Genomic DNA, 57,671 nt, shown 5'->3' with positions numbered 1-57,671 from the left:
CCAAGCTTTCCTGTCAGGATCAGCTTGCCTTTACCTGGTGATAAGGAAACCTCGATTTGCAGTGTATCGCCACCTACCGACGTGTATGCTAAACCATTAGCTACACCGACTTGGTTCTCGACTTCCGCTTGTCCATAATGGAACATGGTTTTCCCTAAAAACTCCTCGACATTCTTTTCAGAAATGACGACCCGCTTTTTATCTCCGGACACGATGATTTTTGCAGTCTTCCGACAGATGCCTGCAAGCTGTCGATCCAGACTCCGAACACCCGCTTCCCGAGTATAGTAACGGATGATTTTTGTAAGAGCTTCCTCACGGATTTGCAGTTGTGTCTTCAATAAGCCATGGTTTTCAAGCTGTCTAGGCAGCAAGTGATCCTTGGCTATATGAAGTTTCTCTATCTCAGTATAACCTGCAATCGAAATGATTTCCATACGATCTCGAAGCGGGCCGGGAATCGACCCCAAATTATTCGCCGTTGCGACGAACATGACTTTAGAAAGATTGTAGGTTTCTTCAATATAATGATCACTGAAATTATGATTTTGCTCTGGATCGAGCACCTCCAGCATCGCTGCAGATGGATCTCCCCTAAAGTCATTGGACATTTTATCCACTTCGTCCAGTAAAAAGACCGGATTGATCGTTCCAGCTTTTTTCATGCCTTGAATGATCCGTCCCGGCATCGCCCCTACATATGTGCGGCGATGTCCGCGGATTTCTGATTCATCGCGCACCCCACCTAAAGAAATACGGACGAAATTCCTATTCAGGGATGAAGCGATCGATTTAGCCAAGCTGGTTTTCCCGACCCCTGGCGGTCCCACCAAGCAAAGGATCGGTCCCTTCAATGATTTGGTCAATTGCTGTACGGCCAAATACTCAAGCACCCGCTCCTTCACCTTTTCCAAACCATGGTGATCTCGGTTCAGGATTTTTTCGGCTTTATGAATATTCAAGTCATCTTTGGTCGCTTTGGTCCAAGGAAGAGAGATCAACCATTCGATATAATTGCGGATGACAGAACTCTCGGCTGAGCTCGAAGGAACTTTTTCATAACGGTCCAGTTCCTTTAATGCCGTTTCTTTGATATGCTCAGGCATATCCGCTTCTTCTATCTTTTCGTTTAGGACCTCAATTTCCCCTGTTTTTCCTTCTTTATCGCCCAATTCCTTTTGGATCGCTTTCATTTGTTCTCGTAAATAATATTCCTTTTGAGTCCGTTCCATCGATCGCTTAACACGCTGGCCGATCTTTTTCTCGAGAAAAAGAACTTCTTTCTCGTTATTGATGATCTCGATTACACGGCTTAGACGCTCTTTCATATCAATGGTCTCAAGCACTTCTTGCTTCTCCTTCAATTTCAAAGGCAAATGAGAAGCGATTATATCCGCTAATCGCCCAGGCTCTTCAATATCCGAAGTGGACGAAAACGTTTCACCGGTTATTTTCTTGGACATTTTTATGTATTGTTCAAAATAATCCAGTAGAGTGCGCATTAATGCTTGATGTTCAGCATCCTTTTCATCACTGTCTTCATATATTTTAATCTTGGCACCATAATGTGTCTCATAATCGTAAAATTCAATGACTTCTGCGCGGTTCAACCCTTCCACCAACACCCGGATTGTACCATTCGGAAGCTTCAACATCTGTTTTACCTTTGTTAAAGTTCCCATTGTAAATAAATCTTCTTCACCTGGTTCGTCCAACGAAACATCTTGTTGTGTCGTCAAAAATATAAGATGGTCTTCCACCATTGCTTTCTCAAGGGCTTGTACCGATTTATCTCGGCCTACATCTAAATGAAGTACCATCGTTGGATATACAAGCAGTCCTCTAAGCGGCAGGAGGGGGACGATGATTTCTTTATCAGTCATTTCCTGACACCTCCATCTAATTAGTATCGTCGTTGTAAACTATTTACCCATGTTCTCAACCTTTTAACAATTCTATCCTATTTATATAGAAGTGTCTATTCGTTTACCTTAACACGTTTCGACTGCTATTATTATCTCCAATATTAGATAAAAAAGCACGTTGAATGCGTGTTTATTTTTACGTCAGGATTGTCGGGAACGCCAATATGGTCCTTAAAATGCCCCGGTTCAGTTTTTAGCCGGGGCATTTCCTTTATACACTTTCTTTTTTTGATAGGTCCAAGGTTGTGAGGATTTGTTCCGACATCAATTCTTTCTTCAGTGCCTGATCCAGCACTTCTTTCACATTCGAAACAGGAATGATTTCTATATCCTTGATTTCAGATAGAAGCGGCTGCATGTTTTCGGCTGGGATGATTACTTTCTTAGCCCCGGCAAGTTTTGCCGCTTTGATTTTCGGAATGACACCGCCGATCGGTTTAACGCCGCCATGAATGCTTATTTCCCCAGTCATCGCCACGGTATGGTCAACAGGGATTTTATATATGGCCGAGTATATGCCTGTAGCCATTGCAATTCCTGCAGAAGGGCCATCCACTGGACTTCCGCCCGGAAAGTTCACATGGATATCGAATTGATCGGCAGGCACTCCCATCGATCGTAAAACCGTAATGACATTTTCAATCGAGCCTTTCGCCATGCTCTTACGGCGAATCGATTTGCCACTCCCGCCGCCAATACTTTCCTCCTCAACGATACCGGTAATGTTTATCGAACCTTTTTCATCAGAGGCGGCCATGACCGTAACCTCGATTTCCAGCAATGCCCCGCTGTTTGGTCCATAGACTGCAAGGCCGTTAACAAGGCCTATTTTTGAATTCGATTCTATTTTCCTGTCCATTCTTTGGGTCAGCTGGCTGCTATGGGCCATCCAATCTATATCTTCTTCCCTGATAAAAGTCCTGTTTTCATTAATTGATATTCCTGCAAGGGTCTGAATCATGTTGACCGCTTCCCTGCCATTTCGGGCATAATCCGAGATCGATTGCAAGCCTTTTTCACTGATGGTGATCCCCACTTTATCTGAGGCATTCTTAGCCACGGTGATTATTTCTTCCCGGTCAAGTTCACGGAAAAACACTTCTATGCATCTTGAACGTATCGCAGGCGCGATTTCATTTGGCGTTCTTGTAGTGGCTCCAATCAACCTAAAGTCTGCCGGCAGTCCATTTTTAAAAATATCATGGATGTGAGTGGGAATATTTTGATTTTCCTCTTGATAATAAGCACTTTCCAGAAAGACCTTACGATCCTCCAATACCTTTAACAGTTTATTCATCTGTATGGGATGAAGCTCCCCTATTTCATCTATGAACAGCACGCCTCCATGAGCATTGCTGACTGCACCCTGCTTTGGCTGCGGAATGCCGGCCTGTCCCATTGCCCCGGCACCTTGGTAAATTGGATCGTGCACAGAACCAATGAGCGGATCGGCAATCCCTCGTTCATCGAACCTGGCTGTGGTGGCGTCCAATTCGACGAAAACGGCTGAATTCTTAAAAGGGGACTTGCCATTTTTCTTCGCCTCTTCCAAAACAAGTCTGGCAGCCGCGGTTTTCCCTACCCCAGGAGGACCGTAAATTATCACATGCTGGGGATTCGGCCCACATAAAGCAGCTTTTAAAGATTTAATCCCATCTTCTTGACCGATGATTTCATTAAATGTGCTTGGTCTAACTTTTTCTGCCAATGGCTCTGTTAACGAAATCGATCTCATCTTCCGTAACTGGTCCATCTCCTTACGTGAATCACGGTCAATGGAAACTTTTTGTGTCCGCTGGCCTTTCAATAAGTTCAAAAAATACAATCCAATAATAATCCCAAAAAACAGCTGGATAAACAACGCCAATCCTGTCCAATTCATCGTATTCCCTCCTGCACTCTCCTAGTTTGTCATTTCTGTTAGTATCTCCTTTGGAAGGGCGAAATTATCCAAGAAATTCGTGTTGAAAAATTGGCGTTTTTATCCTGAGTAACAACAATTTGAGAAAAAAGACAAAGAAAAAGACTGCCAGATGAACTGGCAGTCTTTCTTTTCCTTATAAATCAAGCAGATGTTTTCTTTTCCTGTCCTTTGACGGTTGTACCGTCTTTAAGGACGAGCTTTGGAGATTCATTTTTCGAAATCGTGCTGCCTGTGATTACACATTTTGCAACATCATCACGTGAAGGCAGATCGAACATCACTTCAAGAATGATGCCTTCGATGATGGATCGCAGACCACGTGCACCAGTTTTGCGTTCAATTGCCTTTTTAGCAATTTCACTTAGCGCTTCCTGTTCGAATTCCAATTCAACATCGTCAAGCTCAAGTAGTTTTTGATATTGTTTAACAAGGGCATTTTTCGGTTGTGTAAGAATTTCAATCAAAGCAGCTTCATCCAATTGCTCAAGAGTCGCAATTACCGGAAGACGTCCGATGAATTCCGGAATTAATCCGAAACGAAGCAAGTCTTCAGGAAGGACTTTGGAAAGCAATTCTTTTTCTGCAACATCATCCTTTTTCACGTCAGAGCCAAAGCCAATGACTTTTTGACCAAGACGGCGTTTGATAATCGGTTCGATGCCATCAAAGGCACCGCCGCAGATGAACAAAATATTGGTCGTATCGATTTGGATGAATTCCTGATGTGGATGTTTACGTCCACCTTGAGGCGGAACGCTCGCAACCGTTCCTTCAAGAATTTTCAATAAAGCTTGTTGCACACCTTCACCAGACACGTCACGTGTAATAGAAGGATTTTCCGATTTACGGGCAACTTTATCGATTTCATCAATGTAAATGATGCCTTTTTCCGCTTTTTCCACATCGTAATCAGCTGCTTGGATTAATTTTAGAAGGATGTTTTCAACATCTTCCCCAACATATCCAGCTTCCGTCAATGAAGTGGCATCAGCAATGGCAAAAGGAACATTCAGTAATCGTGCCAATGTTTGCGCAAGAAGGGTTTTCCCGCTTCCCGTCGGTCCGATTAGGGCGATGTTACTTTTAGAAAGTTCAACATCGTCGACTTTGCTATTGGAATTGATACGTTTATAATGGTTATAAACAGCGACAGCCAAAGATTTCTTCGCCTGTTCTTGTCCAATCACATATTCGTCAAGAATTTCACGGATTTCCATAGGTTTAGGAACATCTCTGAATTCTACTTCTTCATCAGTTCCAAGCTCTTCTTCGACGATCTCCGTACAAAGTTCTATACACTCGTCACAAATATAGACACCTGGACCAGCAACCAGTTTACGGACTTGTTCTTGTGTTTTACCGCAAAAAGAACATTTTAACTGTCCTTTTTCATCATTAAATTTAAACATGTACGTTCACCCCTTTAAATACTCTTCCAACTCTATTACATAGCGGTACCTAATCGTAAAGAAAAAACTAGGCACACATCTGCTTAAACATTCCAAAATCCCTAGTATGTTTTGCATTTTATCATGTTCTTGGAAGTTTAGTAACAAAAATGCTCACGGTCCGAGTTGTTAAATAAGTACAATAATCAATCAATATGTATTTGCCCTTTACCAGCATGCCCAAAACTTTGGATTTTTAAAAGCAGGATTTGCTGTATAAATATGTATATGCGGTATTAGAACTAATCTACACCGAAATCCCAAAAAAATCAATCAGGAAATAACCGATATTTAAAAATTACACGAATTCTCAATATGTATAAAACAAGGCACGATTACTCGCGCCTTGTTTTTTTAAAGGAAATATTTTAATCTACTTATTTATAAAAATTATTTTGCGTCAACTGTTTTGCTGTTTTCTACCAAGAAGTCAATCGCTTTCTTAATTTTAAGATCGCCTTTGATTCCTTCTAAGTTTCCAAGAGCTTGTTTGATCGCGTCAACTTCCATATTGTACATAGTAGCCATTTGTGCAAGTTCAGATTCTACATCTTCGTCAGTCGCTTCAAGTTTTTCAACTTCTGCGATTGCTTCAAGAGTTAGGCTCGTACGAACTTGTCCTTCAGCTTCTTCTTTCATTTGCGCTTTTAAAGCTTCTTCGTCTTGACCTGAGAATTGGTAGTAAAGTTCCAAATTAAGGCCTTGAGATTGAATGCGTTGAGAGAACTCATTCATCATGCGGTCAACTTCGTTTGAAATCATTGCTTCAGGAACGTCTATTTCTGCACCTTCAACAGCTTTACCAATTACAGTGTTTTGAATGAAGTTTTCTTCTTCATGTTTTTTGTCATGCTCTAATTTATGTTTTGTTTTTTCTTTAAGTTCAGCCAAAGTTTCCACTTCGTCGTCGACATCTTTCGCGAACTCATCATCCAACTCAGGAAGTTGTTTTGTTTTGATTTCGTGAATTTTCACTTTGAATACTGCTGGTTTACCTGCAAGTTCAGCAGCGTGGTATTCTTCAGGGAATGTAACTTCGATATCTTTTTCAGCGCCAGTTTCAAGACCGACAAGTTGCTCTTCGAATCCTGGAATGAAAGAGTTTGAACCGATTTCCAATGAATGGTTTTCTGAAGCTCCGCCTTCGAATGCTTCACCATCAACGAATCCTTCAAAGTCAAGAACGACCGTATCGCCTTCAGCAACTTGTCCTTCTTCTTTAACGACAAGCTCAGCTTGACGCTCCTGCAAAGTTTTCAATTCGTTTTCAACATCTTCGTCAGTTACTTCAGTATTGAATTTTTCAACTTCAACACCTTTGTAATCTCCCAATTTAACTTCAGGCTTAACTGTTACAGTTGCAGTGAAGATCAGGTTTTCGCCTTTTTCCATTTTCTCGATGTCGATTTCTGGACGATCTACAGGCTGAATTCCAGCTTCTTCGACAGCATTTGCGTAAGCATCTGGAAGAATGATATCAAGCGCATCTTGGTAAAGTGATTCTACGCCGAATTTCTTTTCGAACATTTGACGTGGCATTTTACCTTTACGGAAGCCAGGTACATTTACTTGTTTCACTACTTTTTTGAAAGCTGCGTCTAAACCTTCGTTTACTTTTGCAGCGTCAACTTCAATTGTTAGTACGCCTTGATTACCTTCTTGTTTTTCCCATTTTACAGACATGTGTTTCCCTCCAAAAATCTATATACTTCAATAATAAGCATTGGATGATTATGCTTTGCAAGTGTTAACAAGTCATCCTTCAAATATACCCCCAAAATATTGGGGAAATCGTCAAAATTAGACGATTATACATTACAACCACTACATTATACCACAGGATTAATCTGTTACAACAGCAATAGCTTAAATAATAGGATAAGAAATTTCTTCAATTTCTTTTATATAGGTAAGAATATCCGCAACGCTTTCCTCATCAGCACGGTAAAGGCCCGCTAAGTCCCTCACGAAAACTTCCCCGGTCATGTATTCTTCCGCCAAGGCATGGTAGGCAGCTGCCCATGCAGGCAAGCTTTCAGATCCTGGTTCAAAAGGAAACAATAAAAAAGAATGACGTTCAATCAAACTATGGACCATTTCAAATAAGCTCGGATTATCCTGACTGATTTCCTCTTCGGTCAGTCCGGTTACCTTCTTATAGAAGTCCGTCTCCTTCAAACTTTTCAATTCCTTTGGGGTGACCGACTTCGATTGATTGAATTTCCTCACCGTCAATTCCTGGTTATACTCCTGGTCGATAAGGATGTTAAGGAGCATCGTTTTAAAGAAAGGATGTCCCTCATCTTTTTGTAGAAATTCTTCGATTTGAGGGATAAATGGTCGAATATTGATATTCGTGAGTTTTGAAATGACCATGAGCATCTCACTATCCGTTTTCCCTTCAAAAAGTTCATCCTCCTGCATTTCCTCTGAAAGCTGTTGATTTCGCCTTTCCTTCTCCTCTTTTTTATCCTCAAGGGCCCTTTTGCTGAACTGAAGCATCTTTTCGAAATGTTCCTCTTTATCAAAGGGAATTTGGCTTTCTTCAAATAGCAGTTCGATCGTCGTGACCATTTCCTGATGCTCGCCTAATTGCAGCAGTACCATCAAATAAATATTGATCAGTTGAAAATAGTCGCCGATGCCTTTATTCAGCATCTCTATACACAACTCTTTTGACTCCTGGTAATACTCAAGTTCAACTAGTGAGACCACTAGCCCCATGCAAACTTCATCATTTTCGGGCTCATACTCCCTGGCTTGGCTGAAGAGCTGTGCAGCCGCTTTAAAGTTCCTGTTACCAAGCTCATCCAGTCCTTTTACAATCAGCCTTTCACCGAGATTTGGAAAGGCGATAATCTTTGTTTCTCCGGCCTTCTTTTGGTTGTTTTCATCATCCATCCTATTTTCCGCCTCACCGTTCGCTTTTTGAGAAACAGTTTAGCATGTAATAGCTGGAAACACAAAAATTTATATGGCGGATGCACGCCTTTCCTTCTTTTTCCGTTAAAAAAATCCCGCTTCCTTTCAAATAAGAAAGGAGAACGGGAAATGACTTTTTTCTATTAAATACTCGATACAGGTTTTTTTTGAGATTCATAGGCTGAAATCTCTTTATCATATTGAAGCGTTATCGAAATTTCATCCCAGCCTTTGATGAGCATTTCCTTCCAATATGGATGAATTTCAAAGCTCGTTTCAAACCCTTGACCATCTTTCAATGTCTGATTGGGAAGGTCGATCGTCAACTCATAATCAGGTGCCGACACTCTCTCCATTAAATAGTTTACTTCAGTCTGGGTCAAAGCGATGGGGACCATGCCATTTTTCATGCAATTACTTTTAAAGATATCAGCATAAGACGGAGCGATGATGATATCGAATCCGTAGTCTTTCAATGACCAAGGGGCATGCTCACGGGATGAACCGCAGCCAAAATTTTCACCTGCTATTAATATGGACGTGTTTTGATTATGGGGCTGATTCAATTCAAAATCAGGACGTTCCTTTCCATTTTCATCAAAACGCCAGTTATAGAATAAAAATTCGCCAAATCCGCTTCGCTCAATCCTTTTTAAAAATTGCTTTGGAATGATTTGGTCCGTATCCACGTTTTTACGGTCAAGTGCCGCCGCTCTTCCTTTATATATAGTAATGGGTTCCATACTCTGCACCTCCGGTTAATTCGTATTCTTATTGGACTTGTTCAGTTCTTTTCAAATTCCTGATATCGACAAATTTCCCATGAATGGCGGCCGCGGCAGCCATAGCTGGACTAACCAGGTGTGTTCTTGCTCCAGCTCCTTGCCTGCCTTCAAAGTTCCGATTGCTTGTGGAGGCACAATGCTCGCCGGCCGGAACCACGTCAGGGTTCATGCTCAGGCACATGCTGCAGCCCGATTCGCGCCATTCAAAGCCCGCAGATTTGAAAATCTCATCCAACCCTTCATCTTCCGCTTGCCTTTTGACGCTTTGTGAACCGGGTACGACCATCGCCCGAACCCCTTTTTGAACAGTCTGGCCTTCGATCATTTCTGCGGCTTGCCGTAAGTCCTCAATGCGTGAATTGGTACACGATCCTATGAATACATGTTGTACGGGAATTTCCGTGATCGGCATGCCTTCCTCAAGACCCATATACTCAATGGCTCGATTCAGTTCCTTAGGATCCATGATTTCCTCTGCGAAGGTAGGTACTTTTCCGTCCACGCCACTAGCCATTCCAGGATTCGTCCCCCAGCTGACCATTGGTGAAATCAGGCTGCCATCGAGAATGATTTCTTGGTCATATACAGCATCCTCATCGCTGGAAAGTGACTTCCAGTCCTGAACACATCGCTCGAACTCTTCTCCTTTCGGCAAATATTTACGACCTTTCAAGTAAGAGAACGTTGTTTCATCAGGAGCTACCAGACCGGCTCTTGCCCCGCCTTCGATCGACATATTGCAAACCGTCATTCTTTCTTCCATTGACATATCCCGGAAAACTTCCCCGCAATACTCAATGATATGTCCAGTTCCGAAATCGACGCCGAATTTAGAAATCACATATAATATGACATCTTTCGCCATCACGCCATGACCAAGCTTGCCATTAACCTCAAGCTTTAATGTTTTGGGTTTTGTTTGCCATAGGGTTTGTGTGGCCAAAACATGCTCGACCTCACTCGTACCGATTCCAAATGCTATCGAGCCAAACGCACCATGTGTAGATGTATGACTGTCTCCGCAGACAATCGTCATCCCTGGCTGTGTAAGCCCTAATTCCGGCCCGATAACGTGAACGATACCTTGATCCGGGCTGTCTAAATCAGCAAGGCGGATACCGAACTCCTTACAGTTTTGCTCAAGCGCTTCTAGTTGTTTCCTTGCAATATCATCCTCGATGAAATAGCGATTAACCGTTGGCACATTATGATCCATTGTCGCGAAAGTACGATCGGGTCTCCTGACTTTGCGTCCTTTTAATCTCAATCCTTCAAATGCTTGCGGAGAGGTCACTTCATGAATATATTGAAGGTCTATATAAATTAAATCCGGTTTATTCTCTTCTTCATTTACAATATGGCGATCCCATATTTTCTCTATTATCGACTTTCCCATCACTATCCCACCTCGATCAATCTTGTATTTTTTTAAAAAACACGGCCTAATGTTAGGCCGTGAAAGAAGTTTATGCGTAAGCTCCCATGATGTTGGAAATGGCTTCCTGGTCTAAAAGATTTGCTTTTATTTCTGCAATCATCTCTGAGGTAGACGTAATGGTTGGTTGGCCATTTGCGATATCGCCTGTTCTCAAGCCATATTCAAGGACCGTTTCCACCGCCTGTTCAACTGCTTTCGCCTCATCTTCCAAACCAAAGGATAGACGCAGCATGGAAGCCGCTGATAAAATCGTCCCAATCGGATTTGCCAGGTTTTTGCCCGCAATATCCGGGGCAGAGCCATGAATCGGTTCATATAGATTAGGCCCATTTGTTGATATGGAGGCGGAAGGAAGCATTCCAAGCGAGCCAGTCAATACCGAAGCTTCATCGCTTAAAATATCACCGAACATATTCTCCGTCACGATAATATCAAATTGTTTCGGGTTTTTGATCAATTGCATGGCTGCATTATCAACAAGCATATGTTCAAGGATTACATCCGGATAGTCCTTGGCAATTTCTTCAGCCGTCTCACGCCACATCCTGCTGGATTCAAGAACATTCGCTTTATCCACGGATGTTACTTTTTTCTTGCGATCCGATGCTAATGAAAAAGCAAGTTCGATGATGCGCTTCATTTCGCTTTTCTGATAGAAAAGTGTATCGACGACCGCCTCTTTCCCTTCTTTTTCAACGCGCTCACTTGGCTTTCCGAAATAAAGGCCGCCAGTTAGTTCCCTGACAATCACGAAATCCACATCTTCAATGAATTCCTTTTTAAGAGGAGAAGATTCCGACAAGCTGGAATAATAGCTGATTGGACGGATGTTAGCATAAAGATTCAAATCTTTTCGGATTTTCAACAAACCTCGTTCCGGTCTTAGGTGCGCAGGCTGGTCATCCCACTTAGGTCCTCCAACGGCCCCTAATAATACCGCATCGCTGTTTTTACAAATCTCCACTGTTTCACCCGGCAGGGGTGAACCTGTGCTGTCGATGGCACCTCCGCCAATCTCACCATATTGAAATTCAAAATCGTGTCCATATCTTTGGGCAACGGCTTCGAGGATTTCTACAGCGCCTCTTGTTACTTCTTTCCCGATGCCATCTCCTTGAAGCACCGCAATATTCCTTTTCATCGAAATCTCCCCTTCCTATTGTAATACTGCTTTTTCTTCCAGTTCCTTCATGATGATCACACGGTTCACAGCGTTCAAATACGCTTTGGCGGATGCTTCCAAGACGTCCTGATCAAGACCCCTGCCGCTTGTTTCCACACCGTTATAATCAATTTTCACAAAAACCTGAGCGAGGGCATCCATTCCGCCACCCACCGATTGGATACGATAGTCCAGCAAGTTGATCTCGCTGCCCAAACATCTTTCAAGCGTGTTATATAGGGCTTCTACACTTCCTGCACCAGTAGCCGCTTCCTGGATCTCTTCATTATCGCCTTTTTTCAGTGTGACCGTCGCAGTCGCCGTCTGATGGGTACCATGGGAAATCTGTAAGGAAATCATGTCATAGAAACTGATATCCGTCGCTTTCTCTTCAAGCACCAGCGCAACGATATCTTCATCCGTCATGGTCTTTTTATTATCGGCCAATTCCTTGAATTGGACGAATAATGAGTTCATTTCCTCATCCGTTACCGTAAAATTCAACTCTTGTAATCTTTCTTTGAAAGCATGGCGTCCTGAATGCTTTCCTAAAACGAGTGAATTGGACGAAACCCCGACGAGTTCAGGTGATATGATTTCATATGTCGTTTTTTCTTTTAACACGCCATCCTGGTGAATGCCGGATTCATGTGCGTATGCATTGGCACCAATAATGGCTTTATTAGCAGGAACTTGCATTCCCGTAAGGCGGCTGACCAAATCACTGGTCCTTTTAATTTCATTCAATACGAGACCCGTTTCCGCTTGATAGAAATCTTTGCGGATGTAGAGTGCCATGGCCACTTCTTCAAGTGCCACGTTTCCGGCACGTTCACCAATTCCGTTGATTGTGCCTTCGACTTGCGTAGCCCCGCCTTCGATGGCAGCCAATGAATTGGCCGTCGCCATTCCAAGATCGTCATGGCAGTGTGCGGATAAACTAACTTTATCAATAGAAGGAACATGCTCACGAAGGTATCTGAAAATGTTTCCGTACTCGATTGGAGCTGCATACCCTACAGTATCCGGGATGTTAATGACCTTGGCACCAGCTTGAATGACCGCTTCAACGATTTCAGCCAAATAGTCAAGTTCTGTACGGCTTGCATCTTCTGCAGACCATTGTACGATCGGAAAACGCGTTGCTCCGTACTTAACCATTTCAACCGACCTTTCAATCACTTGCTGCTTCGACATTTTCAACTTATATTCACGATGAATGGGCGAAGTGGCAATGAACGTATGCAATCTTGGTTCTGCACCGCCCCTTAATGAATCCCAAGCTGCATCGATATCCCCTTTTACAGCACGCGCCAGCCCTGTGACAGAGCTGTTTTTGATTTTGCGCGCGATTTCCTGTACGGAGTTGAAATCCCCTTTGGATGCTGCCGGAAAACCGGCTTCGATTATATCAACACCCAATCTTTCAAGCTGATAAGCAATTTCAAGTTTTTCGGTAAAATTCAAATTTACACCGGCGGATTGCTCCCCATCTCGAAGTGTAGTTTCGAATATATTAATTTTTCGCAACGGCTACCACTTCTTTCTCTTTTTGTTGAGGTTTTACGAATGGCATCATTTTTCTTAATTCACGGCCAACCACTTCGATTTGATGTTGGTTTTCACGATTATTGATAGCATTGAAGACCGGACGATTCGCTTGATTTTCCAAGATCCATCCTTTAGCGAACTCACCGTTTTGGATGTCTTTCAAGATCGCTTTCATTGCCTCTTTCGTAGTTTCCGTCACGACGCGTGGTCCAGAAACGAAATCTCCCCATTGAGCTGTGTCAGAAATGGAATAGCGCATGTTTTCCATACCGCCTTCATACATAAGGTCGATGATTAATTTAAGTTCATGCAAACACTCGAAATATGCTACTTCCGGTTGATATCCAGCTTCTGTCAAGGTTTCGAATCCAGCTTTCACAAGGGCAGTCAATCCGCCGCAAAGTACAGCTTGCTCTCCAAATAGATCCGTTTCCGTTTCTTCCTGGAAAGTAGTTTCCAAACCGCCAGCTCTTAAAGAACCGATTCCCCGAGCGTACGCAAGTGCCAATTCTCTTGCTTCACCCGTAACATTTTGGTAGATGGCGAACAATGCCGGCACCCCTGCACCTTGTTCATATGTACGGCGTACAAGATGTCCCGGACCTTTTGGAGCGACTAATAATACATCCACGTCTGCCGGCGGAACGATTTGATTGAAATGGACGTTGAATCCGTGTGCGAACATTAACGCTTGACCTGCACGCAATACCGGTTTGATTTCTTCTTGGTATACTTTCGGCTGAGTTTCATCCGGTAATAGGTTCATGATCACGTCTGCCTGTTCAGCTGCTTCTTTCACTGTGTAAACATTAAAGCCGTCTTCCACCGCTTTATCGAAGGATTTACCTTTCCTGATTCCGATGATTACATCTACACCGCTGTCACGTAGGTTTTGTGCGTGTGCGTGTCCTTGTGAACCATATCCGATTACCGCTACCTTTTTATTGTTGAAGAAATTCTCGTTTGCTTCTGCGTTATAATATACTTTTGCCATAATAATTACATCTCCCTTTTCATCATTGTTTTTTGTTTTGGTTTTTGTTTTGGTTTTTTTATACGATTGTCGCACTCTTAGCGTGTGCAATTTGCATTCCACGCGGGATGGCGGCAGTCCCTGTCCTTGCCAATTCCTTGATGCCATATGGCTTGATCAGTTCAATGAAGGCTTCGATTTTATCCGATTCCCCCGTGATTTGAACTGTCAGGCTATCTTTGCTGACATCAATAACTGAAGCTCGGAAGGGTTCGATGACTGAATAAATCTCGGCTCGGGTTTGTGTAGTCACCATTATTTTAATGAGTGCAAGTTCCCTTGCCACAATCGATTGATTCGTAATATCATATACTTTCAAAACATCGATCTGCTTATTCAATTGCTTGGTGATCTGTTCAATGACAGCTTCGTCATCAACATCGACCACGAAGGTCATCCTTGAAATGCCATCCTGTTCGGAAGGTCCGACAGTCATGCCTTCAATGTTATAATTTCTTTTCGTGAACAGGTTCGTAATCCGATTCAGGACGCCTGGCCGGTTGTTCACGGTGAGGCTAAGAATTCCCTTCATTGATTAAACTCCTTCCATTTCATCTAGCCCTTTTCCTTGTGCTACCATCGGAAAGACATTTTCATTTTGTTTTACGCGGAAATCAATCAGCACTGGACCATCGGTCTTTAACGCTACATCCAGGCAGTTGCTTGCTTCTTCCTCCGTCGTCACCTTGTATCCCGGAATTCCATAAGCATCGGCCAATTTCACGAAATCCGGATGCGATTGAAAAATACTGTGTGAGAAACGGTTTTCATGAAAGAGTTCCTGCCACTGCCTTACCATCCCTAGCGCACCGTTGTTGACGATGATGATTTTGATCGGCAGATTCATTTCGGCAATGACTGAAAGTTCTTGCAGGCACATCTGGAATCCACCATCCCCTGATATGGAAAGCACCGTCGCTTTCGGATTCGCCAGTTGCGCTCCGAGAGCCGATGGTAAGCCAAAGCCCATCGTCCCCAATCCGCCGGAAGTGACCCATGAATCCGGTTTGTTAAATGGATAGTATTGAGCTGCCCACATTTGATGCTGTCCAACATCCGTCGTAACAATGGCCTCCCCATTCGTTTTTTCATGAAGCATCTGGATGACCCGCTGAGGTTTCAGAACGCCTTCTTCATGGGTATAACGCAATGGGAACTTTTCATTCCATGCAGTCAGCTGTGTTGTCCATTCATCAATTTCCGGTTTCTTGCCATTTTGCGCAATCAACTCCGAGAGTGCTTCCTTGGCACTTCCGACGACTGGAATTTTTGTCGGCACATTTTTACCGATTTCCGCTGGATCAATATCGATATGGGCAACCGTTGCGTGCTGTGCGAATTTCGCTAGATTCCCAGTCAAACGATCATCGAACCTTGCACCGATATTGATTAATAGATCACATTTCGCTAACGCCATGTTTGCTGCATAGCAGCCATGCATACCACCCATTCCGATAAAGAGAGGATGTTCCGCCGGAAAGCCCCCAAGACCCAATAAAGTGTGGACGACGGGAATGCCTTGCTGCTCGACATATTCCTTTAATAGATGGGAGGCCTTTGCATGCAGGACACCTGCCCCTGCAAGAATGACCGGTCTTTTCGCACCGCTTACGGCCTCAACTAGCTTTCTGATCTGTAAGTAATTCGGCTTGGTCGTCGGCTGATAGCCCGGGAGATTCATTTCTGGCTCATCATCAGTCGCTACACCTTTTATAATGGCCATATCCTTAGGTATATCGATTAATACTGGACCGGGCCGGCCGCTGGAAGCGATATAAAAAGCTTCTTTTATAATGCGCGGAAGGTCTTCCGGCTTCCTTACCTGATAGTTATGTTTTGTGATCGGTGTAGTAATCCCCAGTACATCAGCTTCCTGGAAAGCATCCGAGCCAATTACACTGGTAGCTACCTGACCCGAAATTACCACTAGCGGTAAAGAGTCGATCATCGCATCGGCCAAACCGGTGACGATGTTCGTTGCCCCTGGACCGGATGTGACTATGACCACCCCCGGCTTGCCGGTAATCCTGGCGTATCCTTCCGCTGCATGAATGGCACCCTGTTCGTGCCTTGTCAAAATATGAAAAAGTTCTGAACTGTAAAGCTTGTCATAAATCGGCAATACAGAACCTCCCGGATAACCAAAGATGACTTCAACATTTTCCTTTTTCAATGCATCCAGCAGAAATTCGGCACCACTATAATGTGTCTTTCCACTTTTCCGATCAGCAACAACTGACTTTTGTGTCATTTCGTAAAAAACCTCCTTCGCTTTTCCACTGAATGTTTTCTTAACATTCAGAATTTTCAGCTTTTTATGCATACAAAAAAGCCTTTTCACCCCAAATGTACTTGCACTCGGCAAGTTAAAGGGGTGAAAAGGCTTGATGAGCCACTCCACGGTACCACCCTTTTTCGCATGAAACTCCATGCGCACTTTGAATAGACTACACTATTCTCTGTTTTGGTAACGGGTACTGGTACGCACCCGTTCAGCTCTACTAGTCTGACGTTCAAGCTGAAACTCCAAGGTGAGTTCATCTTTCGGGACAATACCGGCTCTCAGCTACCCGGCTCTCTGTGACTGCCTGTTTAAAAGACTACTTATCCTCTTCAATGCTTTTCGCATTATTCATATTTTTCGAAACGCTTATGTTTGATGTCTTGTATTTGTGATTATCTTACGTGTATTTCAGGTAGTAGTCAACAGGTTTTTTTAAATTTTTTGATAATTCTAAATTGAAAGATTTGTTGTATCCGCTTACATACCTATCATGGCCACATTCTGCAAAAAAAGTTTTTTCAATTTTTAATTTTAAAAAACATCAGATATCCCATTAAAATCATTCATGTGATAACAAACTTCTCCACTGAAATATTCGCAAACTATCCACATGATGCCAGTCACCAGTATCGGATTTCTCAAATAGCGGATCATCCATTTTCCCTTTCAGCTTCATTTTCACTGTTCGCTGACGCCACTCTTGATACAAGATTCGGCCTCCATCCCTTTTGAAGGTCTCTCGTGGATATACCGCCTGACATTCCAAGATGCGCAAAATCACGGAACAATTCAAAATCCCCTCCCCAAACAAATCCCAGGGATTTTGCTATGGCTGCCACACTTGTCCACTTTTCGCCCTCTGTCCACAATGCCCGCTTGCCGTCATCACTAACAATGACAATGACAAAATCTACAGCAAGGCCATAGTTATGCAAGGATTGGCCTCCTCTGGCATAAGTCACGATTGCTTTGATTTATTCGTTCTGCCTCGTTCATACAATTCATTTTGTTCTCGGAAACTTCGATAACCAGCCGTTATTTGAACAAATATCCCCACTTCATAAGCTAATCTCAACACTTCGTGTATCGTCTCGTTCACGACTGGATTCATACCGCTTCCCATATTTCCCTTTGCACGATTCAATAGGGTTTGTAATTTGATGCCATCCTGGCACCTCCCCTATATTAATGCGCGAGCATACGTAGGCGGAAAGGCTTTACTATTATTTTATTGGAGGTATGAAGATTATCTAAAAAAATGGCAAAGGGCTGAACATAGGCGATATTAATCATCCCCTAAGTCAGCCCTCTGGTTCACTTTGCCAATACATCCTCGTATTCTGCATTTTTTTCAAATTGTTTTTGAACGAACGAACATACCGGAACAATTTTCAGGTTTTCCTCCCTTGCGAATCCTATTACCTTTTCAACAAGGGAATTCCCTACCTTTTGCCCGCGAAGCTTGTCAGAAACGACGGTATGATCGACCGTGATCTCATCATCACCTGATTTAAAGAATGTAATTTCCGCTAGTTTCTCACCAGATTCTTCGACAAAAAAAGAACTTTCGCCTTTTTTGATATCCACCATCTCGATGACCTCCTTTTAGTTCCTCTTTATCATATCTCACAAAATGGAAAAATAAACAAATATTTAAAACGTGATTGAAATTGAATAAAGTAAAGTACTCCAAGGGTTATAAAGTTAGCATTACCCATGTGAAGTTTATTCACAATCTCATGATGGTTTATGAATATTTTTTCAAGGAAGTCAAAAGACAAAACTTGATCGATTTTTCCCTTGCCGCTTATATACCCTTTCACCATGGCTATCGTGCTCAACACTGTATTTAATATAATAAAAAGGTTTTAATTATTCATTTAGTCGACAAAAGGGGTTCGGAAAACGTATCTTTCATTAAATGATGCTCCCGAACCAATGGACCCAATGCAGCAATACCTTCAACTCCTTAAGTAACGAAGTTGGTTGTAGAGGAAGGCGCGAGACTCCTGCGGGAAGCGAGTGCCTGGACCGGAAATCAACGTCCAAATTGTAAACGCTATAAAATTAATGCGGGCAAACTCGTTTTCTTCGAATTTGCCTACAGTCTGAATTATTCTTTCATAACCAGAAATACAGTGTTTTTCAATCTTTCGTTTTTTGTTGGCATTAAGTTAACGGAAGAAATCTTTCCGTAATGATGTAAGAATAAGTATATAATAGCAGAAACTAAAAAAACTGCCCTATTTAGGTTAGGACAGTTTTAAATGAAAACAAAATATAAAATGATCATCGATAACAATATGACCATAAAAACAGCGATTAGAATTACGTGCGCACTTGAAGGCTCAAACGTCCCTTCATTGATTTGCCGTTTCTTCTGAAGATAACCGATTGTCGCCAGAACGGTAATCACAAGTCCCAATGCACACGCAAACATACCCAGCACGATGCTGATCAAGTCAATCCGGGCATCCCGATGCACACCAATCGTAAAGTGGAGGCTTGTCGCAAGAAAACCAACTCCAACTATTGCAATCACCGTCCTTATCCACGCCAAGAAGGTGCGTTCATTAGCCAGATGCTGCTGGGCATATTTCAATTGGTTTTTCTCCATGTCATCACCTTAATCGAGCGTTTTTATCAAACGTAAAATCAGTCATCTTTTCAGGAGCGAAAAGGCCCTGAACATTGACCCGACAAACATTAGCCCTGCACCGCCGAGCAATAAATATATACATAGAGTTTTATCAATAACATTCAAAGGATAAAGCAAGGCCCCCAGCGCCATGATTGCCCCTATTCCCGTTATGGTCCATCCTATTTTTTTCATTCGCAACTCCTAAGATTAATTATTATTTAGTGAAGGTCCTCCACGGGTTTCCCCCTTTTTCATAGATAGGTCCCCCATTACTAGCTTAAACCATTTAAAAACTTACAACAAGTGAGATCCACCGATTATTTTTCCACAAAAAAAGAGCCACAAATGACTCCCTGTTTTGAACACGCCAAAATTCAGCCGTTCTTTTTATCCTTTTCCATATATTCTTTTATTTTTCTTTCTTCCCACTCAGACCCGAAGTTTCCTTGCGCAAGAATGGTAATTCCATGTATCAGAACACCAATCCCCCACCCTCCAAGGGGATAAAGGAACCACCAATAACCAGGATCCGTTAATAGGTTAATCGCAATCAACATGACATTCACCAATACATACACCATTAGATGAATGTAGAATGCCTTAAGGTTTTCAACCCTTTTTTTCGCCCGTAGATATCCATCTCCATTTTCTATCCCAGCACCTCCTAATCATTAACACTAAAATATATTACCATCCGCTTCCATAATACCTTATTTATCATAAAGAAATAAGAAAGAAATACATCAAAGGTATATCGGCAGCTGGGAATCAAGGAGAATCTCTGAAGACCACTTACAAGTCAGCGGGTTTCATTCTATTGTATCCCCGTTCTTCGTATGGCTGTATTTTTTCCAGCCACACTTCTTCAAGTTTTTTCAATTCCCGTTTAGCATCAAAAAATCCTGTTTCTTTCGGCTTCAATACCTCCAGTACCTCAAAAGAAAAAGCATCTTTCCCATATTGGTTCCACTCACCTTGCAGCACTTTATTGGTGTTTGTTCCATTTTCCAATTCAAATTGTTTCCCCTTCAACGTCTTTAAATTCCTGGTGCTTCCGATAAAGACTTTATCATTTACCGTATTTCTGATTTGGTATACACCTGCTTCAACTTTCGTTTCTTTATATAATTGCTTCAGTTCTTTTTTACGATCCATCTTTCTTGCCTCCAGTCATCATTTCTTCAGCCAATATTGGCTCCCATCAGGCTTTCTATCCAAGAATCCATATTCTATTAAATACCTTCTCAATAGGACATGATCATGATAAACAGCACCCAATATTTGATTGATTTCTTTTTCTTCGTATCTCCGCTCATTTTCAAAACGGTTCATAATTTCTTGGAGAATGATCAGCCTTTGTTTTTCCTTTGGCGGGAAAGACTTTAATTCATCCTGACTGCCTTTAGGGAAGTATTTTTTCAGCACATTCACCTTTTCATCCTCGGTAACGTTATAACGATCATCGACCATCCTTGCTTTTTGATGAAGCGGGATAAATGCCGGAGCATGTTCATCTTTACCTTTCAGAAGTTCCATCAGAGCTAAAAACAACTTAGCTTGACGCTCTTTCTCTTTCAAAACAAAACGATGGTTCCGAATGGTGGACGGACTGCCAATCCCCATTTCCTCCTGAACCTCAGCATCATTCTTCCCTTGGTAAAAAAGGCGAAGAAGGCGATTTTGATGGTCCGTGAGACCTGTAAGTTTTTTATCGAGATCAATCAAGTATTCAAAAACGGAGCTGTGCGCATGTTCAATATGAATTCGCATATACCTCTTTGCTTCATAAAGAACCCCATCTTTCGGGTATACGATCCCCTTTTCAATTGCATTACCACACAACAAACAAACATATTGATTCTCACCTTCGATGTACCCTTGTTTAAGCTCATCCTGAGATGCGCCCCAAAACATTTCAGCGTCCTTCATAAAACAAACACTTCCCTATAAAGTTTACGATATAATAAACATAATATTAATTTGTTTGTATTATGTCAATATTTTTCTGATTTATTTATAATTCCGGCAAAGCATTTGATCTTGATAGTCAGAAGGGGCTTCCTATCATACAGCTGTCAGGCGAATTCGACATCCATTAATTGATTCCCAAGGGACTATGGCGATATAGTATAATGAATAATAAGCGTAATTCCCCCAATAATATGCTATATAAGCGTGAAGAAGCCATAGAGGAGGATATATTATTGAAAGATGAAAACGATGCGATTGTTCCACCAATCCATAACACCGATTTACACCAGGCATTACAACATTTATCTGAACAATTCAAGGTATCACTGCCAGAATTACGCGATACGATTGAATTACTTATACAAAATACGATGCAGCTTAGTGAAGAAGATGATAAAAGTTCACCCGTCGAAGAATTAAAGACGGCTATAATCAAAAACCGTGAAACCATTAAAAAAAATCTCCAAACATTAAGTAGAATTTGATATAAAAAAAGGCATCCGATTATGGATGCCTTTTTTCTGCGGAGCAAATGAGATTCCTAATATAAATCCTTCGTTAGAGCTCATTAAGTATTAGCTAGGCACAAACTTAAGTATTCCTTCCAGATAAACAATTTGTTCTTTTCGTTTGCATTCCCTCAACTTGATTCTTCCTTCTTTTTCTAATTCCTTGGCCAATCGGACCACTTCAGTTCCATCTTCGGATATTTCGACTGAGAAGAAATTGCCCCGAGTGGAAGTTTGAATGAACTTGAATAGTCTATCTTTATTCATTTAAACATCTCCTTATTTATAACAAGTTCGACATAAAAGATCATCCACCTGCGACAAATATGAAATAAACTTCTTATCGTTATACGAATATTAACGTTTAAACGATGCAAATCAAAAGGCACCTTTCTTCATTCCATTCCAAATTACTTTCGTTAACTTAAACAGTTCAAAAAGAAAAAAAGCCAAAACCTTAGAAGGTTTTGGCTTTTTTAAGTTAGTGTCCCAGGAGAGATTCGAACTCCCGACCGACGCCTTAGAAGGGCGTTGCTCTATCCAGCTGAGCTACTGAGACGTATCGCTGTTTTTCTTCAGTTCAGTATAACGGTCACTTTTCGAACTTAGACCGTAATCGTGATTTTTATTATAACTTAGTATAATCCTCATTGCAATACTAGTAATATTATATTTTGAGGTGGGTTAGAATTACGACTAACAAATACTCAAACCTTTTGGCAAGCATTCCTATGAAACACCTATATAGTCTCAATGACATCATTGTTAGCCTGGCTAGTATATTACATCATTCAAGTATTAATCCAATACAATGACACTCGCACTCCTACTTTAGAAACAACTTTCTCTATTGATACAATAAAAAAACATCCACTATTTAAATGGATGCCTTCTTACAATTATTTAACTTGTTCTTGTAGCAATTCTTTTAAAATTTCAATTGCACTTTCTTCACTCGGGTCATTTGTTCCAAGTTTTCCTTGGAAAGCTTTAGACAATATAGATTGTTCAAGAAGTTCTAACTTCGATGTTATCTTAACAAATCCACTGCTCGGGACAAAAAAGGTGGAAAACGTGTCTCTCGTGATGACTTAACATTTGAGCCATCAAATAAACAGTTAAATTTCACCAACTACCATTTATTTCAAGAATGACGAACTTTGGCTTTTAAGAACTGTTGATACTTCACAAAAGTGTTTGTATACTGACTGACACATTCATCAAAGGACTGATGCTCAGAGAAGTTTAACTTAGCAACTAATTTATAAAGATCTGTGTTTCTTGAGCCTCTAATTAATTCCACTTCGCATCCTAATAACACTCTTAATTCTTCAAGGTGATTAGAAGCAATGGATCGAATTAAGTCTCTGGAGGAGTTAGGAGTCGCTTACGGAGATCGTGTTGAAGTTGACTATACCAAAGAGTTAAAGACACTCACTATAAGAAGCAAAGAAACGACACAAGATGGCGACTACCTTGAGCAAGTAGTTAGACGTATCGTTTCAGAATGCTTAAAGGAAAAGGGTTTGTAAAAGAGATGTTGACGCATCTCTTTTTCCTTTTATACCAACCCTTAATTAATAACAAGCGTAAACCATTGTTATAACATTGACAACATTTATCTCATAATATTACAAAAAACAGAGCCAAGGAATTAACCTCGACTCTTCTCATCTTAAGCCTTTTCTGTCTCTCCAGTGATTCAAAATCCCAACTCCAAAAGAGTTAAAAGTAATATTTGCCCCCTCTTTTTCAAAATGTGACAAAAAGTAATGTCTTTCCATGCTATGCTTTAACAAACAAATAAGGGGCTGTATACATGATTAGAATATATGCTGTCATTTTACTTGCTGGCTTAATGTTAATTGGTTGTTCTTCTCAATCGAATGTAAAGACATCTAAAGAAAAGACACCTAAAGAAGAGTCTGGACATAACGATATCGCAGAAGATATTTATCAAACAAACAAAAACGACAATAAGCAAAAAGTGATACTTGAAATCGAGTCGAAATAATATTCAAATAAAAGAGCGACTGCATTTAATTAGCAATCGCTCTTTTATTTATTTTACCTAGTGGTATAGTAGTTTTCAGCTGTGTAAATGGGCCAGTTCCAAAACGACACACCTTGCGAAATAATGTAGCGACCTAAGAAGATTTCAAAGTTAAGGTTTAAATTTTTTATATCTGTAAATTCTAAAATGTTAAGGTAATTCGAATCCCCACTCTTTAGTTTTTCAATATCAAATATTAGATAACAATCTTCCAATAGGTGTGCGATAGGAATCCCATGTTCACTTATATATTCAACTTCTTGAGTTTCTTTTATGTCATCTAAGCTAAATAAATGAAGCCCGCCCCCTATATTAACACCATCGTCATTGACTGATTCATATATTCTTGCCCCATTATGAAGTTTTAAGAACGCCTTGTAGTCTTCAGGAAGCTTGATATCGTTTTCACTTTCAAACGTTTCAATTTCAGTTGTCTTTATTGGAGCGTTAAAAGAACACGATACGTTATAGACTTCCCCTTCCACTGATACTGACTTCATTTGGTCATTGTTATTCAACAATTGCTTTAGTCCTGACAATGTATTTTGTACAAAATGACTCAATTCATTAATCCCTCCATTTTTAATTAATATGAAGCCCACCAAGGAGTTACTGTTTTTTGATGGAGATCTCTTGGTAATGGAAATAAATTAGACATCGCGTTTGTTCCGCCATATTTTAATGGCAATTCATGATGTATATCAGCTCCCGGCCATTTTGGTCCCCATTTTGGATCTCCATATGTTTTAATATACCATGTCATAAATTTATCCTTAAGTTTATAATCTCTCTCAGTTCGATCTTCTACTGGTACTACCTTTATATTAGCTTTTGTCGGAGTCCACATAGTCGTTCTATTGTGTGAATTGTATATTTCAGGGTAAGTAACTGTCTTTTTATTTACTAATACCTCTTCTGTTGCCCCCTCACTGGTTCGTGTCCCAACACCATTCCATCCCGCCGTAGTTCTTGAATAGGTTTGGTAAAAATGCGTAGTTTTATTATTGTACGTCTTAGATGTTTTTTTACCAATTTTTATATCAGCGCCTTGCCATTTCGTATTAAATTTAGTTACTTCCGTGTATTTACCATACTGATTAGTACCTTTATAAAGTTGTGCACCCGTCCATATGGTATGTGGTTTTTGTCCGGTCATCTCTACAATTTTACTCGACATGGTAATAGTTCCTTTATCTTTTCTACCATCAAATACTGTTAAGTGTTCTACTCTCAAGAAATTAACTGGTTTTTTAGCTTGAGCTGTCATTCCTTTACTGTTTAAATTAGACTGCCCCTTTTTTGTATATATGGTAGTTTTCTTCTGATTTTTAAAATACTCTTTCTCTACTAATTTTTGAAATTCACGAGATTCTTTAGCGCTTAAGCTTCTCGTTGTACCATTCTTATTTACTGCAAGGTCTTCATATACCGTCTCCTTAACTACTTCTGGGCTAGATACTTTAAACCCCTGACTAGTGGCAGCACTAGCACTATCTCCACCTGCAAGTGGAAAGAGCATGCTTACAAGCAAAATAAATGTTAATAAAACTCCGGTGATTTTCTTCAACTTAATCCTCCTCCCTTATGTAAATATTTTCTAACAATGTATATATTACGGCAAAATATTCCAAATACCTTTTTATTTTTCCAAATAAATACTTTTATTGTAGACTCTTGGACTACTTAGTAGAACTAAGTTGGATATAGAGAAAGGGAAGGCTCTTATATTTCAGTGATTTATCAACTTGCAAAAAGATTGATGAAAAGGTAAAAAAGAAGCCGAGGGAATCAGTCCTCGGCTTTCTTCAATTTTTCTATAAAGTTTTCTCTCATCGAATTGAGAACAATGCCCATCTCAAACCAGTTGGTCAACAATGGGAATACATTTCTGTTACTTGCCTTCGCCCAGAACCAGTCATCTCGAAATCCTTCTAGATTCCTAGCCAAGAATGGAGGCATCTCATGGACGACATCAGATACATCAAGTAGTACATCCTTTTCAATCTTCCCTACCTTCACCATAATCAGCAGTTCATGCTTTTTTCAATAGTGAATAAAATCGATATTTTATTAGGTGATTTAACTAAAAAACCCCTCTTCCTAGCATAAGATGTAGCTGAGTGGATTGATTACTCTAAAGACAAAGTTGGACAAATGCTGAAAACAGTTGATGAAGATGAGAAAGTAACCTCACCGATACACTATAGCGGTCAGGTTCGCAATATGTATTTCTTAACAGAAGACGGTCTATATGAAAGATTGATGCAATCACGGAAGCCAATTGCAAGAGTGTTCAAGAAGGAAGTTAAAGTGATCCTTAAGGCGATTCGAAGAGATGGTGGATATATCGCAAAAAACGAAGATGACGATGATGCTACAATCATGGCGAAAGCACTAGTGGTTGCCCAGAAAACAATTGAGCGAAAAGGTAAACAACTTGAATCTGCTAATAAAGTGATCGAAGAACAAAAGCCAATGGTCACATTTTGCAGAGAAGATCATACAAATCAGCCTTCCTTGATAATTAAGGAAGACTGATTTTAAGGGAACTTTATTAACTGTTTAGGTTGATTATACTGTAATTTTCCTGGTCACGCAGTGGTCACAAAAATGGTCACATGTGGTCAAAAAAAAGCTTTTTTTCTAGCCGTTATCCATTTTTATCCTTTTATTAAAAAACCCAAAACCCTTATATATCAACGTTTCCAGCCAACATCGACGGCATCAAACAGGATGGCACTTCAGAACCTCTCTTCCGTAATGGGGATTGGGCGGCAAAATAGAAAACGAGCGAATCATAGCACATTAACTTCTGCAACCTTGAGTTAAATTGCAAGCTAAGGATGCTAAAAATCAGGGAGTATATGCTTCTTGTTACCTCATAAGTAGGATCGTAGGTTATTTACGACTTCATCAATATCTAAATGTAGATATTTGGTCGTAACTGATATATCACTATGACCCAACGCCTTAGAGATTACAGCAACATTTGCTCCTTTATTTAACAAGGTCTTAGCAAACCCCCTTCTTAACGCATGAGGATTAATATTCTTCAAACCGTACATTCGCGAATACTTATTTAACCGCTTCTGAATGTTATTATGCGTTGGTGAGGTTGATATGACATCTCCGTACTTAGTAATAAAAATCAAACTATTTCTCTTGCCATATTCTGTTCTAATTATTGCATTTTGTTTTATCAGTACCTCTAACAGCTTTTTTAGGAAGTCATCAAAAGGCAATTTAATCTGTTGATGATTTTTCATAATGCTGCCTTCTAAATTTAGCACATTGTTATTAAGGTCTATATGCCGTTCCTCAAGTTGAACCAATGTATTTATCCGGATACCTGTTTTAAACATGACTAGGACGGCTACAGCGTCCCTTAAGTGGATGAAATTCCCCAAGTCTAGTAAAGAGAGCAGAACATTAACATCATGCTCCGTAGCACCTTCCTTCACCTTTTGGTCCACCTTAATGTTAATGGTTTTCCAAAACTTCATTTCAATCCAACGATTATCAAAGCATCTAGACAAAAAAGCCTTTAGACATTTTAAACGTGTTAATTTGGTTTGATTGCTTACATTCATGCTATCTAACCATTTATAAATGGTATTGGCTGTAATATCGGCAACATATTGAACATTTGTTACGCTTTGAAAATGCTCTACATGAAGTACATAATCACTTATAGTACGGCTTCTATTACCACTCACCTTCATTTGCCTTGTAATTATGTCAAGTGCATTTGAAATTAAGATAGAGTCATTTGTAGTAGGATGTTCAGTCATAGCTTTTGAAACGGTAGAACTGGAAACTGGTATTCCCTCTAATAGGCCTCTTACGTCTACTTCAACATCTAATAATCCTTTTCTTTTGGTCATATGAAAAAACCTCCCATATCGTTAGTAATGTAAGTCGATATACGGTGTAATTTCTTACATGACCGTTATACTGACCGTTTCACTAAACGATATAAAAGGTTTTCGTAGCAGGCTTTATAGCCGCTTTATTAGTGTCCCAGGAGAGATTCGAACTCCCGACCGACGCCTTAGAAGGGCGTTGCTCTATCCAGCTGAGCTACTGAGACGTTTATGATATAAGTTGCGGTAAAACTTATGTATTACCTTAACTGTTCCCTTAGGACACTTCTTATTATAGTAGGATATCAAAAGAAAGTCAACGGTTTTTCATAAAAAGTTTTTTTCTTTTTTTTATGACCCAGGAAGCGGGGAAAAACGCTTCCTGTTCATTATACATGAAGTCATTCCATTTGATAAGCATTTCTTAGCTCCTCAACGATTTTTCCTTCAAGGTCATAATAGATGATTTCAAGTTCGTCCTTTCCGATATCCAAAATGGCATAGGTTTTCTCATTTCGTCCACGCGGCTGACGTATGCTTCCCGGGTTGATGAAGAGCTTGCCGTCAATCAATTCGGAGCCTGCAGCGTGAGAGTGACCAAAGCAAATAATATCCGTCCCTGTCTCTTCACTTTTATAAGCCAGGTTCATCAAGGTCATATTTATGTTATAGAGGTGTCCATGTGTAAGGAAGAAACGCTTGCCTGCGATGTTCTCCACAATGTCATTCGGATATGCCGAATCATAGTCACAATTCCCGCGAACGGCTAAGAACTCCGACATGTAAGGGTCATTCCTTTCCAACTCTGAATCACCGCAATGGATCATGGCTGCCACTTCTTGTTTATGACGGTCGGTTATCATGCTGATTTCATGAGTTAAGCCATGACTGTCACTCATTATTAGCACTTTCATCGTCACATACCTTCTTCCCTTTTTAGAAATAGATCAAGTTTTTCATCTAGAGCCCTCAATGCGTTGGCACGGTGGCTGATTTTGTTTTTTTCCTCTTTTGTTAATTCGGCGTTTGTTTTGCCCTGTTCCTCAACATAAAAGATGGGATCATATCCAAATCCATTCGTTCCTGAAGGCTGTTCCGTAATCAAGCCTTCCATCGTTCCCGATACCGTAATCGTTTCCTGGTTGGGTGACGCGAGTGCCAAGGCGCAATAAAATCTCGCCGTCCTATCCTCTTTTGGCACGCCTTCCAGTTCCCGGAGGACTTTTTCCGTGTTCGCTTCATCACTCTTGGACTCTCCAGCATAGCGCGCAGAATATACGCCCGGACGGCCCTCCAATGCATCTACAATCAATCCGGAATCATCTGCAATGACAAAGTGGCCTAGCTGATGGGCAATGGCCTCTGCCTTCAGGATCGCATTTTCTTCAAAAGTTGTGCCTGTTTCCTCAACATCCGGAGCACCCGGTACATCGAGAAGTGTTTTGACTTCATATCCTTTAGCAGAGAATAAGCTTTCAAACTCCTTGGCTTTCCCTTTATTTTTCGTTGCAATGATTACTGTCTTCATTTTTGATTTCACCCTTTTTTATTTTATCGGCGTGAGAGCTCTTTTTTGGGCTAAAGAAAGAATTTGCTGTAAATCGTTATATGTAAAAGCCGCTTCTTCTCCAGTGCCAAACGGACAAATTCAGCTCTGTCATTCATGATAAACAACGGCCGCTGAATTTTCCAGTTAGTTTAAGTCTAACACAACTCCCGCTTTTGCAATAACCCCAGAAATTGTAGTCTAACGTTTGTAATTTTCACTATGTTCAATGTGAATATCAACCTTTATGTCATTTATTGAGGTTTTATCAAAGGAATTAATCATTTCATTATCTCACTTATTGACATGGTATCTGTATGCCTTTTCACTTATGTTAAAAAGGTCTGTATTGATTTTCTCCAATGTCTCCAATGTCTTCAAAATATCTTCCTTAATTTTCATTTCTATTTTTTTTCAATTTTATTCATGTCCAAGTTATCTATATTTAGTTTCAATATACCATTTGCACTAACTTCTAAATCATATAAGGGTCTCTTATCTTGTTCCAATACAATGATTTTTGTTTTAGGTTTCAATATTTCAATACTTATTTTTTGTTTATTCAGGGAAAAAAAATCATTGTCGCCTTTTTTTCAACCCATTTTAGACCTATTAAATCTTGTTTACTTACGAACCCTTTGTACTGTTGCTTTGATAAAACATACCCACCATTTAACGATGGTATCTTTTTTTCTTTCCCGGCCTCTGAGTAATGATGCTCATTTATGACTATTGAAGGAATTAATATGGAACCCACCGGTTGATAAAATTTCGAAACAAGTTCACTGAATTTTAATGGGGGAATGAAATAGTTTTCATTTGTAACGGTCTCTGGCCTTTGAAGAACGAGAATAGGTTAGGAAGATTATAGAAACTTTCACTGTCAAAAACCTTTTTAATATCCTCGTTTGTAACAAATAACCATGAATTGTACCGCAATAAAGGCTCTTTTCCTACATACTCAATGAACTCCTTCATTTTCTTATTGATTACATCCTTACTTAAAATGAAGGAGTTAACATGTCCGATATAAAGAGGTAATGCTGCATTTTGTTCTAATTCACTATATGCTTCTTCTATACTTTCCCCTTTAGCTTCTCCAATAAGAGCAGAAGCTTTTTGTTGTAAGGAAGCGGCCCCCTCTTGTTTTGCTATATTCGCAAAATTTAAAGCTTGAAAATATATGATAAATTCACCCTTTTTATAATCAATCCCCAAGGCAGATCCATATGTTTGTGCTTGAATTCCCTTCATTCCCCAGCATCCAGTCGTCAAAAAGAGTTGACATCCAATAACTATAACTGCAATTAACTTTCTCATTTGTTTGAATTTATTTTCGATTTATAGTATGGGTATTAAAAAAAATAAGAGGCAGCTGCAGGCTGCCTCATTGTGCTATTCCTATATATATTTAAAAACTGCCTGTGTTGACTTTCTCTGGGCGGACCACTGGTTCGGATAATTTCTTGCCTTCTTCATTAAGAACATCTGCGCTGCCCTGCACTTGCACTTCAACGCTTTCAATTCCTTTCTGTTCCGTTAAGGAAAGGACCAAGGCATCAAGGACTTCTTGTGATACCTTTTTCTCTTTAAAGCTTCCAAGGATATTTTCGTTAAAATTCAGGCTGACCTTACCTTCTGCCACTTTAGGCTCGTCAAGTAAAGCTACATCACTCATGAACCCTGTTTGCAAGTTAGAACCCGAAGGACTCTTCGTTAATTCCTGAATGACGGCTGTAACATTATCAGACACCGTTTCGCTGATCCTGCGCGTCACCGGAACATAATAGGTGTACTCCTCGTCACCGCCTACATAATAAACGGTCAGTGCTTTGGTATTGGAAATGTCGACTACGTCACTCGTATCGATATTGATTCCTGACGACCTTGAGATATTTTCATCTATCGGTGTGCCATTGACCGGCATTTCGGAAATATCTTCCCCATTGATTCTCATTTGAATTTTTTCGACCGAATCGAATTGTGTCAGGGTCCATGTAATGGCTTGAAGGATTTTAAGTTCATCCTCTTTCTGATAGTTTTTGAACTCCGGCGAAAAGTCCGCCACAGCCACTCCGTCTTTAATGTTCACGCTTATTTGGGTATCGGCAGGAATGACCGCCCTGAATCCATTTGGAAGTTTATCCGTGACTGGTCCGTTATTGACAAGGTAATCAAGGGCCTGTTTAGCGACAGCTTCCGATTTAGGAAGTTCCAATGTCTGTGGAACCACATACCCGCTTTTATCAATTAAATACAACTCCGTCTTCACTGTTTTCGATTCTACAGCGCCTTCTTCTCCATCAGTCGCTGGCTTTTCTTCACCATTCGTTTCTGTTTCTTTTAATGAAGATTCATCCTCGACTAATGAAACATCCTTTGGCGGATCAATTTCCTTTTTCTCTTCACCGCCAAATAATCCGCAGCCCGAAAGCCAAAAAGAAGATGCCAGAATGGTCACAGCCATTGTTACTTTTGATTTATTGGACATAAAATCACTCCTAGGACAGTTTGTACTCCTATTTATACGAGCCCTAGGGGAAAATAGACCAATTATTTTTCTCTCTGATAATGGAGCTGAGCAATTTGCCCGTACTGCTGCATCTTAGTCAGCTTCATTGGGATTTCAGGAATTCCTGATTGGAACAATCGAATTCCATCCCCCAGTATAATCGGAAGGGATGGACAGGATCATTTCATACACCTGCATTCCCCTCATGAAATCACTCACAAATTCTGCACCACCGACAAGCCAGATTCGTTCACAAACTCCACATATCCTTCTTTCCCTTTCCCGCTTCTTGAAAAGACATAGCAGGCTTTATCTTGATAGGGAAATTCTTCTGCCAAAGTATGAATCTATTGATATATCTTATTTCCCATGATCACCGTATCGATACTATTATAGAAATCGCCGTATCCAATGTCCCCTTCCCCTTCTGTCTCTTCAAGCCAATCAATGCTTCCATCCTCTCTAGCAATATATCCATCAGGCTTGTAGCTATATGCATAACAATATGCTTTTTCATTTTTTCCCCTCATAAAAAAAGACTTCCAAATGGAAGCCTTATAAGTGATCGATTTTAATTGTTTCGATGTCATTGACATGAATACCGAGCCAGCTCGACGCGATGGAACCAAACATATCTCTTGAACCGGTTGTATAAAAATGATGAACTGGACGGAGCTTGCTTTTATTGATTAATTTATAGTAATCCAAAATGACACTTGCCTCACGGGCCGTCTCCTCCCCAGAGGAAATGACTTGTACTTCATCCCCCATATAGGAAGAGATTACAGGCCCCAGCAGTGGATAATGGGTACAGCCAAGGATCAGTGTATCGATCTTCGTTTTCTTCAACGGGTTCAAGGTTTGTGCCACGACCCTATTGACGATCCCCCCTTGAAACTCCCCGCTTTCTACGATTGGGACAAATTTCGGGCATGCTAAACTATCTACTTTCACATCGGAATTGATGGAGGCAAGTGCATCGTCATAAGCTTTGCTTTTTACCGTACCTTCCGTACCAATAACTCCAATATGCAAGGAATCAGAAACTTTCAATGCCGCCCTTGCCCCTGGATGAATGACACCCAACACAGGAATCGGAAGTATAGCCCTGATTTCATCCAGCACAGCTGCAGTCGCTGTATTGCAAGCGATGATCAGCATTTTTATATCCTTCTTCATCAAAAACCTCGTCATTTGCCATGTGAAGGTTTGGACATCTTTTTTTGTCCTCGGCCCATAAGGGCATCTTGCTGTATCACCTAAGTAAATTATATTTTCATTTGGAAGCTGACGCATGACTTCTTTAGCTACTGTCAAACCGCCTACCCCTGAATCAATGATGCCTATCGGTTGTTTCAAAAAACTCGCCTCATTTTTCTTTCATTTCTTGATGTAGTTTTACTAGAATCCCTTTGAGGGACATGATGTCAGATTCGCTAAAATTGACTAACACACCACTCAAGTACTGCTTCCGTTTATTAATCACTTCTTCGATTATCCGTTCACCTTCTTCAAGAAGGTGAATTCGAACCACACGCCGGTCCTTTTCATCCCTGACACGCTGGACAAGTTGATGTTTCTCCATGCGGTCAATCAAGTCCGTCGTTGTACTGAAGGCGAGAAACATCTTCGTGGACAATTCGCCAATCGTCATGTCGCCTGATTCAAAAAGCCATTGCAAAGCAACGAATTGAGGAATGGTAATTTTATAATCATGGAGAATTTCTCTCCCCCTTTGCTTAAGCCATGACGATACATAGCGCAATTCCTTCTCGATATCGGCTACATATGCCGCTTGCTTCTCTTCATCCATAAACACAGCTCCCCACTTCATGAAACTTATCATACTACCATTTTGGATGAAAGTGAAATGATTTTCAAGATTGATTGACTGGAATCATAATGAAACCCCCTCCATTAAAATAAGCAGCATCCAAAGAAGTCAAAACAACCAAGTCGTTTTGCCCTTCCTTATATGCTGCCAATGAACGGGAGAAAAATTATTTATAAGGCTTACGCATTAAGAGTTAACACATTAAAGCTTAAGTTCTCCCATACGAAGGAGTTCTATGACTGCCTGCGAACGTCCTTTAACTCCAAGCTTCTGCATCGCATTCGAAATATGGTTTCGAACTGTTTTTTCGCTAATAAACAATTCACCTGCGATTTCTTTTGTTGTTTTGTCTTGTACTAGTAACTCAAATACTTCTTTTTCTCTTTTGGTGAGTAATGGCTTATGAGTGAATTCGTTCTCCTTCAAGTAATGTTACCCTCCTTGCCTTCACCAGCATAAAACCCGGAGTGGGTGTCTATTTAGTCAAGATATAGTATGTCGGCTGGGGCAATGGAGTGACTCTTTTACTTGTCTAATTGGAAATATTTTCAGGAATGTTCCAGCACGGTATGCAGCATCGATCGCTTCATGTCTTCCGTCCAAGGCACCGGCTTCCCGGTGGCCTTGGAAACTTGCACAATCGTCCCCCTGCCCGTTAAACAAATTGAACCATCTTGTTTGGTCCCCATATAATGTATGTCCACTGAAGAATTTCCGATATGGTCAGCTTTCACATGGATCGTCAATTGATCATTGAAAAACACCTGCTTAAGGTAATCACACTGTAAATTGGCAACAACCGGCATCTCACCGCATTCAGCCGAGGTCCACTCCTTCATGAACCCCATACTGTTGAAATACTCAATCCGAGCTTCCTCAAAATAAGTAAAAGGAATCGTGTTATTCAAGTGCCCAAACATATCGGTTTCTGAAAAACGGACCTTAATCTCATGTTTAAAAGAAAAATCATTGATCCACTCCGTTATATTATCGATATATGATATTTTGCCCATCTTGGCACACCCTTTCTGAATTGAATGACTATTCACTCATTTTATAAGAAAACAACGATATTGAAAAGTATTTTATACTTAAAACCGTTTAAATTGCTTATTGCTCACTTCATTAATCAAATCCTTCAGCCTTTGCTGGAGCCATGCCGCAAACCATTTACACTTCGATCCTAGTTATCAATCGTTCTTACTGCCATGGGACCCCAAGGTTCAAAAAAAAGAGAAAAAAAGAACCCATATCATAAGATATAGGTTCTTTCATGTTCTTTATTAAACTTCATCGCTTCCGAAGAAGTTACGGAATTGTTGGATCGTAGTATCACGGTTCAACGCTGCAATCGAAGTCGTTAACGGAATGCCTTTAGGGCAAGACTGCACACAGTTTTGTGAGTTACCGCAGTTTGCAAGTCCTCCATCACCCATGATCGTATTTAAACGTTCAGCTTTGTTCATTGCACCAGTTGGATGTGCGTTGAATAAACGAACTTGTGATAATGGTTGTGGCCCCATGAAGTCTGAATTGCTGTTTACGTTCGGACAAGCTTCCAAACAAACACCGCAAGTCATACATTTAGATAACTCGTAAGCCCATTGACGTTTCTTTTCTGGCATACGCGGTCCTGGTCCAAGATTGTACGTTCCATCGATTGGAATCCATGCTTTTACCTTTTTCAATGAGTCGAACATACGGCTGCGATCGACTTGCAGGTCACGAACAACAGGGAATGTACGCATTGGAGCTAGACGAACCGGCTGCTCCAATTGATCGATAAGAGCTGTACATGATTGTCTTGGTTTACCATTGATAACCATTGAACAAGCACCACATACCTCTTCAAGACAGTTCATGTCCCATGCGATTGCTGTAGTGTGCTTGCCTTGTACAGTTACTGGATTACGACGAATTTCCATTAGAGCGGAAATTACGTTCATATTCGGACGGTACGCTAATTCGAATTCCTCATCATAAGGAGCTGAATCCGGTGTATCTTGACGAGTGATTATAAAACGGACTGTTTTAGTCTCAGATTTAGTTTCAACCATTTTTTTGCTCCCCCTCTTTAGTGTTTCGTAGTGTAGTCACGTTTACGCGGTGCGATCAGTGATACATCAATATCTTCATAATGGAATTCAGGTGCTTGATCCAAGCCTTTGAATGTTGCCATAGTAGTTTTCATGAATTCCTCATCATTACGTTCTGGGAAATCAGGTTTGTAATGTGCTCCGCGGCTTTCATCACGGTTTAACGCACCAATAGTGATTACACGAGCCAATTGCATCATGTTTTGCAGCTGTCTAGTGAATGCAGCCCCTTGGTTACTCCATTTTGCCGTGTCATTGATGTTAATTTTCTTGTAACGTTCCATCAGCTCAAGAATCTTGTTATCCGTTTCTTTCAGCTTGTCATTGTAACGAACTACAGTAACATGCTGTGTCATCCACTCACCAAGTTCTTTGTGAAGGACGTACGCATTTTCGTTACCATCAAGAGACATGACTTCATTCCATTTCTCTTGTTCTTGTTTTTCGTACCCTTCATACAATGAAGAAGGAATGGATTCTGAAGTTTTATCAAGGCCTTCAATATATTTAACGGCATTCGGTCCAGCGACTGAACCACCATAGATTGCAGAAAGAAGTGAGTTAGCACCAAGACGGTTACCGCCATGTTGTGAGTAATCACACTCACCTGCAGCGAATAAACCTTTGATGTTAGTCATTTGGTCATAATCAACCCAAAGTCCGCCCATAGAATAGTGAACGGCAGGGAAAATTTTCATTGGAACTTTACGAGGATCTTCACCCATGAATTTCTCGTAGATTTCAATGATTCCGCCAAGTTTAATATCAAGTAATTTAGGATCTTTATGTGATAGATCCAGGTAAACCATGTTTTCACCATTAATGCCAAGCTTCATGTTCATGCATACGTCGAAAATTTCACGAGTCGCGATATCACGAGGTACTAGATTACCATAAGCAGGGTATTTTTCTTCAAGGAAATACCAAGGTTTTCCGTCTTTATATGTCCAGATACGTCCACCTTCACCACGAGCGGATTCACTCATTAGACGAAGTTTGTCATCGCCAGGGATTGCTGTCGGGTGAATTTGAATGAACTCACCATTTGCATAATTTACACCTTGTTGATACACGATGGAAGCCGCTGATCCTGTATTGATCATTGAGTTGGTTGATTTACCGAAAATGATTCCAGGGCCGCCGCTTGCCATGATGACTGCGTCGCCAGGGAATGATTTGATTTCCATTGAAGTCAGGTTTTGAGCTACGATACCGCGTGCTGTTTGCTCATCATCGATGACAGCTCCAAGGAATTCCCAGCCTTCATATTTCGTTACAAGGCCTTCCACTTCATAACGGCGAACCTGCTCGTCCAATGCGTAAAGTAATTGCTGACCAGTTGTTGCACCAGCGAATGCTGTACGGCTATGTTGAGTACCACCGAAACGACGGAAATCAAGAAGACCTTCCGGAGTACGGTTGAACATTACACCCATACGGTCAAACATATGGATGATCGATGGTGCTGCTTCGCACATCGCTTTAACCGGCGGTTGGTTAGCCAAGAAATCTCCGCCATAAACTGTATCGTCGAAGTGGATATATGGAGAATCCCCTTCACCTTTTGTATTTACTGCCCCGTTGATTCCGCCTTGGGCACAAACTGAGTGAGAGCGTTTAACAGGCACTAAAGAAAATAAATCAACCTGTTGTCCCAGCTCTGCTGCTTTGATCGTAGCCATTAATCCAGCTAGACCTCCACCAACGATAACTATTTTACCTTTACCCAATTCTGTCACTCCCTTATTTCCATTAGCCAAGCTATGTTTTTCCTAATACTTATAGATGAACTCTATCTTCTTATACAAAAGCGAAAATTGCGCTGATCCCGATATAAGAAAGAAGAACGAAAACGATCAATGTAAAGTAAGTCATGATTCTTTGCGATCTTGGTGAAACTGTCAGACCCCAGCTCACAGCAAATGACCATAATCCATTAGCAAAGTGGAAGATTGCCGAGATAACACCAACAATATAGAACACAAGCATGAATGGACTAGAGAAAATATCCGCCATCATGTCAAAGTTAACTTCAGCACCCATAGCTGCTTGAATTCTAGTTGCCCATATATGCCAAACAAGGAAAATCAATGTTATGATTCCAGTTAAGCGTTGCAGCATGAACATCCAGTTACGGAAGAAACTAAATCTGCCTAAATTGTTTTTTGCTGTAAAGGCAATATAAATTCCGTACACAGCATGGAAAATGAGCGGTAGATAGATGACGACCCATTCCACCAAAATCTTCACGGGTGTAAACTCAATTAAATGAACTGCCCCATTAAATGTTTCTTCTCCTTTTGTTGCCATAAAGTTTACCGATAAATGAAAAATTAGGAATAGACCAATTGGAATTACTCCTAGAAGTGAATGAAGCCTGCGATTCCCAAACTCACGATTCTTTGCCACTAAGTGCCCCCCCTTAATTTGTGAAAAATCATGCAAAGATAATCTGGTGGCTACCTTTTATCTCCGCGTGAAAATACAGTATAGAGTCAAAAAAAAATCCTCAATACTTCCTTTACAATTATGTGACATGTCCATTTTACTCCTGACTTCTATGTGCGTCAAGAAAACGGATACAAGAAATCTCTTTTTCAGAATAGATTTTTTTGGATTAAATTGGCTATTTTTTGTTTGTCAAGGTGATATTTTGAATAAATTTCTAATTTACCTATTAATATCTCGGTATAATTTCTCATTTTTTTCCAATTGTTATTTAAATAAATAAAAAACAGTATAATTTGCAAAAGAAATACGTTTATAATAGATTTACAGAAAGAGGCGATAAATTATGAAAAAAAATATTGCTGCTGCGATAGAAGAAGAGATTCAAACTGAAGAAATTCAAACTGAAGAATTCCTGGTTCCAGCTTTCGGATACGAATTAATCAGAGAAGTTCTATTGAACGATATTCTCGGAAAAGACTCTAATCAAATCCTCTATTGGGCAGGTAAACAATTAGCAAGAAAATTCCCATTGAATGGCGATCAGGAAGTGATTGAATTTTTCCAAAGCGCTGGGTGGGGCAATCTGGAAATCTTGAAGTATACGAAACACGAAATGGAATTATCCCTGACGGGTGAAATAATCAGCCGCCGCCTGGATTTACACCCTGATTGTCACTTCCAGCTTGAAGCCGGTTTCCTTGCCGAGCAGTTTACACTGCAAAAGAAATTCCTCAGCGAATCAACGGAAGAAATCAAACGCCGCGCAAAAAAAGTGATATTCACCATCCAATGGGATCCCAGAGATCCAATCTAATGAGCCCTTAAAACAGACTTACCCTTTTTACCGGAAGTCTGTTTTTTATTGGACTCATGACACTTAAGCTAGCACATTTGCATGCTGACCAAGTTTAAATGCTTCATGAAGGGATTCAACCGCCTTCACCATTTCCTTTTCATTGATGACAGTCGAAACTTTAATTTCCGATGTGCTGACCATTTTCACTTGGATGCCTGTATTGGCCATCACTTCAAACATCTCGGCAGCCACTCCCGGATTGGATACCATACCAGAACCGACGATGGACACTTTGGCCAACCCGCTCTCCGTTTCGACCCGGTCGAATCCCAAGTGTTCTTTATTATTTTCCAGCACAATCAAGGCCGCTTCCGTATCTTCACTTTTTGTGGAAAAAGATAGATTGGTCGTATCCTCGGCAGTCATGCTTTGAATGATGATGTCCACATTGATCCGGTTTTTCGCAAGTGTCGTGAAGATAGTGGATAATGCACCAAGTGATTGGGGCAAACCATATATTGTGACCCTCGTAATGCTGTCTTCAAAAGCAATGCCGCGTACAATTAAGTTTTCTTCCATAGTTGCTTCCTCCTCTATGATCGTTCCTGATTCTCTCTCCATGCTTGAACGGACTTCAAGCGGAATTTGATAATTTTTTGCATATTCGACAGCCCTTGGATGAAGGACGCCCGCCCCGAGGTTGGCAAGTTCCAGCATTTCATCGTAAGAAATGGATTGGAGTTTTCGCGCGCCTTTTATGTAGCGTGGGTCCGTTGTGAAAACACCCGTTACATCCGTATAAATATCGCATCTATCCGCATTCAGCGCTGCAGCGATGGCAACCGCCGTCGTATCGGAACCGCCTCGCCCTAAGGTAGTGATTTCCCCATTTGCATCGTTACCCTGGAAACCGGCTACGACCACTATTTTCTTCTCCTGAAGCTGAGCTTGGATCCTCGTGGCATCGATGTTTAAAATCCGGGCATTCCCATGAACGGATTCCGTTTCCATGCCAGCCTGCCAGCCAGTATACGAAATGGCTTCATGTCCTTCTTCAATCAATGCCATCGTTAACAGGGAAATCGTTACCTGTTCCCCAGTGGTCAATAGCATATCCATTTCCCTCTTGCTAGGGGATCCGGAAATATCACGGGCCATGGAAACCAATTGGTCCGTTGTTTTCCCCATAGCTGAAACAACGACGACAACCTCATTTCCATTCTCCGCTTCCTCGATTACCCGATTGGCAACATTTTTGATTTTTTCTACGCTACCGACGGATGTTCCGCCGAATTTTTGAACGATTAATGCCATCCTCATGCACCCTCTCTACTTTTTAGGCAATAAAAAAAGCAATGAGAAATATCTCATTGCTGTGGTCACATACCCTAATACTGTAAACACAGTGAGATAGCTCTCCAGGGTATAAACCCTGACAATCCGCCATTTATTAAATGTCGGACCAGGAGAACAAGGTATGAGTCTTGTCTTCCTTCGGCGTCGTCCCCTTTCAAAACCTTTCATGGAAGCTCATACTTCTCCAGGTTTTTACTCTTGAATTCCGCACCTCTATCAGCACTTTTAAGTTGTCTAGTTAAAAATTCCTTTTAATCATAGCATAGAGATTCATCGGTAGCAAGATTATTCTTGTAGTTTTCTAACGATTCCCTCGGCTACCCCTTTTGGCATGCCAGCTTCCATGATTTCCTCGGCCGTTGCCTCTTTGATTTTCTTCAATGATCCAAAATGCCTTAATAATTGCTTCCTTCGCTTTTCCCCGACTCCTGGAATATCATCAAGCTGGGAGTGAACCGCATTTTTCCCGCGAAGCTGACGATGAAACGTAATCGCGAACCGGTGCACTTCATCCTGAATTCTTTGCAATAGGTAAAATTCCTGGCTCCGTGAATCAAGAGGTACGAGTTCAAGCGGATTTCCGATCATCAATTGCGAGGTCCTATGCTTTTCATCCTTAATGAGGCCTGAAAGTGGAATATCAAGGCCCAATTCATTTTCGAGAATATCCCGCACTGCTTCGACATGTCCCTTTCCGCCATCAATGATGATCAAATCCGGAAGCGGCAGCCCTTCTTTCAATACTCGTGAATATCTTCTTCTGACCACTTCACGCATCGATTCATAATCATCAGGTCCCTGGACCGTCTTGATTTTATATTTTCGGTACTCTCTTTTTTCCGGCTTCCCATCAATGAACACGACTAAAGCGGAAACGGGGTCACTTCCCTGGATATTGGAGTTATCGAAAGCTTCAATTCGATGCGGGGTGTAGATACCCAGTTGTTTCCCGAGGTTTTCCACCGCATTGATCGTTCTTTCTTCATCTCTTTCAATCAAAGAGAATTTTTCCTGAAGGGCGATGGAGGCATTTTTATTCGCCAATTTAAGCATGTCTTTTTTCGCTCCCCGTTTCGGGTGAATCGTTTTGACACCAAGCAGCCCTTCGGCCATTTCGGCATCCACTGATTCAGGCAGCAAGATTTCCTTTGGTTTAAAGTGGTTCGTAATCTCGTAAAACTGACCGAGGAATGTAAGAAGTTCCTGTTCGGGTTCATCGTAGACCGGAAAAAGTGAAACATCCCTTTCTATCAATTTACCCTGACGGACAAAAAATACCTGAACGCACATCCAGCCTTTATCATAGGCAAAGCCAAATACATCCCTGTCGATGAAATCGGTCGTCATCATTTTCTGCTTCTCCATCGTAATATCGATGTGGGCAATCTTGTCACGGAACTCCTTGGCCCTCTCGAAATCGAGCTCTTCCGATGCCTCTAGCATTTTTTCAGTCAGTTCTTTTTTTATTTCAGTATGCCCGCCGTTCAAGAACCGGTTGATATCATCGACCATTTTTTTATATTCCTGTTCCTCTACATCATATACACATGGGGCCAGGCACTGGCCTAGGTGATAGTAGAGACAAACGCGATCAGGTAAAGTATTGCATTTCCTTAAGGGATAGATGCGGTCGAGCAATTTTTTCGTTTCGTTGGCTGCAAATGCATTCGGATAAGGACCGAAATATTTCCCTTTGTCTTTTTTGACTTTTCGCGTAATGATGAGACGCGGGTGGCGTTCCGCAGTCAGCTTGATGAAAGGATACGTCTTATCATCCTTTAGCATGACATTATATTTTGGGTCATGTTTTTTGATTAAGTTCAACTCTAAAATAAGAGCTTCGATATTGGAAGAGGTGACGATGTATTCGAAATCCTCAATCTCATTCACGAGCCGAAATGTTTTCCCATCATGAGATCCCGTAAAATAAGAACGGACACGATTTTTCAACACCTTCGCTTTGCCTACATATATGATCGTTCCCTGACGATCTTTCATTAAATAACAACCAGGTTGATCGGGAAGAAGGGCAAGTTTATTCTTTATTTGTTGATTCATGCATTCAGCCTCCTGTTCTCCCATTTTTACAATCATTATATATCAAGATAGCGAAAAAAGCTTCAAGTCCGCAGACTTGAAGCTTTTTTTAGCTAACTTACTATTACGCGTGTTTTGCAATAAGTTCAGCAAGTGCTTCTTTAGGTTGGAAACCAACAACCTTATCAACCACTTCACCGTCTTTAAGGACGATTAATGTCGGGATGCTCATCACACCGAATTTTCCAGCTGTTTCTTGGTTTTCATCTACATCCACTTTTACGATTTTTGCTGTATCGCCAATTTCAGTATCAAGCTCTTGAAGAACAGGAGCGATCATTTTACAAGGTCCACACCATGGAGCCCAAAAATCTACAAGAACGACACCTTCGCTAGTATCTGTTGTGAAAGTTTGGTCAGTTGCATTTACAATAGCCATATATAATTCCTCCTCAAATTTACTCAAATAACTAAAGACAGTATAACATTGTTGCTCGAATCGATGCTAATATTTTGCTTCAGTGGTAGGATGTCCAAAAAAAGAGTAAATATGCAGGCCAAAATCCTTGCCTATCTGCATAAAGGGGCAAGACATGTATCGGCTTATGCCGAATGTCTTGCCCCTCATCTGTATTATTTCTATTACGCGTTAACTTTAAGTTTTTTGAATTCTTCCGTAAGTAATGGAACGACTTCGAAAAGGTCTCCGACAATTCCATAATCAGCCACATTGAATATGTTAGCTTCCGGGTCTTTATTGATGGCAACGATAACCTTGGAGTTGGACATTCCCGCTAAATGCTGGATCGCACCGGAAATTCCGCAAGCGATATAAAGGTCAGGTGTTACGACTTTACCCGTTTGCCCGATTTGCAATGAGTAATCGCAATAGTCCGCATCACATGCTCCGCGGGAAGCTCCTACCGCTCCGCCAAGAACCTGTGCCAGTTCCTTTAATGGTTCAAAACCATCTTCACTTTTCACGCCACGGCCACCCGCGATGACTACTTTCGCTTCTGAAAGGTCGACCCCTTCACTGGCTTTTCTAACAACGTCTTTAATGATTGTCCGTAAGTCCTTAATATCCACATTTAATGTAGAAACATCACCAGAGCGGGACTCATCTTTCGCTAATGGTTCGATATTGTTCGGACGGATTGTCGCGAAAATCACGCCATCTGTAACAATTTTCTTTTCAAATGCTTTACCAGAATATATCGGACGGGTGAAAACGATATTTCCACCTTCTTCTTCAATGGATGTAACGTCGGAGATCAATCCTGATTCAAGCTTTCCAGCCAATTTAGGTGCAAGGTCTTTTCCTAGCGCAGTATGTCCAAAGAAAATCCCTTCCGGCTTTTCCTGCTCGATGACGGCAAGCAAGCTTTGCGCATATCCATCTGAAGTATATTGTTTCAATTGATCATTTTCGACTGCAATAACCCGGTCTGCACCATACTGGATCAATTCATTACCGAAATTTTGAACACTGTCACCAACTAAAACACCAACGATTTCCCCGCCATCCGCAGCAAGCTTAGCCGCACCGATAGCTTCAAATGATACATTTCTTAGTGAACCATCACGAACTTCGCCCAATACAAGAAACTTTCTAGCCATTTATAAAAACCTCCTGTGCTTTTTTTCTTTTTGTCGTGTGTTGTTGTTTTGAACAGTACCGTATCGATTAAATCACTTTTGCTTCACTGCGTAATAATTGAACAAGCTCGCTAACTTGAGCACTGATTTCACCGTCCAAAACTTTTCCAGCTTCTTTTTTAGCAGGAAGGTAAATTTCAATCGTTTTTGTTTTTGCCTCAACATCTTCTTCTTCCAAATCCAGGTCATCCAATTCCAATTCTTCAAGCGGTTTTTTCTTCGCTTTCATGATTCCTGGCAATGAAGGATAACGTGGCTCATTTAGCCCTTGTTGAGCTGTCACCAACAATGGAAGAGATGCTTCGATCGTTTCGGAGTCCCCTTCGACATCACGGATAACGCTTACATTTCCATTTTCTATGTCCAGTTTAGTAATGGTTGTAATATAAGGAATTCCCAAAATTTCGGCAACGCGTGGTCCCACTTGCCCAGAACCGCCATCGATTGCAACGTTCCCTGCAATGATTAGATCGGCATTTTTATCTTTTAAGTATTCGCCTATAATTTTGGCAGTCGTGAACTGGTCGCCATTTTCTATGTCGTCTTCTATATTTATCAATACGGCTTTGTCAGCACCCATTGCCAGCGCTGTGCGTAATTGCTTTTCAGCCTCTTCCGTTCCGACAGAAATAACCGTAACTTCTCCGCCTTGTGCATCACGTACCTGGATTGCTTCTTCAACTGCGTACTCATCGTATGGATTAATGATGAATTCTGCTCCATCCTCATTAATTTTCCCGTTGGATAGTGTGATTTTTTCTTCTGTATCAAATGTTCTTTTCAGCAGTACATAAATGTTCACGATAATACCTCCCGAATGATTTGAGTTTTGAAGATTATGAATTTTATTGATATATAGTAATGTTCTACAGATTTCATCAAAATCCTGCATGATATATAAAAATAGTTATTTATGCCGAATGATCATTTCCCTTTGAATACAGCTTCCCTTTTTTCAATGAAAGCGGCGATTCCTTCCTGTGCATCAGCAGTATCGAAAGCCTGGCCAAAGAGGGCGGCTTCCCTTTCCACACCTTTATGGTAGGAATCATGCTTGGAATAATTCAATAACTCAATGGCCGACTTTAATGCCAGCGGGCTTTTCTTAGCAATTTTATTGGCTAGTTCCTTAGCTTTCGGAATCAGTTCTTCATCCGTGAAGGCATGATTCGCCAATCCGCATTGCACAGCTTGGGTACCTGAAATCGGTTCACTTGTAAACAGCATTTCAGCCGCCTTTGCCATGCCTACATAACGAGGAAGACGTTGCGTCCCGGCAAACCCGGGGATTAAGCCCAACTGCAGTTCAGGCAAACCAAGTTTAGCCCTTTCGGTGACTAAACGGATGTGACAGGCCATAGCCAGCTCCAATCCCCCGCCAAGCGCAGCTCCATGGATGGCTGCAATGACTGGCTTTGGAAAAGATTCGATTTTCTCAAATACAGATTGACCATTCTTGGTCAGCTTCTCGAAAGCTTTCCCGTTTTTCACTTCCGTAAACTCTTTAATGTCTGCTCCTGCAGAGAAGAATCTTCCTTCTCCATGAAGAAGGACAACCCGTACGGCTTCGTCTTTCTCAAATTGATCGAAGGCCTGCGAAAGCTCTCCGATGATAGCCGAAGAAAGTGCATTTGCTGGTGCATGATCAATCGTTATAAAAGCGACATGATTTTCGACAGAAAGCTTAAGATATTCCATATCAATCCCTCCAGGCATGCTAGTCAAACTTTTTTGAAAATTCCATATGTATCACTTCCAGTTAAAGCTAGAAGCAGAATTAACCGATTCTTTCGAGGATGGCTAGCCATCCTCTATTAAAATCGTTAACTTTTCAGGACACAGCCGCCAATTAGCAGGCGGTGAACGTCTGGTGCAAGGTCAGGAAGCGAATACTTTTGCTCATTCATGACCCAAGTCGTCACAGTTTCATCAATCGTTCCAAAAATCATCTGCCTGGCAAGTAAATTATTTAAATCAGGCAAGAATTCGCCGTTCTCTTTTCCTTCTATAATGATCTGATCGATTAAATTTAAATACCCTCTTAACACATCATTGATTCTAAGGCGCAATTCTTTATTCGACTGTCTTAATTCCAACTGGGTGACAATTGCTAAATTCACGTCTTCTGAAAGGTTTTGAAAATGTTTTTGGATGAGCACATGCAGTTTTTCCGAAGCAGTGGTCTTTCCTTTTAGTTCTTCTTCGATCTGTTCCACAAAATAGCCCATCTTTTCATGGAATAATGATATTAAGATATCTTCTTTATTTTTAAAATAAAGATATATGGTGCCATCCGCTACGCCTGCCTGCTTGGCGATTTTGGATACTTGGGCTTGATAGTAACCGTTTTGGGCAATGACAATAACGGCCGCATCAATAATTTGATTATACTTTGGTCTGTTGCTTTTCACTGGATGTCCCCTTTCAGAAAAATGAATGAACCATCATTCATATTTCTATCATAAAATGACGGCCCTTTACTGTCAAGCAAAAACTTCTAGGTCCTGCCATTCCACTTCTGTTCATTGTACAGCCCCCATCCATAGCTTGTCCAGCTGTTTTGCAAAACGGAGCCCTCTTCCGCTGCTCCGTTAAAAGGGGATGCTTGTTTAAGCTTCTTTTCTTTCCTCGGACATTTTTTTCTTTTCTTCCTCGATAAGGACTCTTCTCAGGATCTTTCCTATCGTCGTTTTAGGAAGTTCATCCTTGAATTCATAGCTTCGCGGCACCTTATAGGAAGCCAGGTTCTTTCTGGCAAATTCATTCAATTCCTCTTCAGTGACCCTGGCATTTTTTTTCAGTACGACATAGGCCTTGACGGTCTCACCTCGATAAGGGTCAGGGATGCCAGCCACAACCACTTCCTGTATGGCCTCATGCTCGTATAGCACCTCTTCCACCTCACGTGGATATATATTGAAACCGCCTGCAATGATTGTATCCTTTTTCCTCTCTACCACATAAAAGAACCCCTGCTCATCCATATAACCCAGATCGCCAGTAAGCAGCCAGCCATTTTTAAAGGTATTTTCCGTTTCATCCGGACGGTTCCAATAACCTTTCATTACCTGTGGTCCTTTTATGGCAATTTCGCCTATTTCATTCGGAGGAAGCTCTTCATATGATTCCAGCGACAGAATCGCCGAGTCAGTGTCTGGCCACGGAAGTCCAACGCTCCCTTTTACACGCGGCTGATCCCAAATGAAATTAGCATGGGTCACCGGTGAGGTTTCTGAAAGTCCATAGCCTTCAACAAGCTTCCCGCCGGTAATTTTCTCAAACTGCTCTTGAACCTCTAAGGGCAATGATGCAGAACCGCTTATACAGGCATTGATGGAAGAAAGATCATATTTAGCGATATCCGGATGGTTCAAGAGACCGATATACATGGTGGGCGCTCCTGGAAACATGGTCGGTTTCTGTTTTTGGATCGTTTTAAGCGTCGCTTCGACATCAAACTTTGGCATGATGATCATGGTGTTCCCTTCCATGACGGAAAGAACCAAGACTGTAGTCATACCGTACACATGGAAGAAAGGCAGAATCGCAAGGATCCTTTCCTCACCGCGCTTATTTTTATAAAGCCATGCATTGCACATTTTCGTATTTGCCAGCAAGTTCTTATGCGTAAGCATGACCCCTTTGGGAAAGCCTGTTGTCCCGCCTGTATATTGCAAAAGGGCAAGGTCATTATCCACATCGATCGGCACAGTGACGACTTCTTCAGTGATCTTTTGTTTCATGATTTCGGAAAATAAATGATGATTCCCTTCATGCTCCACATTGATGACAATGCCGTATTGCTTTTTTTGAATAAAAGGATAGATAAGATTTTTCGGAAAAGGCAAATATTCCTTGATAGCGGTTACAATTATATGTTCTATATCAGTTCTTGAAGCGACTGCTGAGACACGGGGAAACAAAATATCCATTGCTAAGATTATTTTCGCTCCGGAATCTTTCATTTGATATTCTAATTCACGTTCAGTATAGGTTGGGTTCGTTTGAACGACGACTCCGCCAGCTATCAATATCCCAAAAAAGCTTATGACACCCTGTGGGCAGTTAGGAAGCATGACGGCAACGCGTTCACCTTTTTGAAGACCGATACTTTTTAAATAGGCTGCAAACTTTAAAGCAGATTCATGCACTTCCCGGAAAGTTAATTCTTTTCCCTGGAAATGAATCGATACTTTATCAGGGAATTCTTCGGCCGATTCCTTCAAAAAAGAATAAAGAGGTTTATCTTCGTACGACAATACAGCTGGTATCTGTTCAGGATAAATAGCTTGCCAAGGCTTATTGCTCATTTGCCCCCTCCTTCTGAATATTCTCAATACTCTTTATCATTATAATACAATCGGGATTTTCTTACAATTGGCGAATTTCAGAGTCTAAAGACCTTATGATGAGAAGCAGGCCAGCTTATATGTCCTATGCCAACCACAGGGGTAATTGGATGAAAAACAAAAAAAGGAGTAATTCTACCCCTTTCAGAATGCAGAAGAAAATTTATCATCTTTTATGTTTTTCACTTGATTATACGAATGATACCCTCTTTAGATTGAAGAAATTTGCGACACTCCTGCCGAATAACTGGCTAGCCGAGACCCCACAGACGCTTGCGTCGAGGAGGCTTGGCAGACAGTCGGCGGAAAGGGAGCGGATTCCCGAAACCAGATGGAACTTTTTGGAATAATAAATGAAGGTAAATTGGCCTTCTCTAATTTGTTCACGGATCGGGGTGGGGGCATTCCGATCCTCCTTTTTTCGTCTACTGAAAGGAGAGGTTCTACTCCTTAGTTTTAATTCTGTACCAATACTTATATTTTTCTTCAAACCCCAATTTTCCGTACAAGCTTAGAGCAGGATCGTTCGTTTCTATCACCTGAAGATATGCATTTTTTGCTCCGTTTTCTTTCCCCCAATGCAATAGATTACTAATGAGTATTGCACCATTGCCTTGGTTTCGAAAGTTTTTATGGGTAATGATATTGTACAGGCCTATGTATTCGTCTTCCAAAACACCCAGTCCACTTGCTGTCACGGTTCCACCCTCATCAGTCAACAACATAAAGCATGTTTTTGGGATGATATTCCTTAACATCTTTTTCAGGATGGTTTGATCATCATCATTAAGATTACTTAGCAGGCAGAATTCTTGAAACCATTCATCATGTAAATGATCATGCTTTATGACATTGGTTTCATTCGGTGATTCCGTTTCTGCCAAATTCAATACCTGGACACTTGTTGTTCCCTCAAGGGCATACCCAGACTCTTCCAGTACACGATCCAAGTTGATAGGCATTGCCTGTGGAGTCATTTTGTACACTGCCTTATCATTCCTTGCAAAACATAATTGTTCACAATTCATAATTTTCTTTTTCACATTTTCATTCGATGTATAGATGGGGATGATAGAATTCGCCCGTTTCGTATATCCATCCGCAAACCGGATAACCCATCCGTCATAGATTTGCGTTTGCAAGGCCGGCAAAGCATTCAGCGATAATTCTTCAATCTTCTGTATCAATTTGGACTGATCCATATTCCTCCTCCTCTCCAAAAGTCTAATTGACCATTATTATTATATCTTTTAATAGAGTTCAAATAAAAGAAGCGGCACAATGGCCGCTTCAATTGAACAATGTCATATAAATGATTCCAAACAGAAAAAAGATTCCGCAACAAACTATTAAGACTTTTGCAAGTTTCTCCACAGCTTACTCCCTCTCATGAAGGGCATTAAGAAATTCCGGCGCCGATGACAAAAGATAATGCGATTGATATGATCATCGATAGGAATCCAACTGCCCGATTATCTTTTTGTATCTCTTCATCTATTTTAAATCCAGGAGTCATAAATTCAAAAATGAAATAACCGATCAACAGCAGGACAAAACCGTATACGCCCCAGCCAATCATGGTAAGAAGCGAATTCTGATGGAGAATGGACTGTTGGAATACATAGGCGATCCCAAAAATTTTACCACCTGTTGCCAACGCGACAGAAAGGTTTCCCTGTTTGATTTCCTCCCAGTTCTTGTACTTTGTGACAAGTTCAAAAATGGCTAAAAAAACAATCATGCACAGAATAACGACACTGTAACGAGCAGCTATATATACATATTCATTTTCCCACATGTTCTCCATGGTCCAACTCCCGAATGGTAACTAGCCACCCGGCTTGGCTGAATTGCCGGAGTGACCGCTTTCCTTTATTTAAATTCCACCACCGTAACACCTGTTCCGCCTTCACCAGCTTCGCCGAAGCGAATCCTTTTGACAGAGCGGTGATTTTTCAAGTATTCCTGGACCCCGGACCGAAGAGCCCCCGTTCCTTTACCATGAATGATGGAGACACTCGAATAACCGGCCAAAAGAGCATCATCAACATACTTTTCCACTCTTGATATTGCATTTTCAAAGCGTTCTCCACGAAGGTCAAGTTCGACGCTAACGTGATAATCGCGGCCTTTGATTGTGGTAAGCGGCTTTGTTTCTTTTACTTTTGTGCTCTTGATGAATTCCAGGTCAGACTCCTTCACCTTCATTTTCATGATGCCGATCTGAACCTGCCATTCATTATTTGAGACCTTCTCAATCAAGTGACCTTTTTGACCAAAGCTTACGACCTTTACTTCATCTCCAGGTTTCAAGCTTTTATCAAGCGGCCTCGCAGCTTTATTTGATGTTTTTTTCACTTTAGGCGCTGCTTCTTCAAGCCGCTTTTTGGCATCGATCAGTTCATGCTCTTTAACATCGGCATGCTTTTCAAGACGCAGTTTACGTAAGTCGGCAATGATCGCTTCCGCTTCCTTTTGTGCATTTTCAACGATTGCCGCTGCCTCTTTTGCTGCCTTTTCAACCATCGCATCCCGTTCTTCATGGTACTCATCAATTTGCTTTTGCAGGTCTTTATGAAGAATTTCCGCCTGCTTGAGGTGATTCTTGGCTTCCATCTCCTCTTCTTCGGCCTTCTTGCGGCTGTCTTCAAGGGACGCTATCATATTTTCAACTTTATTCGTATCCTCACCAATATGACTGCGGGCGTTGCTTATCACGTTTTCTTCCAAACCAAGGCGCTTCGAAATTTCAAACGCATTACTCCGCCCTGGTACACCGATCAAAAGTTTATAGGTGGGACTCAAGGTTTCCACATTAAATTCCACGCTTGCATTAATGACGCCTTCCCGATCATATCCATACGCTTTTAATTCCGGGTAATGTGTCGTTGCAATCACACGTGCTCCGCGCTTATACACTTCATCCAAAATGGAAATGGCCAAAGCTGCACCTTCCTGTGGATCAGTTCCCGCTCCAAGCTCATCGAATAAAACAAGACTGTCATAATCGACATGCTTAAGGATATCGACAATATTGACCATATGCGAAGAGAATGTACTTAAGCTTTGTTCAATCGACTGTTCATCGCCAATATCTGCATAAACAGAGGAAAACACAGCCGTTTCGGAACCATCCAGTGCAGGGATTTGCAGACCGGACTGGGCCATTAACGTACAAAGGCCAATCGTTTTCAGGGTAACCGTCTTACCACCTGTATTCGGACCGGTGATGACGATTGTCGTAAATTCATCACCAAGAAAAATATCATTGGCCACAACAACATCACTCGGAATGAGCGGGTGTTTCGCTTTGAATAATTTTACGCGACCCTCATTATTCAGAATCGGCTTGGATCCTTTTATCGCTTTTGCATACTTTGCCTTGGCGACAAGGAAATCGATTTGTGCAAGCACTTTGACATTATGAAGCAATTCAGGGGTGAACGCACCGACTTTTTCCGATAGTTCGACCAATATCCGTTCTATTTCCTGAGTTTCCTTCACTCGGGTTTCCTGCAGGACATTATTCAGCTGAACGATTGCTTGCGGTTCAATGAACAACGTCTGCCCTGATGATGATTGATCATGAATGATCCCGCCATATACACTGCGGTATTCCTGTTTCACCGGGATGACGAATCGGTCATTCCGGATGGTGATGATGGCATCGGATAACATTGTTGATGCATTGGAAGAACGGATCATACTTTCCAGTTTTTCCCTAACACGGCTTTCGTTCGTCCGAATTTGGTTTCTTAGGGTACGAAGCTTGTCGCTGGCAGAATCCATCACTTCGCCATGTTCGCTTACTGCAAACGTAATTTCCTGCTGCAAATCAATCAATGGATGAAGGGAATCGATATATTCGGCTAAAAGCGGAACATCAATTTCCTGCTCTGCGAGTTCTTCGAAGAAACGGCTGAGGATCCTGCCGGCACGAATCGTACTCGCAAGTTCCATAAGTTCCATCGGTGAGAGCATTCCGCCAATCTGTGCCCTTTTCGCATGTGGACGGATATCGAAAATTCCGCCCAATGGCAAGTTACCTTTCAACCTTACGATTTTGGCTGCCTCATCTGTTTCTTCCTGCCATCTCGACACTTCTTCAAAATCCGTGGAGGGCATCAATTGCTCTGCCTTCTCTTTTCCTATGGATGAGGATGCGTGTGAGATTAATTGTTCTTTTATTTTATGAAATTCCAATGTCTTTAAAGCTTTATTATGCATGGAGTTAAAGCTCCTCCTTATTTATGGGCAAATAGTTAATCATTTCTCTTTAAAAACGCCAATAATCCATCCGTATCCCTTGCATTAAGAACCGTGGATTCTTTAATCCAGCCCTTTTTGGCTGACGAGACCCCAACAGGCATATGTTCAAGCATGTCGATGCTGTGGGCATCCGTATTGATCACGATCGGAACGCCTGCTTCCTGCGCCTTGCGCAGATGCGGAGGTGCCAAATCCAATCGGTTCGGATTCGCATTCAATTCCAAGGCAGTATTCGTTTCACGGGCCAGTTCGATCAGCATCTCTATATCCACATCATAACCGGTGCGTCTGCCGATGATCCTTCCCGTTGGATGGGCGATGATATCTACATGCGGATTATTCAGAGCCGTTTTTAAGCGCTCCATGATCGTTTCCCGAGGCTGTGAAAAGCTTGAGTGAATCGACGCGATCACCAAATCCATCTCTGCAAGCAGCTCATCGTCATAATCAAGTGTCCCATCAGGAAGTATATCCATCTCTATCCCAGAAAGAACGGTAAAATCAGTGTATTTTTCATTAAGTTCATGGATGATCCGTTTTTGTTCACGTAAACGCTCCGCGGTCAAGCCGTTCGCCACTTTCAGATATTGCGAATGATCGGTGATGGCCATATATCGATACCCTTTTGCACGGCATGCTTCAATCATTTCTTCTATCGTATGAGCCCCATCACTCCATGTGGTATGCATATGCAGATCACCTTTAATGGCCTCTAAAGATATGAGAGGTTCTTTAGCATCATAATGCTCCACTTCCGTTCCGTCTTCACGTATTTCTGGCGGAATGAAAGGAAGGTCAAAATGATTATAAAATTGTTCTTCCGTTTCAAACGTCAATACATCACCGGTTTCAGTCACTTCCACCCCATATTCGCTGATTTTCTCTCCGCGATCTTTAGCAAGCTGGCGCATCCGCACATTGTGATCCTTCGAACCTGTAAAATGATGGAGTGTCGTGATGAATTCCTTATCCTTAACGATTCGGAAATCAACAGAAATATCATATTCATAATCAAGCACGACCGATACCTTTGTATCACCGGCCGCAATCACCTGTTTTATCCCTTTTAATGCAAGCAGTTGATTCTTAACCTCTTCGGGATGATCTGTCGAGATGATGAAATCGAGGTCCTTGATCGTTTCCCTCATACGCCGGATACTGCCCGCCCTGGAAGAACGGATGATGTATTCCATGTTAGCGAGTGCCGTTTCAATATCAGCCGCAATCGGCCTCATGAAGGCAAGAGGCAGCCGATCCGGCCTTGAACCCGCCTCGGCAATTGCAGACAGGATCTTCTCTTCCGTTTTTTTGCCGAAACCGGCAAGTGCCGCGACCCTGCCTTCTACACAGGCGATTTTAAGATCATTCACATCATTGACATGCAGTTCTTTATGAAGCTTGGCAATTTTCTTCCCGCCCAAACCTTGTAGCTGCAGAAGCGGAATCAATCCTTTTGGCACCTGCTCCTGAAGCTCTTCAAGTACAGTCGATTTCCCCTCATTTATATACTCTTCGATGACGGATGCCGTTCCTTTCCCGATTCCATTCAAAGCGGTGAAATCTTCGATCTCCGAAAGGCTCCGGTCATCCGTTTCCAAGGCGCCCGCTGCCTTTCGGAAAGCTGAAACCTTGAACGGGTTCTCTCCTTTTAGTTCCATATATATTGCAATCTTTTCTAATAATTTAATGATATCTTTTTTATTAATTGTCATTTAATTCACCGCCGAAAAAATTAGTAGGGTGTCCCATGTTCACTTTCTTAAAGATACCTTTCTTGGAGGTAAAGTACAAGCAGTCAGATTCTTAACTTTCGAATCAAATAGAAGGAAGATGCATGCTGCTGCATAAAAAGGGGCCTCCCCCGTGTTCAAAGTATAGGAATCCAGGACTTTGAACACGGGAGGCAGGCCCTCTTATACTGACATTAAGATTGTTTTACATCATGAAACCAAAGTTCCTTCACTTGCTCGGAAAGGAACGGCGTATGTTTCACGATCGATTCTGCCAGAAATGAGCCAGTTAATGATTTCTGGATGGAATCCATTGGCAGCATGGCAGCTATATATAATATAATAAACATGATAAGATAGACTTCGAGAAAACCTAATATCCCTCCGCCCCAGCGGTTAAGCTGCTTTAATATCGGTAGATGGGTAATGAAATTGAGCATGGATCCTATCATTTGCCAAAGAATCTTGGCAGCAAAGAAAATGATTGCAAAGGCAATTGCATTGTAATACGCCGTATCAAGCCCGACTGTATCGAAAAACATATTAAGGGTCGAGGAATCACCCATCGTTGGGAACGGAATCCACAATTTCAAATTGGGAGCAAGATCTCCGTAAAATACATAGGCGACGATGAAGGCTACAATGAACCCTGTCATATGAACCGTTTGTAAAATGAAGCCACGCTTTAAACCGATTAATAAACCGATTAAAAGAATGGCCAGAATTGCTAAATCAAGCATGTACTCAGTCCTTCTCTCTCTTTAATTCCAGTTGAAGCTGGTCTAGTTCATCTTTTAATTTAATATATTCATGGATGGTATTCACGGCCGTTAGCACCGCTAGCTTGCTTGTATCCAAGTATGGATTTTTCATCCTGATTTCTCTCATTTTTTCGTCAACCATCGAAGCGACCAGGCGCATATGACTTGCGCTTTCTGTGCCGACGATTGTATATGGCTGTCCGTATATATCAACTGTTGTTTTATTTCGTTTATCGTCTGACAAAATGATGCCCCCAATCTAAACAATCCTAATTCTATCATATCATGAAGTTTTTCGTCATGAAAGAGAGTACATCGTCATTTCTTGCATTAAAATTTCAATAATTTGTCAAACGATATCGAATTCAGGAAGAAGATTACCTATTAAACAAAATGAAGTTAGGAGCTAACCCATTATGTCCCATGTAGTTTTACTTATCAGCCCTGAACAAATAAAGGCGATGAAGTCCCATTATTCTTCATCCTTGGTCGCCAAGCAGCCGCCGGGGAGCATCTTTTCCGCCAAACCGCCGCTTTGTACAGTGACGGCCTATAAATCCGGGAAGGTCCTTTTTCAAGGTAAGAATGCCGAATTAGAAGCGGTAAAATGGCAAAAAGGTTCCACTGCTGCGGCTCCAAAGAAAAAAACGGCATCCTCTGCATCGGTCAACGTCCATCGATACTCGCCGCCTGCAAATATCGGAACCATGTCAGTAATTGGTTCAGACGAGGTCGGAACAGGAGACTATTTCGGCCCGATGACCGTCGTAGCCGTATATGCCAAAAAGGAGCAACTCGCTCTATTGAAGGAGCTTGGTGTCCAGGATTCCAAAAATCTGAAAGATCCACAGATCATCGACATTGCCAAACAGATTAAGGATGTAGTGCCATTCAGCCTGCTCACATGCGACAACCCGAAATATAATGCGCTCCAGGCTAAGGGAATGTCACAGGGAAAAATGAAGGCACTCCTCCATAACCAAGCAATCAAGCACCTCATGCAAAAAATCCAGCCAGAACAAGCGGAAGCCGTCCTTATTGATCAATTCGCTCAACCAGAGGTGTTTTTCAATTACCTAAAAGGCCAAGAACTATTCCAAGCTAATGCCACCTATCTATGCACAAAAGCGGAAGGGATCCACCTTGGAGTAGCAGCCGCATCCATCCTGGCCCGATATGCATTCGTCAAACGCTTTGACTTGCTGAGTGAAAAAGCCGGATTCAAAATCCCTAAAGGTGCCGGATTTGCAGTCGATGAAGCGGCCGCAAGATTGATTCACGAAAAAGGAATCGATTCATTACACGAATTCACGAAAACCCATTTTGCCAACACGGAAAAAGCGAAGCGGCTATATCAACAGAAATATCAAAAATAGAAGAAAGCGGCTGATCTTCCTGAACAGCCGCCATTTTCTCGTGAGTTTGTGCGGTTTACCCGTGAATTCACGCCGTACTTGTGAGTTTACGCGGTTTTTTATCGTGAATTTACGCCGTTTACTCGTGAAATCCAAAAAGACAGCTCCCCATGATTCAGGGAGCTGTCTTTTTGGTTTTATCCTCTTAGCTCTGCGCCAGCTTTTTCTTTAACGGCTTCAAGCACTTTATCATGTGCTTTTGTAATGTCCTCGTCCGTTAGAGTACGTTCCGGGTCGAAGTATTTCAGTGAGTAGGCAATGGATTTCTTGCCTTCCTCCATTCTATCACCTTCGTATAAGTCGAAGATGCTCACTTCTTTCAGCAGTTTGCCACCGGCTTCTTCAATAATATCTTGAATGTCCCCGGCTTTCGTAGCTTGATCCACAACGAGCGCGATATCGCGTGTGGTTGATGGATAGCGCGGAATGGTTTGGTAAGCAATCGGCGCGACTTCTGCTTCGGCCAATGCTTTTAAGGAAAGTTCGAAAATGTATGTTTCTTTAATATCCAAGTCTTTTTGGACAGTTGGGTGCACTTGGCCGATAAAGCCAATTACTTCACCATTCAATAGAACTTCCGCTGTCCGTCCTGGATGCATGTCGTTGATTTCCGCTTGGCGGTAACTGATTTGATCAGCTAATCCAAGTGTATCGAATAATGCTTCGATCACGCCTTTGGCTACAAAGAAATCTACTGGTTTCTTTTCACCTTGCCATAGATGCGACTCCCAAAGGCCGGTGATTGCTCCAGCAATATGTTCTTTTTCTTCAGGCAGTTCTTGTTCGTCACGCTTAAAGAATACCGATCCGATTTCGTACAGTGCCAGTGAATCAATTTGGCGGGCATTGTTATATTTCACGACTTCGAGCAATTGAGGCACGATGCTTAAACGCAGCTGGCTTCTTTCTTCACTCATTGGCATTGCTAATCGTATGGATTCTCTAGCTTCCAATGCGAATTGGGACGCTTTTTCCTGGCTTGTAAGTGAATAGGTCACCGCTTGATAAAGGCCTGCGCCTTCTAGTGTACGGCGTGCTTTCCGCCGTTTAATTTGATAGTCTGTCAAATGGCCTGGGGTAGCAGAACCGATTGGCAGTGTAGCGGGAATATTATCATATCCATATAAACGTGCAGCCTCTTCGACTAAATCAGCTTCAATCGTAATATCGCCACGGCGCGTCGGGACAGTGATCGTGAACGTTTCATTGTCAAGTTCCACTCCGAATTGCAGACGTTTGAAGATTGACTCCACAACTGATACGGTCATGCTTGTTCCAAGAAGTGTGTTGATTTTTTCAAGAGTGATGCTAATGACAGCAGGTTCCATTGTCAATCCATCAACCTCTGCTG

The 57,671-nt window shown here is 41.5% G+C and carries 58 protein-coding genes, 2 tRNA genes, 1 pseudogene, 1 riboswitch and 1 other annotated feature (2 of these 63 running past the window's edge); of the genes and pseudogenes, 7 read left to right on the top strand and 54 right to left on the bottom strand.

Translation table 11 applies throughout. The features are described from left to right. The 20 genes from lon to ACIQ0C_RS00750 form a co-directional block, all read right to left on the bottom strand. Nucleotides 1–1,883, bottom strand: partial view of an endopeptidase La gene (gene lon, locus ACIQ0C_RS00845; RefSeq protein ID WP_403056031.1) — the 5' portion only. It extends 439 nt beyond the left edge of the window; 1,883 of the gene's 2,322 nt are visible here — the first part of the coding sequence; it begins with the start codon at nt 1,881–1,883; its stop codon lies off the left edge, out of view. A gap of 253 nt (nt 1,884–2,136) precedes the next feature. Beyond that, entirely contained in the window at nt 2,137–3,807 is a 1,671-nt protein-coding gene (gene lonB / locus ACIQ0C_RS00840; RefSeq protein ID WP_283897708.1) for an ATP-dependent protease LonB, read from the bottom strand. Nucleotides 3,808–3,989: 182 nt separating this feature from the next. Beyond that, nucleotides 3,990–5,258 (bottom strand): ATP-dependent protease ATP-binding subunit ClpX, encoded by a 1,269-nt coding sequence (gene clpX / locus ACIQ0C_RS00835; RefSeq protein ID WP_402835233.1) that lies wholly within the window; start codon nt 5,256–5,258, stop codon nt 3,990–3,992. Between the two features lie 429 nt (nt 5,259–5,687). After that, complete coding sequence (gene tig / locus ACIQ0C_RS00830; RefSeq protein ID WP_403056027.1) at nt 5,688–6,980, bottom strand: trigger factor; 1,293 nt, start codon at nt 6,978–6,980, stop codon at nt 5,688–5,690. Between the two features lie 183 nt (nt 6,981–7,163). Continuing rightward, nucleotides 7,164–8,198: a tetratricopeptide repeat protein gene (locus ACIQ0C_RS00825; protein ID WP_403056024.1), complete on the bottom strand. Its 1,035-nt coding sequence runs from the start codon at nt 8,196–8,198 to the stop codon at nt 7,164–7,166. Nucleotides 8,199–8,362: 164 nt separating this feature from the next. Continuing rightward, on the bottom strand, nt 8,363–8,962 hold the full coding sequence (gene leuD, locus ACIQ0C_RS00820; RefSeq protein ID WP_403056021.1) for a 3-isopropylmalate dehydratase small subunit: 600 nt from the start codon (nt 8,960–8,962) through the stop codon (nt 8,363–8,365). A 28-nt stretch (nt 8,963–8,990) separates the two neighbouring features. After that, the gene (leuC, locus tag ACIQ0C_RS00815; protein ID WP_402835235.1) at nt 8,991–10,400 is read right to left on the bottom strand and encodes a 3-isopropylmalate dehydratase large subunit; all 1,410 of its coding nucleotides are present in this window, start codon (nt 10,398–10,400) and stop codon (nt 8,991–8,993) included. Nucleotides 10,401–10,470: 70 nt separating this feature from the next. Next, nucleotides 10,471–11,583: a 3-isopropylmalate dehydrogenase gene (gene leuB / locus ACIQ0C_RS00810; RefSeq protein WP_403056018.1), complete on the bottom strand. Its 1,113-nt coding sequence runs from the start codon at nt 11,581–11,583 to the stop codon at nt 10,471–10,473. Between the two features lie 15 nt (nt 11,584–11,598). Further along, complete coding sequence (locus ACIQ0C_RS00805; RefSeq protein ID WP_403056015.1) at nt 11,599–13,134, bottom strand: 2-isopropylmalate synthase; 1,536 nt, start codon at nt 13,132–13,134, stop codon at nt 11,599–11,601. After that, entirely contained in the window at nt 13,121–14,149 is a 1,029-nt protein-coding gene (gene ilvC / locus ACIQ0C_RS00800; RefSeq protein ID WP_403056012.1) for a ketol-acid reductoisomerase, read from the bottom strand. Before ilvC ends, ACIQ0C_RS00805 begins: the two co-directional genes overlap by 14 nt. Nucleotides 14,150–14,207: 58 nt before the next feature. Next, on the bottom strand, nt 14,208–14,720 hold the full coding sequence (ilvN, locus tag ACIQ0C_RS00795; protein ID WP_402835238.1) for an acetolactate synthase small subunit: 513 nt from the start codon (nt 14,718–14,720) through the stop codon (nt 14,208–14,210). Nucleotides 14,721–14,723: 3 nt separating this feature from the next. Continuing rightward, entirely contained in the window at nt 14,724–16,439 is a 1,716-nt protein-coding gene (gene ilvB, locus ACIQ0C_RS00790) for an acetolactate synthase large subunit (protein WP_403056009.1), read from the bottom strand. A 116-nt stretch (nt 16,440–16,555) separates the two neighbouring features. Beyond that, nucleotides 16,556–16,814, bottom strand: a binding site (T-box leader). Between the two features lie 308 nt (nt 16,815–17,122). Beyond that, the gene (locus tag ACIQ0C_RS00785; RefSeq protein WP_403056006.1) at nt 17,123–17,407 is read right to left on the bottom strand and encodes a M15 family metallopeptidase; all 285 of its coding nucleotides are present in this window, start codon (nt 17,405–17,407) and stop codon (nt 17,123–17,125) included. 23 nt (nt 17,408–17,430) lie between these two features. After that, nucleotides 17,431–17,583: a M15 family metallopeptidase domain-containing protein gene (locus tag ACIQ0C_RS00780; protein ID WP_403056003.1), complete on the bottom strand. Its 153-nt coding sequence runs from the start codon at nt 17,581–17,583 to the stop codon at nt 17,431–17,433. Nucleotides 17,584–17,786: 203 nt separating this feature from the next. Continuing rightward, nucleotides 17,787–18,062, bottom strand: coding sequence for a GNAT family N-acetyltransferase (locus ACIQ0C_RS00775; RefSeq protein WP_403056000.1), 276 nt, complete (start codon nt 18,060–18,062; stop codon nt 17,787–17,789). A gap of 673 nt (nt 18,063–18,735) precedes the next feature. After that, a complete protein-coding gene (locus ACIQ0C_RS00770; protein WP_402835243.1) occupies nt 18,736–19,089 on the bottom strand; it encodes a YidH family protein in 354 nt (117 codons plus the stop codon). Nucleotides 19,090–19,131: 42 nt separating this feature from the next. Beyond that, nucleotides 19,132–19,305 (bottom strand): hypothetical protein, encoded by a 174-nt coding sequence (locus tag ACIQ0C_RS00765; protein WP_164855104.1) that lies wholly within the window; start codon nt 19,303–19,305, stop codon nt 19,132–19,134. Nucleotides 19,306–19,487: 182 nt separating this feature from the next. Further along, on the bottom strand, nt 19,488–19,766 hold the full coding sequence (locus tag ACIQ0C_RS00760) for a 2TM domain-containing protein (RefSeq protein WP_034308952.1): 279 nt from the start codon (nt 19,764–19,766) through the stop codon (nt 19,488–19,490). Between the two features lie 139 nt (nt 19,767–19,905). Continuing rightward, nucleotides 19,906–20,268: a GIY-YIG nuclease family protein gene (locus tag ACIQ0C_RS00755; protein ID WP_403055997.1), complete on the bottom strand. Its 363-nt coding sequence runs from the start codon at nt 20,266–20,268 to the stop codon at nt 19,906–19,908. An 18-nt stretch (nt 20,269–20,286) separates the two neighbouring features. After that, complete coding sequence (locus ACIQ0C_RS00750) at nt 20,287–21,042, bottom strand: DUF2087 domain-containing protein (RefSeq protein WP_402835245.1); 756 nt, start codon at nt 21,040–21,042, stop codon at nt 20,287–20,289. A 203-nt stretch (nt 21,043–21,245) separates the two neighbouring features. Between ACIQ0C_RS00750 and ACIQ0C_RS00745 the strand changes: the two genes are divergently transcribed. Next, nucleotides 21,246–21,569, top strand: coding sequence for a hypothetical protein (locus tag ACIQ0C_RS00745; RefSeq protein ID WP_403055994.1), 324 nt, complete (start codon nt 21,246–21,248; stop codon nt 21,567–21,569). A 90-nt stretch (nt 21,570–21,659) separates the two neighbouring features. Here ACIQ0C_RS00745 and ACIQ0C_RS00740 read toward each other — a convergent pair whose 3' ends face one another. Together ACIQ0C_RS00740 and ACIQ0C_RS00735 are read right to left on the bottom strand one after the other, a co-directional pair. Beyond that, a complete protein-coding gene (locus ACIQ0C_RS00740; RefSeq protein WP_402835247.1) occupies nt 21,660–21,860 on the bottom strand; it encodes a hypothetical protein in 201 nt (66 codons plus the stop codon). Nucleotides 21,861–22,078: 218 nt separating this feature from the next. Continuing rightward, nucleotides 22,079–22,152 (bottom strand) — tRNA-Arg (locus ACIQ0C_RS00735). A 790-nt stretch (nt 22,153–22,942) separates the two neighbouring features. On the opposite strand from ACIQ0C_RS00735, the gene ACIQ0C_RS00730 reads away from it, so the two are divergent. Next, on the top strand, nt 22,943–23,125 hold the full coding sequence (locus ACIQ0C_RS00730) for a hypothetical protein (RefSeq protein WP_403055991.1): 183 nt from the start codon (nt 22,943–22,945) through the stop codon (nt 23,123–23,125). A 287-nt stretch (nt 23,126–23,412) separates the two neighbouring features. After that, the gene (locus tag ACIQ0C_RS00725) at nt 23,413–23,607 is read left to right on the top strand and encodes a hypothetical protein (protein WP_403055988.1); all 195 of its coding nucleotides are present in this window, start codon (nt 23,413–23,415) and stop codon (nt 23,605–23,607) included. Between the two features lie 53 nt (nt 23,608–23,660). Here ACIQ0C_RS00725 and ACIQ0C_RS00720 read toward each other — a convergent pair whose 3' ends face one another. The 3 genes from ACIQ0C_RS00720 to ACIQ0C_RS00710 form a co-directional block, all read right to left on the bottom strand. Next, nucleotides 23,661–24,209, bottom strand: coding sequence for an SMI1/KNR4 family protein (locus tag ACIQ0C_RS00720; RefSeq protein WP_403055985.1), 549 nt, complete (start codon nt 24,207–24,209; stop codon nt 23,661–23,663). A gap of 23 nt (nt 24,210–24,232) precedes the next feature. Next, entirely contained in the window at nt 24,233–25,213 is a 981-nt protein-coding gene (locus ACIQ0C_RS00715) for an HNH endonuclease signature motif containing protein (RefSeq protein WP_403055982.1), read from the bottom strand. A 221-nt stretch (nt 25,214–25,434) separates the two neighbouring features. Beyond that, nucleotides 25,435–25,668: a hypothetical protein gene (locus tag ACIQ0C_RS00710; RefSeq protein WP_403055979.1), complete on the bottom strand. Its 234-nt coding sequence runs from the start codon at nt 25,666–25,668 to the stop codon at nt 25,435–25,437. Nucleotides 25,669–25,767: 99 nt separating this feature from the next. Between ACIQ0C_RS00710 and ACIQ0C_RS00705 the strand changes: the two are divergent. Beyond that, nucleotides 25,768–26,184, top strand: a pseudogene (locus ACIQ0C_RS00705) (BRO-N domain-containing protein); the annotation flags it as partial. A gap of 341 nt (nt 26,185–26,525) precedes the next feature. Here ACIQ0C_RS00705 and ACIQ0C_RS00700 read toward each other — a convergent pair. From ACIQ0C_RS00700 to ACIQ0C_RS00635, 14 genes are all read right to left on the bottom strand, one after another. Continuing rightward, nucleotides 26,526–27,530, bottom strand: a complete 1,005-nt coding sequence (locus ACIQ0C_RS00700; protein ID WP_403055976.1) for a tyrosine-type recombinase/integrase — start codon at nt 27,528–27,530, stop codon at nt 26,526–26,528. Between the two features lie 132 nt (nt 27,531–27,662). Further along, a tRNA-Arg gene (locus tag ACIQ0C_RS00695) sits at nt 27,663–27,736 on the bottom strand. A gap of 174 nt (nt 27,737–27,910) precedes the next feature. Then, nucleotides 27,911–28,423 (bottom strand): metallophosphoesterase, encoded by a 513-nt coding sequence (locus ACIQ0C_RS00690; RefSeq protein WP_403055973.1) that lies wholly within the window; start codon nt 28,421–28,423, stop codon nt 27,911–27,913. 2 nt (nt 28,424–28,425) lie between these two features. After that, nucleotides 28,426–29,037 carry an XTP/dITP diphosphatase gene (locus ACIQ0C_RS00685; protein WP_403055970.1) on the bottom strand — a complete coding sequence of 204 codons (612 nt, stop codon included), beginning with the start codon at nt 29,035–29,037 and terminating at the stop codon, nt 28,426–28,428. Between the two features lie 810 nt (nt 29,038–29,847). Then, entirely contained in the window at nt 29,848–30,309 is a 462-nt protein-coding gene (locus ACIQ0C_RS00680; RefSeq protein WP_403055967.1) for a Ger(x)C family spore germination protein, read from the bottom strand. A gap of 157 nt (nt 30,310–30,466) precedes the next feature. After that, nucleotides 30,467–31,546, bottom strand: a complete 1,080-nt coding sequence (locus ACIQ0C_RS00675; RefSeq protein WP_402835250.1) for a GerMN domain-containing protein — start codon at nt 31,544–31,546, stop codon at nt 30,467–30,469. 368 nt (nt 31,547–31,914) lie between these two features. Beyond that, nucleotides 31,915–32,097 (bottom strand): dihydrofolate reductase family protein, encoded by a 183-nt coding sequence (locus ACIQ0C_RS00670; protein ID WP_403055964.1) that lies wholly within the window; start codon nt 32,095–32,097, stop codon nt 31,915–31,917. Nucleotides 32,098–32,122: 25 nt separating this feature from the next. Then, on the bottom strand, nt 32,123–32,926 hold the full coding sequence (gene racE, locus ACIQ0C_RS00665) for a glutamate racemase (protein WP_403055961.1): 804 nt from the start codon (nt 32,924–32,926) through the stop codon (nt 32,123–32,125). Between the two features lie 10 nt (nt 32,927–32,936). Then, on the bottom strand, nt 32,937–33,380 hold the full coding sequence (locus tag ACIQ0C_RS00660) for a MarR family winged helix-turn-helix transcriptional regulator (RefSeq protein ID WP_402835253.1): 444 nt from the start codon (nt 33,378–33,380) through the stop codon (nt 32,937–32,939). A gap of 222 nt (nt 33,381–33,602) precedes the next feature. Then, a complete protein-coding gene (locus ACIQ0C_RS00655; protein ID WP_028392149.1) occupies nt 33,603–33,827 on the bottom strand; it encodes a helix-turn-helix domain-containing protein in 225 nt (74 codons plus the stop codon). A gap of 122 nt (nt 33,828–33,949) precedes the next feature. After that, complete coding sequence (locus ACIQ0C_RS00650) at nt 33,950–34,414, bottom strand: acyl-CoA thioesterase (protein ID WP_402835254.1); 465 nt, start codon at nt 34,412–34,414, stop codon at nt 33,950–33,952. A 270-nt stretch (nt 34,415–34,684) separates the two neighbouring features. Further along, nucleotides 34,685–35,458 carry a succinate dehydrogenase iron-sulfur subunit gene (sdhB, locus tag ACIQ0C_RS00645; RefSeq protein WP_048689018.1) on the bottom strand — a complete coding sequence of 258 codons (774 nt, stop codon included), beginning with the start codon at nt 35,456–35,458 and terminating at the stop codon, nt 34,685–34,687. Between the two features lie 17 nt (nt 35,459–35,475). Continuing rightward, complete coding sequence (gene sdhA, locus ACIQ0C_RS00640) at nt 35,476–37,227, bottom strand: succinate dehydrogenase flavoprotein subunit (protein ID WP_095390769.1); 1,752 nt, start codon at nt 37,225–37,227, stop codon at nt 35,476–35,478. A 70-nt stretch (nt 37,228–37,297) separates the two neighbouring features. Further along, nucleotides 37,298–37,906 (bottom strand): succinate dehydrogenase cytochrome b558 subunit, encoded by a 609-nt coding sequence (locus ACIQ0C_RS00635; protein WP_402835255.1) that lies wholly within the window; start codon nt 37,904–37,906, stop codon nt 37,298–37,300. Between the two features lie 385 nt (nt 37,907–38,291). Here ACIQ0C_RS00635 and ACIQ0C_RS00630 point away from each other — a divergent pair, with 385 nt between their 5' ends. Continuing rightward, nucleotides 38,292–38,762: a YslB family protein gene (locus ACIQ0C_RS00630; protein ID WP_101222837.1), complete on the top strand. Its 471-nt coding sequence runs from the start codon at nt 38,292–38,294 to the stop codon at nt 38,760–38,762. A 63-nt stretch (nt 38,763–38,825) separates the two neighbouring features. On the opposite strand, the gene ACIQ0C_RS00625 is transcribed toward ACIQ0C_RS00630, so the two are convergent. From ACIQ0C_RS00625 to ACIQ0C_RS00590, 8 genes are all read right to left on the bottom strand, one after another. Then, complete coding sequence (locus ACIQ0C_RS00625) at nt 38,826–40,058, bottom strand: aspartate kinase (protein WP_403055958.1); 1,233 nt, start codon at nt 40,056–40,058, stop codon at nt 38,826–38,828. Nucleotides 40,059–40,147: 89 nt separating this feature from the next. Continuing rightward, nucleotides 40,148–40,324: riboswitch (Lysine riboswitch) on the bottom strand. Between the two features lie 61 nt (nt 40,325–40,385). Continuing rightward, nucleotides 40,386–42,158 carry an excinuclease ABC subunit UvrC gene (gene uvrC, locus ACIQ0C_RS00620; RefSeq protein ID WP_053535876.1) on the bottom strand — a complete coding sequence of 591 codons (1,773 nt, stop codon included), beginning with the start codon at nt 42,156–42,158 and terminating at the stop codon, nt 40,386–40,388. A gap of 103 nt (nt 42,159–42,261) precedes the next feature. Continuing rightward, nucleotides 42,262–42,603: a thioredoxin gene (trxA, locus tag ACIQ0C_RS00615; RefSeq protein ID WP_483878355.1), complete on the bottom strand. Its 342-nt coding sequence runs from the start codon at nt 42,601–42,603 to the stop codon at nt 42,262–42,264. Between the two features lie 176 nt (nt 42,604–42,779). Continuing rightward, complete coding sequence (locus tag ACIQ0C_RS00610) at nt 42,780–43,757, bottom strand: electron transfer flavoprotein subunit alpha/FixB family protein (protein ID WP_403055955.1); 978 nt, start codon at nt 43,755–43,757, stop codon at nt 42,780–42,782. A 67-nt stretch (nt 43,758–43,824) separates the two neighbouring features. Beyond that, a complete protein-coding gene (locus tag ACIQ0C_RS00605) occupies nt 43,825–44,598 on the bottom strand; it encodes an electron transfer flavoprotein subunit beta/FixA family protein (protein WP_402835259.1) in 774 nt (257 codons plus the stop codon). Nucleotides 44,599–44,720: 122 nt separating this feature from the next. Beyond that, complete coding sequence (locus ACIQ0C_RS00600) at nt 44,721–45,494, bottom strand: enoyl-CoA hydratase (RefSeq protein WP_403055952.1); 774 nt, start codon at nt 45,492–45,494, stop codon at nt 44,721–44,723. A 125-nt stretch (nt 45,495–45,619) separates the two neighbouring features. Then, entirely contained in the window at nt 45,620–46,207 is a 588-nt protein-coding gene (locus ACIQ0C_RS00595) for a fatty acid metabolism transcriptional regulator FadR (RefSeq protein WP_403055949.1), read from the bottom strand. A gap of 198 nt (nt 46,208–46,405) precedes the next feature. Beyond that, entirely contained in the window at nt 46,406–48,106 is a 1,701-nt protein-coding gene (locus ACIQ0C_RS00590) for an AMP-binding protein (RefSeq protein WP_403055946.1), read from the bottom strand. Between the two features lie 149 nt (nt 48,107–48,255). Here ACIQ0C_RS00590 and ACIQ0C_RS00585 point away from each other — a divergent pair, with 149 nt between their 5' ends. Beyond that, on the top strand, nt 48,256–48,495 hold the full coding sequence (locus ACIQ0C_RS00585) for a hypothetical protein (protein ID WP_403055943.1): 240 nt from the start codon (nt 48,256–48,258) through the stop codon (nt 48,493–48,495). Between the two features lie 93 nt (nt 48,496–48,588). Here ACIQ0C_RS00585 and ACIQ0C_RS00580 read toward each other — a convergent pair whose 3' ends face one another. From ACIQ0C_RS00580 to zapA, 6 genes are all read right to left on the bottom strand, one after another. Continuing rightward, entirely contained in the window at nt 48,589–49,347 is a 759-nt protein-coding gene (locus tag ACIQ0C_RS00580; RefSeq protein WP_403055940.1) for a GNAT family N-acetyltransferase, read from the bottom strand. Between the two features lie 197 nt (nt 49,348–49,544). After that, a complete protein-coding gene (locus ACIQ0C_RS00575; RefSeq protein WP_034309012.1) occupies nt 49,545–49,952 on the bottom strand; it encodes a DUF350 domain-containing protein in 408 nt (135 codons plus the stop codon). A gap of 65 nt (nt 49,953–50,017) precedes the next feature. Next, a complete protein-coding gene (locus tag ACIQ0C_RS00570) occupies nt 50,018–52,372 on the bottom strand; it encodes an endonuclease MutS2 (RefSeq protein WP_403055937.1) in 2,355 nt (784 codons plus the stop codon). 35 nt (nt 52,373–52,407) lie between these two features. Continuing rightward, nucleotides 52,408–54,126, bottom strand: coding sequence for a DNA polymerase/3'-5' exonuclease PolX (gene polX, locus ACIQ0C_RS00565; RefSeq protein WP_403055934.1), 1,719 nt, complete (start codon nt 54,124–54,126; stop codon nt 52,408–52,410). 212 nt (nt 54,127–54,338) lie between these two features. Further along, nucleotides 54,339–54,884, bottom strand: a complete 546-nt coding sequence (locus ACIQ0C_RS00560) for a CvpA family protein (RefSeq protein WP_403055931.1) — start codon at nt 54,882–54,884, stop codon at nt 54,339–54,341. Between the two features lie 4 nt (nt 54,885–54,888). Next, nucleotides 54,889–55,149 carry a cell division protein ZapA gene (zapA, locus tag ACIQ0C_RS00555; protein ID WP_048678967.1) on the bottom strand — a complete coding sequence of 87 codons (261 nt, stop codon included), beginning with the start codon at nt 55,147–55,149 and terminating at the stop codon, nt 54,889–54,891. 172 nt (nt 55,150–55,321) lie between these two features. Here zapA and rnhC point away from each other — a divergent pair, with 172 nt between their 5' ends. After that, nucleotides 55,322–56,281, top strand: coding sequence for a ribonuclease HIII (gene rnhC / locus ACIQ0C_RS00550; RefSeq protein WP_403055926.1), 960 nt, complete (start codon nt 55,322–55,324; stop codon nt 56,279–56,281). A 176-nt stretch (nt 56,282–56,457) separates the two neighbouring features. Here rnhC and pheT read toward each other — a convergent pair whose 3' ends face one another. After that, nucleotides 56,458–57,671, bottom strand: partial view of a phenylalanine--tRNA ligase subunit beta gene (pheT, locus tag ACIQ0C_RS00545; protein WP_403055923.1) — the 3' portion only. 1,201 nt of this gene lie beyond the right edge of the window; 1,214 of the gene's 2,415 nt are visible here — the last part of the coding sequence; its start codon lies off the right edge, out of view; its stop codon occupies nt 56,458–56,460.

The organism is Peribacillus sp. NPDC096448 (assembly GCF_044762675.1).
GTDB lineage: Bacteria > Bacillota > Bacilli > Bacillales > DSM-1321 > Peribacillus > Peribacillus frigoritolerans_B.
This window is presented reverse-complemented; position numbering and strand designations above follow the sequence as displayed.

Bases quoted from the DNA above. Each gene is read 5' to 3' on its own strand.
- lonB (WP_283897708.1), bottom strand. From the start codon at position 3,807: ATGAATTGGACAGGATTGGCGTTGTTTATCCAGCTGTTTTTTGGGATT.
- clpX (WP_402835233.1), bottom strand. From the start codon at position 5,258: ATGTTTAAATTTAATGATGAAAAAGGACAGTTAAAATGTTCTTTTTGC.
- tig (WP_403056027.1), bottom strand. From the start codon at position 6,980: ATGTCTGTAAAATGGGAAAAACAAGAAGGTAATCAAGGCGTACTAACA.
- ACIQ0C_RS00825 (WP_403056024.1), bottom strand. From the start codon at position 8,198: ATGGATGATGAAAACAACCAAAAGAAGGCCGGAGAAACAAAGATTATC.
- leuD (WP_403056021.1), bottom strand. From the start codon at position 8,962: ATGGAACCCATTACTATATATAAAGGAAGAGCGGCGGCACTTGACCGT.
- leuC (WP_402835235.1), bottom strand. From the start codon at position 10,400: ATGGGAAAGTCGATAATAGAGAAAATATGGGATCGCCATATTGTAAAT.
- leuB (WP_403056018.1), bottom strand. From the start codon at position 11,583: ATGAAAAGGAATATTGCGGTGCTTCAAGGAGATGGCATCGGGAAAGAA.
- ilvC (WP_403056012.1), bottom strand. From the start codon at position 14,149: ATGGCAAAAGTATATTATAACGCAGAAGCAAACGAGAATTTCTTCAAC.
- ilvN (WP_402835238.1), bottom strand. From the start codon at position 14,720: ATGAAGGGAATTCTTAGCCTCACCGTGAACAACCGGCCAGGCGTCCTG.
- ilvB (WP_403056009.1), bottom strand. From the start codon at position 16,439: ATGACACAAAAGTCAGTTGTTGCTGATCGGAAAAGTGGAAAGACACAT.
- ACIQ0C_RS00780 (WP_403056003.1), bottom strand. From the start codon at position 17,583: ATGAATCCAGTCGTGAACGAGACGATACACGAAGTGTTGAGATTAGCT.
- ACIQ0C_RS00775 (WP_403056000.1), bottom strand. From the start codon at position 18,062: ATGGTGGATATCAAAAAAGGCGAAAGTTCTTTTTTTGTCGAAGAATCT.
- ACIQ0C_RS00770 (WP_402835243.1), bottom strand. From the start codon at position 19,089: ATGGAGAAAAACCAATTGAAATATGCCCAGCAGCATCTGGCTAATGAA.
- ACIQ0C_RS00765 (WP_164855104.1), bottom strand. From the start codon at position 19,305: ATGAAAAAAATAGGATGGACCATAACGGGAATAGGGGCAATCATGGCG.
- ACIQ0C_RS00755 (WP_403055997.1), bottom strand. From the start codon at position 20,268: ATGGATCGTAAAAAAGAACTGAAGCAATTATATAAAGAAACGAAAGTT.
- ACIQ0C_RS00750 (WP_402835245.1), bottom strand. From the start codon at position 21,042: ATGAAGGACGCTGAAATGTTTTGGGGCGCATCTCAGGATGAGCTTAAA.
- ACIQ0C_RS00745 (WP_403055994.1), top strand. From the start codon at position 21,246: ATGAATAATAAGCGTAATTCCCCCAATAATATGCTATATAAGCGTGAA.
- ACIQ0C_RS00740 (WP_402835247.1), bottom strand. From the start codon at position 21,860: ATGAATAAAGATAGACTATTCAAGTTCATTCAAACTTCCACTCGGGGC.
- ACIQ0C_RS00730 (WP_403055991.1), top strand. From the start codon at position 22,943: ATGGATCGAATTAAGTCTCTGGAGGAGTTAGGAGTCGCTTACGGAGAT.
- ACIQ0C_RS00725 (WP_403055988.1), top strand. From the start codon at position 23,413: ATGATTAGAATATATGCTGTCATTTTACTTGCTGGCTTAATGTTAATT.
- ACIQ0C_RS00710 (WP_403055979.1), bottom strand. From the start codon at position 25,668: ATGGTGAAGGTAGGGAAGATTGAAAAGGATGTACTACTTGATGTATCT.
- ACIQ0C_RS00700 (WP_403055976.1), bottom strand. From the start codon at position 27,530: ATGACCAAAAGAAAAGGATTATTAGATGTTGAAGTAGACGTAAGAGGC.
- ACIQ0C_RS00690 (WP_403055973.1), bottom strand. From the start codon at position 28,423: ATGAAAGTGCTAATAATGAGTGACAGTCATGGCTTAACTCATGAAATC.
- ACIQ0C_RS00685 (WP_403055970.1), bottom strand. From the start codon at position 29,037: ATGAAGACAGTAATCATTGCAACGAAAAATAAAGGGAAAGCCAAGGAG.
- ACIQ0C_RS00680 (WP_403055967.1), bottom strand. From the start codon at position 30,309: ATGAAGGGAATTCAAGCACAAACATATGGATCTGCCTTGGGGATTGAT.
- ACIQ0C_RS00675 (WP_402835250.1), bottom strand. From the start codon at position 31,546: ATGTCCAATAAATCAAAAGTAACAATGGCTGTGACCATTCTGGCATCT.
- ACIQ0C_RS00670 (WP_403055964.1), bottom strand. From the start codon at position 32,097: ATGAGGGGAAAAAATGAAAAAGCATATTGTTATGCATATAGCTACAAG.
- ACIQ0C_RS00660 (WP_402835253.1), bottom strand. From the start codon at position 33,380: ATGGATGAAGAGAAGCAAGCGGCATATGTAGCCGATATCGAGAAGGAA.
- ACIQ0C_RS00650 (WP_402835254.1), bottom strand. From the start codon at position 34,414: ATGGGCAAAATATCATATATCGATAATATAACGGAGTGGATCAATGAT.
- sdhB (WP_048689018.1), bottom strand. From the start codon at position 35,458: ATGGTTGAAACTAAATCTGAGACTAAAACAGTCCGTTTTATAATCACT.
- ACIQ0C_RS00630 (WP_101222837.1), top strand. From the start codon at position 38,292: ATGAAAAAAAATATTGCTGCTGCGATAGAAGAAGAGATTCAAACTGAA.
- ACIQ0C_RS00625 (WP_403055958.1), bottom strand. From the start codon at position 40,058: ATGGCATTAATCGTTCAAAAATTCGGCGGAACATCCGTCGGTAGCGTA.
- uvrC (WP_053535876.1), bottom strand. From the start codon at position 42,158: ATGAATCAACAAATAAAGAATAAACTTGCCCTTCTTCCCGATCAACCT.
- ACIQ0C_RS00610 (WP_403055955.1), bottom strand. From the start codon at position 43,757: ATGGCTAGAAAGTTTCTTGTATTGGGCGAAGTTCGTGATGGTTCACTA.
- ACIQ0C_RS00600 (WP_403055952.1), bottom strand. From the start codon at position 45,494: ATGGAATATCTTAAGCTTTCTGTCGAAAATCATGTCGCTTTTATAACG.
- ACIQ0C_RS00590 (WP_403055946.1), bottom strand. From the start codon at position 48,106: ATGAGCAATAAGCCTTGGCAAGCTATTTATCCTGAACAGATACCAGCT.
- ACIQ0C_RS00585 (WP_403055943.1), top strand. From the start codon at position 48,256: ATGAAAAACAAAAAAAGGAGTAATTCTACCCCTTTCAGAATGCAGAAG.
- ACIQ0C_RS00580 (WP_403055940.1), bottom strand. From the start codon at position 49,347: ATGGATCAGTCCAAATTGATACAGAAGATTGAAGAATTATCGCTGAAT.
- ACIQ0C_RS00575 (WP_034309012.1), bottom strand. From the start codon at position 49,952: ATGGAGAACATGTGGGAAAATGAATATGTATATATAGCTGCTCGTTAC.
- ACIQ0C_RS00570 (WP_403055937.1), bottom strand. From the start codon at position 52,372: ATGCATAATAAAGCTTTAAAGACATTGGAATTTCATAAAATAAAAGAA.
- polX (WP_403055934.1), bottom strand. From the start codon at position 54,126: ATGACAATTAATAAAAAAGATATCATTAAATTATTAGAAAAGATTGCA.
- ACIQ0C_RS00560 (WP_403055931.1), bottom strand. From the start codon at position 54,884: ATGCTTGATTTAGCAATTCTGGCCATTCTTTTAATCGGTTTATTAATC.
- rnhC (WP_403055926.1), top strand. From the start codon at position 55,322: ATGTCCCATGTAGTTTTACTTATCAGCCCTGAACAAATAAAGGCGATG.